This is a genomic window from Sutterella sp. AM11-39, assembly GCF_003472385.1.
In the GTDB taxonomy this organism is placed as follows: Bacteria; Pseudomonadota; Gammaproteobacteria; order Burkholderiales; family Burkholderiaceae_F; genus Duodenibacillus; species Duodenibacillus intestinigallinarum.
Genome location: NZ_QRLV01000009.1, coordinates 1 through 57,671, shown reverse-complemented (window position 1 = coordinate 57,671; position 57,671 = coordinate 1). Strand labels below are relative to the sequence as shown.

Annotated in this window: 48 protein-coding genes, 1 tRNA gene and 1 pseudogene (1 of these 50 running past the window's edge); 17 read left to right on the top strand and 33 right to left on the bottom strand. The window is 56.2% G+C overall.

The annotated features are described in order from the left end of the window. The 7 genes from secF to DW133_RS07860 all read right to left on the bottom strand — a co-directional run. On the bottom strand, positions 1-701 hold the 5' portion of the coding sequence (gene secF / locus DW133_RS07895) for a protein translocase subunit SecF (RefSeq protein ID WP_118276108.1). 235 nt of this gene lie to the left of the window's left edge; the window shows 701 of its 936 coding nt (coding positions 1-701); it begins with the start codon at positions 699-701; the stop codon falls past the left edge of the window. Between the two features lie 20 nt (positions 702-721). Continuing rightward, the gene (secD, locus tag DW133_RS07890; protein ID WP_118276107.1) at positions 722-2,614 is read right to left on the bottom strand and encodes a protein translocase subunit SecD; all 1,893 of its coding nucleotides are present in this window, start codon (positions 2,612-2,614) and stop codon (positions 722-724) included. A gap of 301 nt (positions 2,615-2,915) precedes the next feature. Further along, on the bottom strand, positions 2,916-3,272 hold the full coding sequence (yajC, locus tag DW133_RS07885; RefSeq protein ID WP_199588857.1) for a preprotein translocase subunit YajC: 357 nt from the start codon (positions 3,270-3,272) through the stop codon (positions 2,916-2,918). Positions 3,273-3,490: 218 nt separating this feature from the next. Continuing rightward, on the bottom strand, positions 3,491-4,561 hold the full coding sequence (gene argC, locus DW133_RS07880; protein ID WP_118276106.1) for an N-acetyl-gamma-glutamyl-phosphate reductase: 1,071 nt from the start codon (positions 4,559-4,561) through the stop codon (positions 3,491-3,493). Positions 4,562-4,745: 184 nt separating this feature from the next. Next, on the bottom strand, positions 4,746-5,138 hold the full coding sequence (gene rpsI / locus DW133_RS07875) for a 30S ribosomal protein S9 (RefSeq protein WP_118276105.1): 393 nt from the start codon (positions 5,136-5,138) through the stop codon (positions 4,746-4,748). 11 nt (positions 5,139-5,149) lie between these two features. Further along, a complete protein-coding gene (gene rplM / locus DW133_RS07870; RefSeq protein ID WP_118276104.1) occupies positions 5,150-5,578 on the bottom strand; it encodes a 50S ribosomal protein L13 in 429 nt (142 codons plus the stop codon). Between the two features lie 408 nt (positions 5,579-5,986). Next, a complete protein-coding gene (locus DW133_RS07860; RefSeq protein WP_118276150.1) occupies positions 5,987-6,196 on the bottom strand; it encodes a cold-shock protein in 210 nt (69 codons plus the stop codon). A 253-nt stretch (positions 6,197-6,449) separates the two neighbouring features. Between DW133_RS07860 and DW133_RS10050 the strand changes: the two genes are divergently transcribed. Continuing rightward, the gene (locus DW133_RS10050; protein WP_158571159.1) at positions 6,450-6,911 is read left to right on the top strand and encodes a DUF192 domain-containing protein; all 462 of its coding nucleotides are present in this window, start codon (positions 6,450-6,452) and stop codon (positions 6,909-6,911) included. A 146-nt stretch (positions 6,912-7,057) separates the two neighbouring features. Here DW133_RS10050 and DW133_RS07850 read toward each other — a convergent pair whose 3' ends face one another. The 4 genes from DW133_RS07850 to infA form a co-directional block, all read right to left on the bottom strand. Further along, entirely contained in the window at positions 7,058-7,714 is a 657-nt protein-coding gene (locus DW133_RS07850; protein WP_118276101.1) for a superoxide dismutase, read from the bottom strand. A gap of 223 nt (positions 7,715-7,937) precedes the next feature. Next, complete coding sequence (gene xseA, locus DW133_RS07845; protein WP_118276100.1) at positions 7,938-9,356, bottom strand: exodeoxyribonuclease VII large subunit; 1,419 nt, start codon at positions 9,354-9,356, stop codon at positions 7,938-7,940. Beyond that, positions 9,353-9,649, bottom strand: a complete 297-nt coding sequence (locus DW133_RS07840) for a YciI family protein (RefSeq protein ID WP_118276099.1) — start codon at positions 9,647-9,649, stop codon at positions 9,353-9,355. Before DW133_RS07840 ends, xseA begins: the two co-directional genes overlap by 4 nt. Before the next feature lie 18 nt (positions 9,650-9,667). Further along, positions 9,668-9,937, bottom strand: a complete 270-nt coding sequence (gene infA / locus DW133_RS07835; RefSeq protein WP_118276098.1) for a translation initiation factor IF-1 — start codon at positions 9,935-9,937, stop codon at positions 9,668-9,670. Between the two features lie 78 nt (positions 9,938-10,015). Here infA and DW133_RS10000 point away from each other — a divergent pair, with 78 nt between their 5' ends. From DW133_RS10000 to DW133_RS07815, 5 genes are all read left to right on the top strand, one after another. Further along, the gene (locus tag DW133_RS10000; RefSeq protein ID WP_147408902.1) at positions 10,016-10,351 is read left to right on the top strand and encodes a hypothetical protein; all 336 of its coding nucleotides are present in this window, start codon (positions 10,016-10,018) and stop codon (positions 10,349-10,351) included. Between the two features lie 51 nt (positions 10,352-10,402). Then, positions 10,403-10,972 (top strand): menaquinone-dependent protoporphyrinogen IX dehydrogenase, encoded by a 570-nt coding sequence (gene hemG, locus DW133_RS07830; RefSeq protein WP_118276097.1) that lies wholly within the window; start codon positions 10,403-10,405, stop codon positions 10,970-10,972. Positions 10,973-11,098: 126 nt separating this feature from the next. After that, the gene (locus DW133_RS07825) at positions 11,099-12,796 is read left to right on the top strand and encodes an AMP-binding protein (RefSeq protein ID WP_118276149.1); all 1,698 of its coding nucleotides are present in this window, start codon (positions 11,099-11,101) and stop codon (positions 12,794-12,796) included. Positions 12,797-12,833: 37 nt separating this feature from the next. Next, on the top strand, positions 12,834-13,205 hold the full coding sequence (locus tag DW133_RS07820) for a CidA/LrgA family protein (RefSeq protein WP_118276096.1): 372 nt from the start codon (positions 12,834-12,836) through the stop codon (positions 13,203-13,205). Beyond that, positions 13,198-13,941, top strand: a complete 744-nt coding sequence (locus DW133_RS07815) for an LrgB family protein (RefSeq protein ID WP_233542148.1) — start codon at positions 13,198-13,200, stop codon at positions 13,939-13,941. The genes DW133_RS07820 and DW133_RS07815 overlap by 8 nt, the downstream gene beginning before the upstream one ends. Positions 13,942-13,959: 18 nt before the next feature. Here DW133_RS07815 and DW133_RS07810 read toward each other — a convergent pair whose 3' ends face one another. The 11 genes and pseudogenes from DW133_RS07810 to DW133_RS07765 form a co-directional block, all read right to left on the bottom strand. Then, complete coding sequence (locus DW133_RS07810; RefSeq protein ID WP_118276095.1) at positions 13,960-14,250, bottom strand: PD-(D/E)XK nuclease domain-containing protein; 291 nt, start codon at positions 14,248-14,250, stop codon at positions 13,960-13,962. 153 nt (positions 14,251-14,403) lie between these two features. Beyond that, positions 14,404-14,943 carry a rubrerythrin gene (gene rbr, locus DW133_RS07805; RefSeq protein WP_118276094.1) on the bottom strand — a complete coding sequence of 180 codons (540 nt, stop codon included), beginning with the start codon at positions 14,941-14,943 and terminating at the stop codon, positions 14,404-14,406. Between the two features lie 75 nt (positions 14,944-15,018). After that, entirely contained in the window at positions 15,019-16,167 is a 1,149-nt protein-coding gene (dnaJ, locus tag DW133_RS07800; RefSeq protein WP_118276093.1) for a molecular chaperone DnaJ, read from the bottom strand. A 139-nt stretch (positions 16,168-16,306) separates the two neighbouring features. After that, positions 16,307-18,250: a molecular chaperone DnaK gene (dnaK, locus tag DW133_RS07795; protein ID WP_118276092.1), complete on the bottom strand. Its 1,944-nt coding sequence runs from the start codon at positions 18,248-18,250 to the stop codon at positions 16,307-16,309. A 204-nt stretch (positions 18,251-18,454) separates the two neighbouring features. After that, positions 18,455-19,045, bottom strand: coding sequence for a nucleotide exchange factor GrpE (gene grpE, locus DW133_RS07790; protein ID WP_118276091.1), 591 nt, complete (start codon positions 19,043-19,045; stop codon positions 18,455-18,457). A gap of 105 nt (positions 19,046-19,150) precedes the next feature. Beyond that, entirely contained in the window at positions 19,151-20,191 is a 1,041-nt protein-coding gene (gene hemH, locus DW133_RS07785; protein ID WP_233542147.1) for a ferrochelatase, read from the bottom strand. A 41-nt stretch (positions 20,192-20,232) separates the two neighbouring features. Continuing rightward, on the bottom strand, positions 20,233-20,820 hold the full coding sequence (locus DW133_RS07780) for a VUT family protein (RefSeq protein WP_118276089.1): 588 nt from the start codon (positions 20,818-20,820) through the stop codon (positions 20,233-20,235). Between the two features lie 123 nt (positions 20,821-20,943). Next, entirely contained in the window at positions 20,944-21,522 is a 579-nt protein-coding gene (locus tag DW133_RS07775; RefSeq protein ID WP_118276088.1) for a VUT family protein, read from the bottom strand. A gap of 28 nt (positions 21,523-21,550) precedes the next feature. Further along, positions 21,551-22,018, bottom strand: coding sequence for a DUF4143 domain-containing protein (locus DW133_RS10290; protein WP_369907951.1), 468 nt, complete (start codon positions 22,016-22,018; stop codon positions 21,551-21,553). 279 nt (positions 22,019-22,297) lie between these two features. Beyond that, positions 22,298-22,735, bottom strand: a pseudogene (locus tag DW133_RS10285) (AAA family ATPase); the annotation flags it as partial. Between the two features lie 269 nt (positions 22,736-23,004). Continuing rightward, entirely contained in the window at positions 23,005-23,997 is a 993-nt protein-coding gene (locus DW133_RS07765) for a hydrolase (protein WP_118276087.1), read from the bottom strand. Positions 23,998-24,506: 509 nt separating this feature from the next. On the opposite strand from DW133_RS07765, the gene DW133_RS07760 reads away from it, so the two are divergent. After that, positions 24,507-25,568 (top strand): 3-deoxy-7-phosphoheptulonate synthase, encoded by a 1,062-nt coding sequence (locus DW133_RS07760; protein WP_118276086.1) that lies wholly within the window; start codon positions 24,507-24,509, stop codon positions 25,566-25,568. A 67-nt stretch (positions 25,569-25,635) separates the two neighbouring features. Here DW133_RS07760 and tgt read toward each other — a convergent pair whose 3' ends face one another. Further along, positions 25,636-26,769 (bottom strand): tRNA guanosine(34) transglycosylase Tgt, encoded by a 1,134-nt coding sequence (gene tgt, locus DW133_RS07755; protein WP_118276085.1) that lies wholly within the window; start codon positions 26,767-26,769, stop codon positions 25,636-25,638. Continuing rightward, positions 26,753-27,859 (bottom strand): tRNA preQ1(34) S-adenosylmethionine ribosyltransferase-isomerase QueA, encoded by a 1,107-nt coding sequence (queA, locus tag DW133_RS07750; protein WP_118276084.1) that lies wholly within the window; start codon positions 27,857-27,859, stop codon positions 26,753-26,755. Before queA ends, tgt begins: the two co-directional genes overlap by 17 nt. Positions 27,860-28,372: 513 nt before the next feature. Here queA and DW133_RS07745 point away from each other — a divergent pair. Genes DW133_RS07745 through DW133_RS07735 form a run of 3 tightly spaced genes read left to right on the top strand, consistent with a single transcriptional unit; the run spans position 28,373 to position 35,204 of the window. Continuing rightward, positions 28,373-29,596, top strand: a complete 1,224-nt coding sequence (locus DW133_RS07745; protein ID WP_118276083.1) for an ATP-binding protein — start codon at positions 28,373-28,375, stop codon at positions 29,594-29,596. A gap of 50 nt (positions 29,597-29,646) precedes the next feature. Further along, positions 29,647-31,401: an autotransporter assembly complex family protein gene (locus DW133_RS07740; protein WP_147408901.1), complete on the top strand. Its 1,755-nt coding sequence runs from the start codon at positions 29,647-29,649 to the stop codon at positions 31,399-31,401. After that, positions 31,401-35,204 (top strand): translocation/assembly module TamB domain-containing protein, encoded by a 3,804-nt coding sequence (locus DW133_RS07735; protein ID WP_118276081.1) that lies wholly within the window; start codon positions 31,401-31,403, stop codon positions 35,202-35,204. The genes DW133_RS07740 and DW133_RS07735 overlap by 1 nt, the downstream gene beginning before the upstream one ends. 75 nt (positions 35,205-35,279) lie before the next feature. On the opposite strand, the gene DW133_RS07730 is transcribed toward DW133_RS07735, so the two are convergent. After that, a complete protein-coding gene (locus DW133_RS07730) occupies positions 35,280-35,507 on the bottom strand; it encodes a sulfurtransferase TusA family protein (protein ID WP_118276080.1) in 228 nt (75 codons plus the stop codon). Between the two features lie 5 nt (positions 35,508-35,512). Beyond that, a complete protein-coding gene (gene alaS / locus DW133_RS07725) occupies positions 35,513-38,137 on the bottom strand; it encodes an alanine--tRNA ligase (RefSeq protein ID WP_118276147.1) in 2,625 nt (874 codons plus the stop codon). Positions 38,138-38,756: 619 nt separating this feature from the next. Between alaS and DW133_RS07720 the strand changes: the two genes are divergently transcribed. Further along, positions 38,757-39,938 carry a porin gene (locus DW133_RS07720; protein WP_118276079.1) on the top strand — a complete coding sequence of 394 codons (1,182 nt, stop codon included), beginning with the start codon at positions 38,757-38,759 and terminating at the stop codon, positions 39,936-39,938. Positions 39,939-40,067: 129 nt separating this feature from the next. Here the strand turns inward: DW133_RS07720 and glmM are convergent, their stop codons facing one another. The 4 genes from glmM to DW133_RS07700 all read right to left on the bottom strand — a co-directional run bounded on the left by glmM (position 40,068) and on the right by DW133_RS07700 (position 45,195). After that, positions 40,068-41,402, bottom strand: a complete 1,335-nt coding sequence (gene glmM / locus DW133_RS07715) for a phosphoglucosamine mutase (RefSeq protein ID WP_118276078.1) — start codon at positions 41,400-41,402, stop codon at positions 40,068-40,070. Between the two features lie 61 nt (positions 41,403-41,463). Next, positions 41,464-42,267, bottom strand: a complete 804-nt coding sequence (folP, locus tag DW133_RS07710; protein ID WP_118276146.1) for a dihydropteroate synthase — start codon at positions 42,265-42,267, stop codon at positions 41,464-41,466. A 116-nt stretch (positions 42,268-42,383) separates the two neighbouring features. After that, positions 42,384-44,321, bottom strand: coding sequence for an ATP-dependent zinc metalloprotease FtsH (gene ftsH, locus DW133_RS07705; protein ID WP_118276077.1), 1,938 nt, complete (start codon positions 44,319-44,321; stop codon positions 42,384-42,386). A gap of 223 nt (positions 44,322-44,544) precedes the next feature. Beyond that, complete coding sequence (locus tag DW133_RS07700) at positions 44,545-45,195, bottom strand: RlmE family RNA methyltransferase (RefSeq protein ID WP_118276076.1); 651 nt, start codon at positions 45,193-45,195, stop codon at positions 44,545-44,547. Positions 45,196-45,464: 269 nt separating this feature from the next. On the opposite strand from DW133_RS07700, the gene yhbY reads away from it, so the two are divergent. The 3 genes from yhbY to DW133_RS07685 all read left to right on the top strand — a co-directional run bounded on the left by yhbY (position 45,465) and on the right by DW133_RS07685 (position 49,215). Next, positions 45,465-45,935: a ribosome assembly RNA-binding protein YhbY gene (gene yhbY / locus DW133_RS07695; RefSeq protein WP_118276075.1), complete on the top strand. Its 471-nt coding sequence runs from the start codon at positions 45,465-45,467 to the stop codon at positions 45,933-45,935. A 179-nt stretch (positions 45,936-46,114) separates the two neighbouring features. After that, positions 46,115-48,454 carry an inorganic phosphate transporter gene (locus tag DW133_RS07690; RefSeq protein WP_118276074.1) on the top strand — a complete coding sequence of 780 codons (2,340 nt, stop codon included), beginning with the start codon at positions 46,115-46,117 and terminating at the stop codon, positions 48,452-48,454. A 95-nt stretch (positions 48,455-48,549) separates the two neighbouring features. Then, on the top strand, positions 48,550-49,215 hold the full coding sequence (locus tag DW133_RS07685; RefSeq protein ID WP_118276073.1) for an HAD family hydrolase: 666 nt from the start codon (positions 48,550-48,552) through the stop codon (positions 49,213-49,215). Here DW133_RS07685 and uvrB read toward each other — a convergent pair. Beyond that, entirely contained in the window at positions 49,212-51,254 is a 2,043-nt protein-coding gene (gene uvrB / locus DW133_RS07680; protein WP_118276072.1) for an excinuclease ABC subunit UvrB, read from the bottom strand. The two genes, DW133_RS07685 and uvrB, sit on opposite strands and share 4 nt — an antisense overlap. A gap of 178 nt (positions 51,255-51,432) precedes the next feature. On the opposite strand from uvrB, the gene DW133_RS07675 reads away from it, so the two are divergent. Together DW133_RS07675 and DW133_RS07670 are read left to right on the top strand one after the other, a co-directional pair. Then, entirely contained in the window at positions 51,433-52,635 is a 1,203-nt protein-coding gene (locus tag DW133_RS07675; RefSeq protein WP_118276071.1) for an amino acid aminotransferase, read from the top strand. A 227-nt stretch (positions 52,636-52,862) separates the two neighbouring features. Next, a tRNA-Asn gene (locus DW133_RS07670) sits at positions 52,863-52,938 on the top strand. A gap of 161 nt (positions 52,939-53,099) precedes the next feature. Here the strand turns inward: DW133_RS07670 and DW133_RS07665 are convergent. Next, the gene (locus DW133_RS07665) at positions 53,100-55,319 is read right to left on the bottom strand and encodes an inorganic phosphate transporter (RefSeq protein WP_118276070.1); all 2,220 of its coding nucleotides are present in this window, start codon (positions 55,317-55,319) and stop codon (positions 53,100-53,102) included. A gap of 154 nt (positions 55,320-55,473) precedes the next feature. On the opposite strand from DW133_RS07665, the gene DW133_RS07660 reads away from it, so the two are divergent. Continuing rightward, positions 55,474-56,673, top strand: a complete 1,200-nt coding sequence (locus DW133_RS07660) for an MFS transporter (RefSeq protein WP_118276069.1) — start codon at positions 55,474-55,476, stop codon at positions 56,671-56,673. 54 nt (positions 56,674-56,727) lie between these two features. Here the strand turns inward: DW133_RS07660 and DW133_RS07655 are convergent, their stop codons facing one another. Continuing rightward, a complete protein-coding gene (locus DW133_RS07655; RefSeq protein ID WP_118276068.1) occupies positions 56,728-57,537 on the bottom strand; it encodes a sulfite exporter TauE/SafE family protein in 810 nt (269 codons plus the stop codon). Positions 57,538-57,671 lie beyond the last annotated feature (134 nt).

Sequence of the window (57,671 nt, the reverse complement as noted above, 5' to 3'; positions counted from 1 at the left end):
GCGGTAATGGCCGAGTTGATCACCTCAACCGTGTCCGTACGGCGCATCTTGCGGAAGTGCTCACGTACGCGGTCGAAAATAATCACCGATTCGTTCACGGAATAACCAAGCACTGCCAGCACGGCCGCCAAGACCGGCAGCGAGAACTCCCAGTTCATCACGGCAAAGATGCCCACCACGATCACGATGTCGTGGAGGTTGGCGATGATGGCGGCAATAGCAAACTTCCACTCGAATCGCATCGAGAGATAGATGATGATACCGGCCACAACGAGCAACAGAGCGGTCAGACCGTCGGTTGCCAATTCTTCACCCACCTGTGGTCCCACGAACTCGTTGTTGAGCATCTTGACGCCGGGAGCCGTCTCCTGAAGCGCCTTCAGAAGTTCGCCGGCCATCTGACCGGATGTTTCGCCTTCCTTCATTGGAAGACGAATCATGATGTCGCGTGCAGTGCCGTAGTTCTGCACGGCAGCTTCAACGCCGAGTTTGCTTTGGATCTGCTCACGGATCTGTTCCGTCTGAACAGCCTCCGGATACTGCACCACAACCTGCGTGCCGCCCGTAAATTCAATGGACAGCGCCAAGCCGTGATAGAAAATCCAGAACACGGCAATGATGAATGAAACCAAAGAGATCGCGTTCAGAATGTGCGAGTAGTGCATGAACGGGATCGTCTTGTGAATTCGGAAAAACTCCATGATTTTCCCCTCTTAATTCTTTACTTCGACTGCGTCTGCGCCGTATCCGGGCGCCAGATCTGACCGATATGCACGCGCGTCAACTTCTTCTGACGACCGTAGATGAAGTTCACCATGCTGCGCGAGACAATCACGGAGGTAAAGAGCGACGTCATGATGCCCAAGCAGTGCACCACGGCAAAGCCTCGCACCGGGCCGGAACCGAAAATCAGCAAGGCAATACCGGCGATCAAACTGGTGACGTTGGAGTCGACAATCGTCGCAAACGCCATACCGTAACCTTCACTGATGGCCAACTGCGGCGTCCGCCCGATTCGAAGTTCTTCACGAATACGTTCGTTAATGAGTACGTTCGAGTCAACGGCCATACCTAGTGTCAGCGCGATAGCGGCAATACCGGGAAGAGTCAGCGTTGCCTGCAGCATGGAGAGCAACGCCACCAAGCACATCACGTTGCACATCAGACTGATGGCCGTCACGATGCCGAAGACCTGGTAGTAGAGGATCATGAAGACCGCCACGAAACCGAAGCCGTAGAGTGTCGAACGGAAGCCGGCTTCAATGTTGTCGGCACCCAGAGACGGACCGATCAGGCGTTCTTCCACAATTTCCATGGGAGCCGCCAGAGAACCGGCACGCAGCAAGAGAGCGGTGTCGGTCGCTTCAATCGTGGTCATGCGACCTGAAATCTGCACGCGACCGCCGGCAATTTCCTGACGGATGACAGGAGCCGTCACCACTTCACCCTTGCCCTTTTCAAACAGGATGATGGCCATGCGCTTGCCAACGTTGTCACGCGTCACATCGCGGAAGATGCGTGCGCCCTTGTTATCAAGCGTCAGGTTCACCGTGGGTTCCTGCGTCTGGGAGTCAAAGCCCGGCTGCGCGTCGTTCAAGTTTTCACCGGTGAGCACCACACGGCGCTTCACGAGAATCGGACGACCTTCACGGTCAAAATACTTTTCGTCACCGAAGGGAACATTGCCCTGCGCCATCTGAGTGAGCGCTTCAGGCGAATCGTCAACCATACGCACTTCAAGCGTTGCCGTACGACCCAGAATGTCCTTGGCCTTGGCCGTATCCTGAACACCCGGCAGCTGCACCACGATACGATCGGCACCCTGCTGAGCAATCACGGGTTCTGCAACGCCCAGTTCGTTAATACGGTTGTGCAGCGTCGAGATATTTTGCTTTAAGGCATATTCCTGAACGTTCTGAATCGCCTTTTGCGACAGTTCGGCCGAAAGGGTGAACTTGCCTGCGCGCGTACCCTCCGTCACCACCAAATCAGGCTGAGTAGAACGAAGAAGGTCATTGGCGCGGGCGCGTTCCTGCTCGTCGTTAAAGGCGATCACAACCGTATTGCCCTGGCGCGAAATGCCTGCGTGACGGATACGCTTGTCGCGGAACTGCGTACGCAGATCGGCTGCCGTCGATTCGGCGCGCTTCTCAATGGCCGAGTGCATGTCGACCTGCAACAGGAAGTGAACGCCGCCGCGAAGGTCAAGGCCGAGGTACATCGGCAGCGCATTGATCTTCAGGAGCCACTCGGGCGTATTGGGTACCAGGTTGGGAGCGACGATGTAGGAAGGATCCGTACGGTCGGGGTTAAGAGCGCGTTCGAGCACTTCACGAGCCTGCAGCTGCTTTTCGGCTTCCGTCGGATCGAAGCGCACGCGCACGGTGTTTTGCTGAGCACCCTGCTCATAGAAAACACCGTTGGGCTTCAGCTGTGCATCCGCAAGCGCTTTTTCCACGCGAGCAAGCACCGTCTCGTCGATCTTCACCGTCGACTTGCCGGAACTCACCTGCACTGCGGGCGATTCGCCGTAAAAATTCGGCAAGGTGTACAGCGCCGCAATGAGCAGAACCACTCCGATGACGATGTACTTCCAAAGAGCGTATCGATTCATAACAAAAACTCCGGGTCAGTCCGATGCCCGATTCCGCGCAAGACCGCACACACGGACTCGGACGCCTTTCGTTGCGAAAATGGAATTGGCAAAAAGAGAAATTCCCCTTCAGCCTACAAAACTCTTCCGCTGAGAGTTTCGTGTCCGCAAAAAACGGCTGTTTTGATCAAACAGTTCCATTTTTTGCGCAAGAACCGCAAAAGGCCATAAACCGATTGCGGTGCATCAACTAAACGGCAAAGCGGGCGTCAGCCATATCCTTCAAGTCGGATACAGCCCGCCCGCTGCATGAAAGCCGTCTTTACTTGTCGATCGACTTCAGCGTGCCGCGCGGCAGAACCGTCTGCACAGCGCCGCGCTGCATCGTGATCGTCACGGGATTGTCTTCCACGCGGCTGATTTCGATCACGACGTACTGTTCGCTCACTTCGGCGATACGGCCGGCCAGGCCGCCGATCGTCACGATTTCATCGCCCTTGGTGAGCGCTTCGCACATCTTCTGATGTTCCTTCTGGCGCTTTTGCTGCGGACGGATCAGGAAGAACCAGAACACAACAAAAATCAGAATGATCGGAATGATCTGCATCAGCAGACCGCCGGTACCACCGGCAGCGGCCGCACCTGCGGTCTGAGCCATTGCGTCAGAAATGAAAAACACTTCTTACCTCTTTAGATGTTTTCTCGTTAAAAAATCTTGTCGTGCAACGCCTTGCGACGTGCATTGCAAAGCCTTCGGATTATACGGAAATTCCTTGCTGAGCCTCGAAAAATTGCATTAGAGATTTACCAGTGTCAGCCGTCGTTTGCAATTTTTCATTTGCCGCCGTGACTGACCCTCCATTCACACGACCGCTCCGTCGGGATTGCCCTTAAACGTCACGGCACCAACGCAGGCGCGTCCAGCCCCGTCTTTTCATCCAATCCGAAGAGAATGTTCATCGCCTGCACCGACTGCCCCGCAGCTCCCTTGACCAGGTTGTCTTCCACCGCCAGCACGATGATCAGGTCGCCGTTGCCCGGTCGATGAACTGCCAGACGCAGGAAGTTGGAGCCGCGCACGCTTCTCGTTTCAGGCGTTGATCCGGCAGGCATCACATCGACGAAGTATTCATCCGCAAAGCGATCTTCATAGAGCTTCTGAAGATCAATCTGAGTCGTAGCATCCTTCAGACGAATGTAAATCGTCGAATGAATCCCTCGAATGGTCGGCAACAGATGCGGCACAAACGTCAATTTCAGATCGTCCGTACCGGCCAGGAGTTTGAGCTGTTGCTCAATTTCGGGGGTATGGCGATGTCCTTTAAGACCGTATGCATGGAAATTGTCCGACATTTCGGCCGTAATGATCGAAACGTCCGCCTTCTTGCCGGAGCCGGAAATACCCGACTTGCTGTCGGCAATGATGGTTTTTAGGTCAAATGTACCGGGATGCGCCTTTTCGTATTCCATCAAAGGCAGGAGTCCCAATTCGATGGAGGTCGGATAGCAGCCTGCCATGCCGAGAATCCGAGCGTTTTTCATCTTCTCACGCATGGTCTCGGGTTGCCCGTAGACAGACTCTTCCAGGAGATCAGGGCAGGCATGATCGAGCTTGTACCAAGTCTTGAACGTGTCCGTATCACGCAAACGGAAATCCGCTGCCAAGTCAATGATCTTGACGCCGGCAGCCGTCAATTCGCGCGCCATGCTCATGGCCACCCCATGCGGCGTCGCAAAGAACACCACGTCACAAGCGGTGAGTTCGGCCTCTTCGGGCGTCGTAAACACCAGATCGTCCATGAAGCCTCTGAGCGAGGGATACATGGCCGTCACCTTGGTACCCGCATCCTTGCGCGATGTGATGGCACAGACCTCAACATTGGGGTGCCGGCTTAACAAACGCAGCAGCTCCACGCCGGTGTACCCCGTTCCACCCACAATACCCGCCTTGATTTTCTTTTCCTGCATGTCGAAAAACTCCCCGAAGAATCTTTTTTGTCTGATATCTTTGGCAGGAAAAATGCTCCGGCAGCAGGCATAAAAAAACCGCCGCCCGGGAAAGGGAGACGGTTTTTTCGCTTCTTGCCCCGGCTTTCTTCGCAAACCAAAGTTTGCAAAAGTATACCGAGGCAGAACGCTTGCGAATGAACGATTAGCGCTTGCTGAACTGCTTGGCGCGGCGGGCCTTGCGCAGACCAACCTTCTTACGTTCGACTTCGCGGGCATCGCGGGTCACGAGGCCGGCAGCCGACAGGACGGGCTTGAGACCGGCATCGTAGTCGATCAGAGCGCGGGTGATGCCGTGGCGCACAGCACCAGCCTGGCCGGATTCGCCGCCGCCGGTCACGTTCACCATGATGTCGAACGTTTCGACATTTTCGGTGAGCTGCAGGGGCTGCATGACGATCATGCGGCCGGTTTCACGCTTGAAGAATTCGTTGAGATCGCGGCCGTTGATCACGATCTTGCCCGTGCCGCGCTTGATGAACACGCGAGCCACGGAGCTCTTGCGACGGCCGGTGCCGTAGTTGTAGTTACCGATCATCTTTATCCACCTTAAATGTCAAGAACCTTGGGCTGCTGTGCGGTGTGCGGGTGTTCGGCGCCGGCGTAGATCTTGAGCTTCTTGATCATGGCGTAGCCGAGACGGCCCTTCGGGAGCATGCCCTTGACCGCGATTTCGAGAGCACGGCCGGGGTGCTTGGCCTGCATTTCCTTGAAGGTGGTTTCGTAGATACCGCCCGGATAGCCGGTGTGACGGTAGTACGTCTTCTTGCCGGCCTTTTCAGCAGACAGCTTGAGCTTGTCAGCGTTGATCACGACGATGTAGTCGCCCGTATCGACATGCGGCGTGTATTCGGGCTTGTGCTTGCCGCGCAAGCGGAGTGCGATTTCGGCAGCAAGGCGGCCAAGCACCTTGTCGCTGCCATCGACCACGTACCAGTCGCGCTGTACTTCGAGCGGCTTGGCAGAGAAGGTCTTCATTGTTGTCACCTGATTCACAAAAGGACGCAGCAGATGAATTTCAAACCGCCTCGCACAGGGTGGCGCCTGTACTTTGCACAGGTTGGAGCTGTTAAACGGCCTGCTCGCGTCAATAAACAAAAACGAGGCAAAAACCACCGAAGCGCACCGCGTTCTAACTTCGCTGTGCACCGTATTCAGTGCCTTTTACCGGGAATTTCTTGTTGATTTTCTTTTTGCCGCTTGTCGCCATCAGTCCAGTGGAAAACGGGGAAACTGAAAGCACGGTGAAAATCAGACGCGCAATAATACACGATCACAACGAGAAATGCCAACGCCAAAGCATCGGCAACCGCCTTGTTTTTACTGCGCTTTTTGAGGTGCAGGCAGGAGCGTCTTCATGAGATCGGCTTCCTCGCCTGCCGAGACTCACTCTTCGATCGGTTTGATGTGCGTCGCCTGCTTGCCCTTGGGACCTTCGACGACCTCAAACGTCACCCGCTGACCTTCCTTGAGGCTCTTGAACCCCTTCATTTCAATGGCGGAAAAATGCGCGAAAAGCTCTTCACCGCCTTCGTCGGGCGTAATGAACCCAAAGCCCTTGACGTCGTTAAACCACTTGACAACTCCCTGTGCCATATTTTTCCTCTTTGTTTATTTCACTTTGTCCGAGTCTTCGCGTCGGCTCTCGGCCTTGAGCAGGTTGCTGCAACACAAAGTCCTCTTTTCAACAATCAACATTACGCCAACTTGCCGCTTTCAAGCTCATGACGCACTGCACTTTTTGCGTCGTGTGCTGTCTCGGACACACAATCGTCGAAACGACTCTTCGCAAGAGCGAAAATATACGATATATTACCTAGGATGTTTCTCCTTCTTTTCGTTTTGCATCATGTCGCGTTTTCTTCTCGGTCTGACGTTCTCGCTCATCAGTTGTGCGCTTGCGGCACAGTCGCTCGACGAAACACTGGCCGTCAAAATCGGCGACAAAATCGTCGAACTTGAAGTTGCACGCACCTCGGTCGAGCACCGAACGGGGCTCATGAACCGCACCTATATGCCGGCCGATCACGGCATGCTCTTTGTTTTTGCCGCTCCGCGCCCCATCGCCATGTGGATGAAAAACACGCTCATCGACCTCGATGCAGCCTTTATCGATGCGTGCGGTCGCATCACTCAAATCGTCTCGATGCAAAAGGGTTCGCTTGAACTGCACCACTCACGCGTGGCCGCCTCCCGCGTCATCGAGATGCACGCCGGCTGGTTTGCCCGCAACAACGTCAGAGCGGGAACCGTCATTCCGGCGCTTGCCGACGCTCGCTATTGCAAGCGCACGGAGTCGACGGCGGAATAATTACCGGTCCGCGTTCACCGGCAAATCTTCTTCGGCAACAAAAGAAGCAGTACGAACCGAATCGAACTGCTTCTTTCTTTTCCTATCAACCAAAAGCGACGCGCGCATCAAATCGTTTGAAATGCACGCGCCGGTTTCGAGTTTTTTTAAGCGCCGCAGCCGCAGGCTCCGCAGCAGCAACCGCCTTCTTCACCGCGGCAGTCGCAGTCGCACGGTTCACCGTTAAAGCGACGCTGCACGAAGTCCCAATTGACGAGCTTGTCAAAGAAGGCCTGGATGTAGGCCGCACGGGCGTTGCGGTAATCGATGTAGTAGGCGTGTTCCCAAACGTCGATGACCATCAGGGGCTTGAGATGTTCCGTCAGAGGCGTACCGGCGTTGGAGGTCGAATAGATTTCAAGCTGGCCGTCCAAGCGCTTGACGAGCCACGTCCAGCCGGAGCCGAAGTTGTTGGCCGCCTTGGCCGAGAAGTCTGCAACGAAGCCTTCGTAAGAACCCCACTGCTTGACGATGGCGTCCATCAATGCGCCGGTCGGTTCGCCGCCGCCGTTGGGGCTCAGGCACTTCCAATAGAAGGCGTGGTTGTAGCTCTGCGCAGCGTTATTGAAGATCGGGCCCTGGCTTGTCTTGATGATTTCACGCAGGGATTCGGCTTCGTACATCGTGCCTTTGATGAGGTTGTTGAGATTGGTGATGTAGGTCTGATGATGCTTGCCGTAGTGGTATTCCAGCGTTTCCTTGCTGATGGCCGGTGCAAGGGCGTCCATTTCATAATCAAGCTTGGGCAAAACGAACTGGCTCATTGGACTTCTCCTCGAGAATCGGTTATCGATCGGATTTCTCTGCTTGCAGGACGCGTGAGCTCCAAGATTGCCTTCTTGTGGGAAGCAGGCCGAATCGGACACGATCCATTGCTGTCTCACGAAACGTCCTTTGTCACCCTTAGATAATAGACCGAAATCATCGGGAATCCGTGAGACAAAACCCGGCAAACGCAAATTCCTTTCTTTTTAAAGGAAATTTTCTTTAGCTTCTCGGTTTGCGCTCAATGACCCGGGCTCGCGCAGAGCCCTTCTCAAACAGGATGGATACCGTTTCGCCTTCGGCGAGCTGTTCCGCATCGCGCACCGGACGACCCTGACTGTCGGTTGTAAGAGAAAAGCCGCGGGCCAACGTCTTGGTGATATCCAAAGCCGACAGAGACGCGGAAAGCCGCTCAAGTTCCGCTCGTTTGGCCTCAATGCGAAGAGACACCGCCTGCCGAAGGCTTTTTTCGAGATGCGCCGTTTCGGCTCGCGCTTTGTCAAAGGCCGGGCGAACACGCAAAAGATTCATTTGCGCAAGCGCCGTCTTGGATGCAGCAGCCTGCAGACACACACGCCGTTCGGCAGCAAGCGTCATCGCGTTTCGATCAAGTCGCTCGGTCAGCGCGTCAAGATACCGTTCGAAGATCTGTCGCAATTCCCGCTGAGCAGGCACCCTGGCCCGCAGCCTCAGCACAACGTTTTGCATGGCCGACTGCAAACGAACGGCTTGAGTCAACTGCGATCGACTCAGGCGCAGGTTCGCCTGCATCACTGTCGCCAGACGCGTTTCGAGTGTCGAAAGCCACTGAGGCGCCGCCGACCAGTGCTGCAACACAAGAGAACAGGCGGCAGTCGGCGTCGGCGCTCTCACGTCGGCAGCCATATCGGCAATCGTAAAATCGGTTTCGTGCCCGATGCCCGTCACAACCGGCATCGGCATTGCCCGCAGTTCTCGGGCCAGCGCTTCGGAGTTAAAGCTCCAGAGGTCCGCCAAAGAGCCGCCCCCGCGTACAAGAAGCAAAACGTCAACTTCGTTTCTTTCGCGAGCTTTTTTGAGCGCAGCAAGGATTTCGCCTTCCGAAGCTTCGCCTTGAACGCCTGCGTGATAAATCACGAAGGGCACCCACGGAGCCAAGCTCGCACGCGTCTTCATAACGTCCTGAAGCGCGGCCGTTTCGGTGCTTGTGATCACCCCCACGGACTGCGGATAGCGCGGCAGTTCCTTTTTAAGCGTTGCGTCAAAAAGGCCTTCGGCCAGAAGCTTTCGCTTGAGAGCCTCGAATTTGGCAAACAGAGCGCCGTCGCCGGCGGCCTGTACGGCAACGACGTTGAATTGCAACTGTCCTCGCACCTCAAAGACGTCGAGCGTACCGGTGAGCACCACAGCTTCGCCCTGCTCGGGCAATCGTTTCAGTCGATAGGCGTTGCGACGCCAGACCACGCAGTGCAAAATCGCGTCGTCCTCGTTGTCCTTGAGATCGAGATAGACGTGTCCGGACGGATAGGGCTTGATCGAATGGATTTCGCCTTCGATACGAATCAGCCCCAGACGATTGAGCCCGCCCTTGATGCGGCGCAGAATGCAAGAGACGCCGACGGCCGGCGGCAATGCGAAAGCACCGTCCTCGTCTTGGGTCATTGCGCTTTGAGGATCTGCGGCACCCCCACGGCCACCGTCCAGGGCTCAACTTCAAAAGAAGCGATCAACCCGGCGTGATAGTAGGGATCGTCTTTGGCAAACGCGCGCAACTCATCGGCCGAGTTCGCACGGCACACGATCAGGGCCGAGAGACTCTCGGGCAAAACGCCTGCTGCCAGAACAAGGCCGTCGTCTACTGCCTTTTGCAGGCGCGCGAGATGCTCGGCACGAAAAGCATCGCGCCGAGCCATATAGTCATCAACGTAACGGTACGTCAGAACAAAGTGCTGCATGACCGTCGGCAGAAAGAATTAACGGCGACGCGTCTGGCTGCCGGCAGCCGGAGCCGCAGAGGGACGACCTTCGATGTGGCGGAAGGTGATGCGGCCCTTGGTGAGGTCATAAGGTGAGAGCTCGAGCGAAACCTTGTCGCCGGCGAGAATTCGGATGTGGTGCTTGCGCATCTTGCCGTTGGTGTAGGCGATGAGTTCGTGACCGTTTTCAAGCTTGACGCGATAACGGGCGTCGGGGAGAACTTCGAGCACCTGGCCCGACATTTCAATTAGATCTTCTTTTGCCATAAATCCTGTAGCGCGCGGCGAAACGCTAAAAAATGAGGTGCCGCACTGCGGTTTGGTTGTTGTTTGAGGGCGGTTGCAATGTTGACGCCGAAAATTCTCTCCGGCCTTTTTGGGCAACCACGCAGCGAAGGCGCCATTTTAGTCGGCGAACCGCTGTTTTTCCAAGATTTTTTGCGGGAATTTTATACGCCGTCGCCTGTAAACAATCCTGCTGAGAATTTTTTCATCACCCAACACACACTTTCTTGGTTTTCAGCTTCAGACAACCTCAATCGGCGAAAATTGCCGTATAAGGCCGTCTGCCGCGGATTTTGTCCAATTTTGTGCATGCGGTCGTTAAAATTCGGGCGTATCAATCGGGTTTGTACCGATTTTTCACCCTATCCCTTTTGCCGGGGATTCAAATTAAATTGAAAGGTTGAGTCGGTTTGACTCGCCTTTCCCGCAGACTCAGTTGGAATCGCAATGTCTCATCACGTTCTCGTCGCTTACTACAGTCACGCCGGTCATACGGCCCGCATCGCACGCACCATCATGGAAACGATCGTTGCCGAGGGGCATGGGTGCGACATGGTGGACATGATGGAGGGCGTCCGCGAGGGTGTGGATTGGGCGAAATACGACATCGTGATCGTGGGTTCTCCCATCGTGTACGGCGTCTACAACAAGATCGTCTGGGAATTCTGCTCGATGTACAAAAACGAAATCGAGTCGCGTCCCAACAGCTTCTTCAACGTGACGGTCGTCGCCCGTTCGCCTGAAAAGGCAACGCCCGAAGGCAACCGTTACCTGCAGAAGTTCGTCAAGCGCAGCGCCTGGAAGCCCCGCGACCTGAAGTGCTTTGCCGGCAAGGTGGACTACCCAAACTGGAACTTCTTCGAGCGCATGATGATCCGCATCATCATGAAGATCACCGACGGTCCCACGGATTCGAGCGTCGCAATCGACTACACCGACTACAACGATGTCAGAGCCTACGCGCGCCACTGCCTGCAGCTTGACAAACTGCAGGCTCGCCGTTCGCCCCGACGCTGACCGTTTGACGCTGCGCTTTGATTGCAACAGTCGGAGTGCCGCCAACCGATTGACACAGAAAAATTTAGGCGTTGCCGTTGCAGCGTCATGCCGCGACGCAACGTGAAAACGAAGGATCACTCATCCATGTCCGAGACTTCTCTTCCCTGGCTCAAGCACTATCCCGAAGGCTTTCCGGCCGAAATCAATCCCGATCGTTTCGCCTCCATTCCGGCACTTTTCGACACGGTTGCCGAAACCTACGGCGATCACCCCGCCTTCATCTGCATGGACAAAGTGCTCACATACCGGGAAATCTGCGATCTCTCGAAGGACTTTGCGGGCTACCTGCAGTCGCTTCCCGGCATGAAACCTGGCGATCGCGTCGCCATCATGATGCCCAACCTGCAGCAGTACATCATCACGCTGTTGGGCATCCTGCGCGCGGGCATGATTGCCGTCAACGTCAATCCGCTCTACACCTCGCACGAACTCGGGCACCAGCTTGCCGACAGCGGCGCCAAGGCCATCGTCATCATTGAAAACTTCGCCAAGACGCTGCAAAACACGCTCTCGGAAACGCCCGTCAAACACATCGTGACCACCAAGGTTGGCGACATGTTGCCCTGGCTCAAGCGCACCGCCGCCGATTTTGTCGTGCGTTACGTCAAGAAGATGGTGCCGGAATTCAACCTTCCCGGTCACGTCAATTTCCGCAAGGCGCTTTCGATCGGTCATTCCAAGGGCTTTAAGCCGTTCGAACTCAAAAACACCGATGTTGCGCTGTTGCAATACACCGGCGGCACCACAGGCGTGGCCAAAGGTGCCATGCTCACGCACCGCAACGTGCTTGCCAACGTCGAGCAGACCGGCACCTGGATCAGTCAGACCTTTGAAATGGGCAAAGAAGTGGCCATGACCGCTTTGCCGCTCTATCACATCTTCAGTTTCACCGCGACGCTGTGCTTCTCGAAGTTTGCCGCCACCCAGGTGATGGTGCCCAATCCGCGCGACATTCCGGGCCTGGTGGAACTCATCAAGAAGTGGGACTTCTCGATCATCCCCGGCGTCAACACGCTCTTTAATGCGCTTGTCAACAACAAGGAATTCAAGAACCACAAGTTCACGCGCCTCAAAATGACCGTGGGCGGCGGCGCTCAGGTGCAACGTACTGTTGCCGAGAAGTGGTACAACGCCACCGGCTGCCACATCCTTGAAGCCTACGGCCTCACGGAAACCAGTCCCGGCGTGTGCGGCAACCTGCCCGACGCTCCCTGGGACGGCTCGGTGGGCTACCCCCTGCCCTCCACGCTCGTTTCCATTCGCGGCGAACAGTTCGTCGATCTCGGCGTGTGTTCTGACCCGGAAAAGGTCGCCGAACACACGGGCGAAATCTGCGTCAAGGGCCCGCAGGTGATGGCAGGCTACTGGGAAAAGCCCGAAGAGACCGCCAACGTCCTCATCGACGGCTGGCTCAGAACCGGCGACGTGGGCTTTATGGATGAACGCGGCACGATCACGATCACGGACCGCAAGAAGGACCTGATCATTGTGAACGGCCTTAACGTCTATCCCAATGAAATCGAAAGCGTGATCGCCTCCATGCCCGGCGTGCTCGAATGCGGCGTCGTGGGCGTCAACAATCCGCGCGTGGGCGAAATGGTCAAGGCCGTGATCGTCAAGAAGGATCCGGCGCTCACCCGCGACGACGTCGTCAAATACTGCCGCGCGCGCCTCACCGGCTACAAGTGCCCGCGCACGATTGTCTTCGTGAAGGCTCTTCCGAAGACTGCCGTCGGAAAAATTCTTCGCCGCAACCTGCGCGACATGAAAGAAACGGATTAGTATTGCGAACTTTCTCGGTTTGCAGGACTGATACCAAATGATTCTGACAATTGCCCTGCTGCTGTCTTTTCAGCTGGCAGGGCTTTTACTTGTGACGCTCTTCGGACTGCCCGTTCCCGGGCCCGTGATGGGCATGGTGCTTTTTCTTTTCGCCTTGATGACCGTCAACGGCCTTCTGGAAAAAACGCTGCCCGTCGTCAACGTTTTGCTTGCTCACTTTGCCCTCCTCTTCGTGCCCGCCGGCGTCGGCATCATCGAGCACTTTGACCGCCTTCAGGCCGAATGGCTGCCGATTACGGCCTCCATCATCGGTTCGTCCATCCTCGCTATGGCCACGACCGTCCTGGTAACGCGCTGGGTGGCTCGACTTCTGCAAGGCTCGAGCAAAAAGGAGAAGCGTCGTGCTTGATTCGATTCTTTCTCAATTGACTCTCACAGCCGAGAAGCTTCTTGCCGATCCCGCACTGTGGCTTTGCGCGACGCTTCTGGCTTACGCCTTGGGCATGTGGGTATACAAGAAAAGCGGCTACAAGACCATCTGCACGCCGCTTCTCGTTGCCATCGTTCTTCTCGTGGTGACATTGGAACTCACCGGTACCGACTACAAGACCTATCTCAACGGCGGCCAGCACATCAACTTTCTGCTGGGGCCGGCCACCGTTGCCTTGGCTGTTCCGCTCTATGAGCAACGTCTGCGTTTGGCCAAAATGTGGGTGGCGCTCACCTGCGGTCTTATTGCAGGCGGTACGGTCGCCATTGTCTCTGCCGTTCTGATTGCCGGTGTCCTCGGCGCTTCTCCCGAGACGATGATTTCCCTTGCTCCCAAGAGCGTCACCGTCCCGATTGCCATGGCAGTGAGCGAACACTTGGGCGGTATTCCGGCTCTGACAGCAGCCCTGGTGGTGATCACGGGTGTTGTGGGTTCGTTGATGGCGCGAGGCTTGTTGGGAATTTTGAGGGAAAAGGACGATGCCGTGCGCGGCTTTTCTATCGGCTTAGCCGCTCATGGCGTCGGCACCGCCACAGCCTTTCAGATGAATCGCGACACGGGCGCATTCTCCGGTCTGGCAATGGGGCTGACAGGTCTTTTCACTGCGTTTGCCGCTCCGTTCCTGCTGCCCTATCTGCTGAGCTTGTTCGAATAAGTCTCAGCGTTGTAAGACTCATTGCCAGGCAACAAACCGACGCTGCGCGGCATCGAACACCAACGCCATGCGATTCAGTTCTTTAGCACTTGCGCTCTCGCTGTAACGTCGAGAGCGCACTTGCTCAACCGCTTGCTCGAGCAACGCACCGACTTCTTCCTCATCTTTCGCAAACTTAAATTCGAAAATCCAACGTCTGTTACCATTTTCGACATCCAGATTGCTGCGCCCGAGAGCCGTGTGCTTATCTACCACAACCTCAATCCCGGCACCGATCAAGAGAACCTGTAGCAGAGCTCTGCATTGCATCTCTCTCGGTCACCGGATACGCCTGGTAGTCAATCTCGTTGAAAATCCTGAACAACAAAAGACCTCCCGTCCCCGCAACAGATGGAAGCTCTGCCGCAGTGACCGGAGGTCCTAGGATTGAGCTGATACGCTTTATCGCGACTCAGACATCAATCAATAATTTTCAGCGCGGATCTGCTGGAAGCTCTGCGGGTGTGCGCAAACTGGGCAAATTTCAGGCGCCTTCTTGCCGATCACAAGGTGACCGCATTCGCGGCACTGCCACATCACTTCTTCGCTCTTTTCGAAGACCTGCTTCATTTCAACGTTGTTGAGCAGCTTCAGAAAGCGTTCTTCGTGAGCCTTTTCGATGGCGCCCACAGCACGGAACTGCGCAGCGAGTTCTGCAAAGCCTTCGGCCTCGGCCGTCTTTGCAAAACCTTCGTACATGTCCGTCCATTCGTAGTTTTCACCGCTGGCGGCAGCCTTCAGGTTTTCGGCCGTGTTGCCGATGCCCTGCAGGTGCTTGAACCAGATCTTGGCGTGCTGGCGTTCGTTGGCAGCCGTTTCGTCAAAAAGTTCGGCGATCTGCTGATAGCCTTCCTTGCGGGCAACGCCGGCAAAATAGTCGTACTTGTTGCGAGCCTGAGACTCGCCGGCAAACGCAGCCCAGAGGTTCTTTTCGGTCTGGGTGCCTGCAAACTTATTGGTCATCGGAATATCTCCTTGTTGTGTATTCGGGGTTTTATCTGACTCCACTGTAGCGAAAAATCGCTGCAGCCGCGTCCGTTAAGAGAAGAATTTCTTCATCTTGTCCAAAAAGCTCGTGCTCTGGGGCGAATGCTTCGTGCCTCCTTCCTTGATCGATTCGTCAAACTCCTTGAGCATCTTCTTTTGCTTGCTCGTGAGATTGACCGGCGTCTCAACAAAAGCGTGCACGTACAGGTCCCCATTGCCGCCGCCGTGCAAATGCGGCACGCCCTTGCCGCGCAGGCGGAAGATCTTACCCGTTTGCGTGCCTTCCGGAATCGTGATGCGCGCTTCGGTACCCATCGTCGGCACACTCACTTCGCCGCCCAATGCAGCGGTGGCAAAACTCAGCGGCAAATCGGCGTGCAGATCGTCGCCGTCGCGCTGGAAGATTTCGTGCTGCTTGATGAACACCTGCACAAAGAGGTCTCCGCAAGGACCGCCGTTGGGGCCGGGCTCGCCCTTACCCTGGATGCGAATGCGCTGACCGTCGTTGATGCCCGCCGGAATATTGATTTCCAGCGTCTTGGTCTTACGGTTGCGGCCGCGTCCCTGGCAGTCCGGACACGGATCGGAAATGATTTCACCCGTTCCGTGGCAGTACGGGCAGGTCTGCTGCACCTGCAGGAATCCGCGGTTGATGTTGATCATGCCGCTGCCGCCGCAATGCGGACAGGTCTTCTTCGACGTACCCGACTTGCAGCCGGAGCCGTGACAGGTTTCGCACTCTTCCCAAACCGGCACGCGGATGTCGGTCTTGGCACCCGCCACCGCCTGCTCAAGCGTGATTTCGAGCGAATAGCTCACGTCGGCACCGCGAAACACCTTAGGTCCGCCGCGACGACCGCCGCCGGCACCGCCCCCGAAGATTTCCGAGAAGATGTCACTGAAGTCGCCGAAACCACCCTGGCCCTGGCCGAAGCCGCCGAAACCGCCGAATCCGCCCGCACCGGCTGCGCTCGGATCGACGCCGGCCTTGCCGTAGCGGTCGTAGGCCGCGCGTTTCTGGGGATCGCTCAGAATCGAGTAGGCCTCGCCCACCTGCTTGAACTTTTCCTCAGCCGCTTTGTCGCCGTTGTTGCGATCGGGATGGTACTTCATCGCCAGGCGTCGATACGCCTTTTTGATCTCGTCGTCGCTTGCGTCGCGCGAGACTCCCAGTACCTCGTAATAATCCTGGTCAGCCATAGTGTGTCAATCGTTACGAAAAAACATGGCAAGGGCCGAATCGCCAAATCGGCGGCCCGGCCCCGTGTCTTATACGGCCGACTCGGCGTCCTTTTCGCTCGGACGCCGCGCCGGGCTCGGGTTTTGCTTTGAAGCCAAATTAGTGCTTGACTTCGGTGTAGTCGGCATCGACCACGTCGTCGTTGCCCTTGTTGGCCTGCTGCTGACCGGCACCGCCCGCCTGCTGCTGGGCGCCTGCCTGAGCCTGCTGAGCCTGAGCAGCCTGCTGGTTGAGCTTTTCACCGATCTTCTGGGCGGCAGCCATCAGCGCTTCAACGCTCTTTTCGATTGCAGCCTTGTCTTCGCCCTTGATGCGTTCTTCCACATCCTTGATGGCGTTTTCGCAAGCGGCGCGATCGGCGCTTTCAACCTTGTCGCCGAGATCCTTCAGGGTCTTCTGAACCTGAGCGATCGAAGCGTCGGCCATGTTGCGGGCCTGAGCCAGTTCGAAGCGGCGGTGATCCTCTTCCTTGTTGGCTTCGGCAGCGGCAACCATGCTCTTGATCTCTTCTTCGGACAAACCGGAGCTTGCCTTGATCGTGATCTTGTTTTCCTTGCCGGTGGCCTTGTCCTTTGCGGTCACGTGCAGAATGCCGTTGGCGTCGATGTCAAACGTCACTTCAATCTGCGGCAGGCCGCGCGGAGACGGCGGAATGCCTTCGAGATTGAACTCGCCGAGCAGCTTGTTGGAAGCCGCCATCTCGTGTTCACCCTGATAGACCTTGATGGTCACGGCAGGCTGGTTGTCTTCAGCCGTCGAGAACACCTGCGAGTGCTTGGTCGGAATCGTGGTGTTGCGCTTGATCATCGCAGTCATCACGCCGCCCAGGGTTTCAATGCCCAGTGTCAGCGGGGTGACGTCGAGAAGCAACACGTCCTTGCGTCCGCCCGAGAGCACCTGACCCTGAATAGCGGCACCGATAGCCACGGCTTCGTCCGGGTTGACGTCCTTGCGGGGCTCCTTGCCGAAGAATTCGCGCACCACTTCCTGAACGCGCGGCATACGGCTCTGGCCGCCCACCAGGATCACGTCAGTAATTTCGGAAGTCGACAGGCCGGCGTCCTTCAAAGCCTTGCGGCAGGGTTCGATCGTGCGCTGCACGAGGTCTTCGACCATGCTTTCGAACTTAGCGCGCGTGATCGTGATGTTCATGTGCTTCGGACCGGTCTGGTCAGCCGAAATGTAGGGCAGGTTCACTTCGGTTTCCTGACGGCTCGACAGCTCAATCTTGGCCTTTTCAGCGGCGTCCTTCAGGCGCTGCAGGGCAAGCACGTCGCCGCCGAGGTCAATGCCGTTGTCCTTCTTGAATTCGGCAATCAGGTATTCGACCAAGCGACGGTCGAAGTCTTCGCCGCCGAGGAACGTGTCGCCGTTGGTGGAGAGCACTTCAAACTGCTTGTCGCCGTCAATGTTGGCGATGTCGATCACGGAGATATCGAACGTGCCGCCGCCCAAGTCGTAGACGCAGATCTTGCGGTCTTCGTTGCCCATCTTGTCAAGACCGAAGGCCAGAGCTGCGGCCGTCGGTTCGTTGATGATGCGCTTGACTTCGAGACCGGCGATGCGGCCGGCATCCTTCGTAGCCTGACGCTGGCTGTCGTTGAAGTAAGCCGGAACCGTGATCACGGCTTCGGTCACGGGTTCGCCGAGGTAGTCTTCGGCGGTCTTCTTCATCTTGCGGAGCACTTCGGCGGAAACCTGCTGCGGAGCAAGCTTCTTGTCGCCCATCACCTGCACCCAGGCGTCGCCGTTGTCGGCGCGAACGATCTTAAACGGAGCGCGCTGCACGTCCTTCTGCACTTCGGCGTCTTCGTAGCGACGGCCGATCAAGCGCTTGACGGCAAACAGCGTGTTCTTCGGGTTGGTCACGGCCTGACGCTTGGCGGTTGCGCCGACAAGAATCTCGCCGTTTTCCATGTAGGCAACGATGGAAGGCGTCGTACGAGCGCCTTCGGAATTTTCGATCACACGAACCTTGTCGCCTTCCATGATGGCCACAGCCGAGTTGGTGGTGCCAAGGTCAATACCGATGATCTTAGACATTGTTCTTTTTCCTCTTGATTCTCTGTTGGGCCGTACCTTTTCCGCATCCACCGACGGGAGAAGGTTTTCGACCGTGATCTGAAACTCTTACGCGTACCGCAGGAAGCTCTTTTTCAGCGCCGCCTGCCGCGCCATACCCCCTATATGGGGACGCCCCGAGAAAATTCAACGGGGCGTCTGAAAAATTTTGTGTCGATGAAGTTTCTAGCCTTGAACCACGCTCACCATAGCCGGACGAAGCACACGTTCGTGAATCTTCCAGCCGTGCTGAAAGACCTGAGCAACGTCGCCCGCGCTCTTGCCTTCGACGGCAGGCACCATGGCAATGGCCTGCTGCGTGTTGGGATCAAACTTGGCGTCCTTCGGATCGATGACGGTCATGCCGCTCATTTCAAGCGCATGCATGAGCTGACGGTGCGTCGCGAGAATGCCTTCCCGCATCGGACCTTCGATTTCGGCGGTCATTTCGATCGCCTTTTCAAGCGAATCCATCACCGGAAGCAGGTTCTTGGCAAACTTCTCGATGCTGAACTTCTGCGCCTTGGAAACGTCTTCGGCGGCACGGCGACGCACGTTTTCCATTTCGGCAACCGCACGCACGTAAAGATCAAAATTCTCAGCCGCTTTGGCCGTCGCCGCGGCAAGCTGGTCTTCGAGCGAGGCTTCTGCGCCTTCGGGTTCGATGCCGAGTTCCGGAGGCAGTTCAGAACCCTGCGCCTGCTCCGCAGCTTCGGCTGCTTTCTTCAATTCGTCGGCAGGATTAACCTGTTCCTGCTTGGTGTCTTCTTGAGCCATAAAGATGTTCTTGCAAAAGGGATGCTTGAAAGATGGCTCTTATATGGGGATTGGGTTTGCTCTTTTCAAGCCGTCGCAGGCAAAAAGTTCAGCTGAAGCGGATTTTTAGACCTTCGACAGAGCCTTGCGAACGATCTCGGCGTAAAGGGCCACCGCATCGTTCTGCGCGTTCAGGCAAGGGATATAGTGAAACCCGCTGCCGCCCGCCTGCTCATAAAAAGAGCGCAGTTCCGTGGCGATTTCTTCAAGCGTCTCCAGGCAATCCGCGGCAAATCCCGGGCAAATCACATCAAGGCGCTTCAAGCCCTGTCGGCCTAGTTCGGGGGCCGTATCAACGGCAAAAGGCTCCAACCACTTCGCTTTCCCAAATTTGCTCTGGAATACCTGGACAACCTGATCTTTCTTCAAACCCAACGCAAGGCGCAGCTTTTCCGCCGTCTGCTTGCACTGTGCTTCGTACGGATCGCCGCGTTCGCTCGAAACCGCCGGAATACTGTGAAAGCTCATCATGAGCTTGCCCTCGTCTCCAAGATCACCCACTTTTTCCCAATGCGCGCGCACGCGAGCGGCAAGCGCCTCAATGTAGGCGTCTTCTTCGAAGTAATGAGAAATCGTAACAATGCAAGGCAAATCGCGAACCTTCTTTTGCACGCGTCGCACCGCATCGAACACTGCCTCCGTCGTCTGTGTGGCGTACTGCGCATATAGCGGCAGAACAACGATGCGCTCGGGTTTTTGTTCAGCAATCCGACGGAGTTCTTCATCAATTCGCTGTACGCCGTAACACATCGCCCAGGACACGATGAATTCGTCGCCCAGCTCCTTCTGCAGACCTTGCGCCGTGTCGGAGGTCACCGCCACCAAAGGAGACCCTTTTTGCGTCCACACCGTCTTGTAGCGATCGGCAGAAGCCTGCGCGCGACGGGGAATAATGATGCCGCGCAGAATCGGCTGCCAAAGGAGCGGATTCATTTCCACCACACGCCGATCACCGAGAAATTCCGCAAGATACTTCGCCACTGCTTCTTTGGTCGGAGCAGCAGGCGAACCGGTATTGCAGATGAGAACGGCGGTCTTGGGTGTGTTGTTTTGCGCGATCATCGGATACAAAAAAGGCGGATAGATCAAGTTCGAGCAATTGTGCACGAACTGTCTTAACCGCCGCTTTTCTTGAGAATGCGTCCGAATCACTGCATCTGCAGGTGTTCGTGGACCGTATGCATCTTGAGTCGTCTCCAAGCTACGATCAAGGCGCCTGCAATCAGACTCATCCAGAACTTCCCGAGCACCTGTCCGCCCAAAAACTCAATGGAGCCGAAAGCCAGAGACAGGAAAATCGCGGAGTCAACCACGGAACCGGCCAGCCCCGACGCAATCACAGCCATGGCCGGATAGCGCTTCTTCATGGGAGCATAAACGGCAAAGTCAGCGAGCTCCGCAAACAAGAAGGCACAGACCGAAGCAATGACCAGAGCGGGTTCCGAAATCAAGCCCGAGAGCGCGGCGCCGGCAAAAATCGAAATCAGCGCCCAGCGCCAGCCCAGGCAATGATGCACAACGTCACGCAGCACCAGACTGAACCCGGCCAGCAGCACGCCGGAAGGCGCCCATAAACCGGGCCAAACGGGAATCAAACAAGGACCGTCAGCCGGGCAAACGAGGCCGACGTTCATGATCACCCAGTTCGTCAAGGGGATCATCAGAACAAACAAAACGAGCGAGAGCCAACCGCTCAACGGGCGCTTCATGTCGCCCAGCTCACCGATATGGGACATATGGTTTCCTTGTGACCGCCACCGGCAGAACAATCCGGCGCAGATGTTTTTGAAAGTGGTGCGAGATTGTAGCAAAGACGACCGCTTAGGAAAACGTCAATTTTTCCTTCCAAATCAAACAGATCAGGCGCAAATCGCCATCTCAGCCTGTTTGCGGCGCCGCCACCAAGCAATGGCGATACCGGCCAGCAGATTGACCCAAAACTTGCCGAGCACCTGCCCAAACAAATATTGGACTGAACCAAAGGCAAGTGACAGGAAAATAGCAGAGTCCACGGCGGAACCGACCAGACCGGAAACGATGACTGCCATGGCCGGATAACGCTTTTTCATCGGTGCGTACACCGCAAAGTCAGCCAATTCCGCAAAAAGGAAAGCGCTCACCGATGCAACCACGAGCGAAGGCTCGGAAATAAAACCCGAGAGCACCGCTCCGAAAAAGATGGAAGCCAACGCCCAACGCCAGCCCAGGCAATGATGCACAACGTCGCGAAGCACCAGACTGAAACCGGCCAACAACACGGTCGAAGGTGCCCACAGACCAGGCAGAACCGGCACAAGACAAGGCTCGCCGGGCGGGCAGACGACACCAAGGTTCACAATTACCCAATTGCTCAGTGGAATCAGCAGAACAAACAGCACGAGCGAAATCCATCCGCTCCACATACGTTTGAGGTCTGCATGTTGCGCATTGTCGGTCATTGGGCTTCCTCGTCTTGCACCAATTTTCTCAGAACAAATCGGCAATCGGTGTTTCCAGGAATGTTTCGAGCGGCAGTCCCCCACTGCCCACAATCAAGGCGGCATTCGGTCGGAACTTCTGACAAAACACATCCAGTCCTTTGGTGTGTCGCTCGTGGTCGCTCTTGACTTCCAACGCCACGACTTTTCCGTCTTTGCGCAAGACAAAGTCGACTTCGTTGTTGCCATCCCGCCAATAGAACACCTCAAATTGCAGGCGATAGGCCTGAGAAATCAAATACGCTCCGACAGCCGATTCCACATAATGACCCCACTTCTCCGGATCGTTTCGCACCTGCTCAAACGTGCCGACAGACAGTGCCGTCAAAAGCGCATTGTTGTGCACCTGAAACTTCGGAATGCTCGCGCGACGTCTGGCATCGTCCACCGAAAACTTCTGCAGCGTCCCCAGTAAACCGCATTGGTTGAGCCGCTCCAGGTATCCGGCAATTGTCATGACGTTACCCGCGTCCTGAATCTCTCCCAACAGCTTTGTCAACGACAGAATCTTGCCCGAATATGCCGCACCGAGCTCCAGTGTCTTACGCAGCAACGCAGCTTTTCCGATTCGGACGTCTTCGAAAATGTATCGGTTAACGGTTGCATCAATCATGCTATTTCTGACATATACCTTCCACCGAGCCTCGTCCAGCATCATCTCCACGGCTCCCGGATAGCCGCCGAAGTAGATGAATTCATCGACCGTCAACCCAAAGCAATCCCGCATTTCAGCATACGTCCAATGCGTCATGCGGATTTCTTCAAAACGCCCCATCAAGGATTCGCTTAACCCCTGAAGAATCAAAGCTCGGGACGATCCCAATAAAACGACCTTGATGTTTCTTTCATTCCAAGTGTCATCATCCCATTGCCGTTTGACGGTTTCCGACCAATTTGGCACTTTCTGAATTTCATCGATCACCAATACACATCCGGCATCGGGATGTGTTTGGGCTTCCAGCCGAGCAGCCGTCCAACAGCTTGCAAGTCAAGCAGAACCTGCTACCGCTGTGTCATCCGCCGAGAAATATAAATGCGGTTTATTGATGTCACAAAGCACCTGTCGAACCACTGTGGTTTTGCCAATCTGACGAGGGCCAAGTACTACTTGGATGAACTTTCTCGGTTCATCCAACCTTCTGCGTAAAACATCATATTCTTGTCGAGTGAGCATTTTTTATCCGTATCAGAATTCATGCTTCCGGATTTTGCTAGATGCGTCTAACAATGCGTTCACATGTTCTTGTTCGGCCAGTTCTCAAACCAGTGTGGTCTTTTCGGCTATCGAGGCAAATCGTCTTGCTTCAGCAGTGGCAACGGATCTCGTCGCAAGAACAACATGCCCGGCCCTGCTTGCAAGAATTCGTAAATTACACCTACGAAAAAGCGCAAGAATTCGCTGATTCAGTCGACAAAAAATTGCATCGCGGCGTTTTTGCCCGCTCAAACGCTTTCAATTTTGGGTTCAAACACCGAGAAAAACCGCATGACGCGCTCGGGCAGGTAACCCAGGTCTCCGGGCGGATTGCCGCGGGGAAAGCCGATGTGACCCCCCTCTTCCGGTTGCTCAAGATAGACACAGTCGCTCACGTCCTTTTCCGTCGGCAACGCCCAGCGCGGCAGGAAGGGATCGTTTTTGGCGTTTAAAAGCAACAGCGGTCTAGTGACGTTTTTGAGATAGCGCTTGGCCGAGCACAAGGTCCAATACTCCATCGCGCTCTTGAAGTGATGGATCGGCGCCGTGTAGACACTGTCAAAGTCGTAGAGCGTTTTACAGCTCTTTACCTTGTTGATGTCAATGAGATCCGGGAAACGCTTGGCCTTGTCAATGAGCTTTTCCTTGAGCGTCGACAAAAACATTTCTTCGTAGAGCTTGTTGGCGCCGCGGCTCATGATTTCGCTTCCGGCCACCAAATCCACCGGCGCACCGATCGAGACGGCCGCCGTCAGGAAAGATGCGTCCTGCGGGCGTTCGCCCATGTATTTGGCAATGTAGTTACCGCCGAGGCTCACGCCGACCGCATAAATCGGCGCCGTAATGAAACGTTCGTGAACCGTCCTCAGTATCCAATCGCAATCGTCGCTGTCGCCGGCAAAGTACGCCCGCGGCAAACGATTGGGCAGACCGCCGCATCCTCTGAAATGCGCAACGACGCCTCGCCAACCGCATTTGACACACTCGTGCATCAGCGCTTCTGCGTAATGACTGTGAGAATCACCCTCCAATCCATGGAAATGCACCAACACCGGCGCGTTGAGCTCCATCGGCTCCGGTTCCGACCAATCCAACACGATGAAGTCTCCGTCGGGCATATCCACAATTTCTCTTCGATACTGCACGTCGGGTCGCGGGAAAAAACGGGCGGGAACGATGGTCTGAAGATGCGCTCCGGGCAACCAGCGGGGAGCCTTGTAGTCGGATTGAAGCAGCGGCATCGCGCAAACAAACGCAAAAAAATGGACTCAACAACGCGACCGGCGAAATTGTTTTTCGTCATCAGTCGCACCGAGGAGAAAACTTAACACGCGCTGACACAAAGGTTGAATCCAGCATTTTGAATTTTCGTTTCGACTCAGAGAAAAAATGTGACAATCTAAGCAAAACACCTGATCTTATTGGTGTTTTTGCGTTTGCACTTCGTCACAAGATCGAGTAGAGTAAGTCCCTGAGTCGGCCTGAAATACGAATCAGGCTCTGCTTAGAAAATCTGGAACTGCCTTTTTCAAATGCTTTACACGGCACGATTTTATTTCTTCTCCTTTTATTTCGCCCCCTCGGCGGAAGGAGTACGTGCGCACGCGTAACGCAAGCATTTGAAAGGTACTGCCAGCCGCCGGGAACGCAAAATCCGGCGGCTTTTTCGTACCGGGTTCTGCGTAATCAAGCCTCAGGCTCGCCGGCACAGACCGAACGACAAAATCCGATACCAAGGGAGATAGACATCATGCGCTACACAACCGACGACCTTCGCATCAAAGAGATTCGCGAACTGACGCCTCCGGCTCATCTCATTCGTGAATTCCCCTGCGAAGAGCCGTTCGCAAGAACCGTTCACGGCGCCCGAATGGCCGCTCACGAAATTCTGCACGGTCACGACGATCGACTTCTTGTAATCGTCGGCCCCTGCTCGATTCATGATCCCAAGGCTGCAATGGAATATGCGCAAAAGCTCAACGAAGAGCGTCGACGCTTGGCAGGCGACCTTGAAATCATCATGCGCGTTTATTTCGAGAAGCCCCGTACAACCGTCGGTTGGAAAGGTCTGATGAACGACCCGGATATGGACGGCAGCTGCCGCATCAATCACGGATTGCGCGTCGCCCGTGAACTGCTGTGCGACATTGTGGCTCTCGGCCTTCCCACCGGCGTCGAATACCTGGATATGATCACGCCGCAGTACATTGCCGATCTGGTGAGTTGGGGAGCCATCGGCGCACGCACAACCGAATCTCAGTCGCATCGCCAGCTTGCCAGCGGTCTGTCCTGCCCTGTCGGTTTCAAAAACGGCACCGACGGCAACATCAAGGTCGCCGTCGACGCCATCGGCGCCGCCGAACACTCCCACTCATTCCTGTCGGTTACCAAGGGCGGCATCTCGGCCATTGTCACCACGACCGGAAACGAAGACTGTCACATCATTCTCAGAGGCGGAAAAGAGCCCAATTACGACGCCCAAAGCGTTGCCAAAGCCTGTGAGATGCTCAAGGCCAACGGCCACCGCGAAATCGTAATGATTGACGCTTCCCACAGCAATTCCCACAAAATCTGCCGCGAACAGATCAATGTGGTCAACAACATCTGCGAGCAAGTTTCCGGCGGCAACAGTTCGATCATCGGCGTCATGATCGAGTCGAACCTCGTCGAAGGCAACCAGAAGATCGAACCCGACAAGCCCCTCGTCTACGGCCAGAGCGTCACGGACGCCTGTCTCGGCTGGGACGACACGGTCGTTTTGCTCAATAACCTGGCTCACGCCGTCCGCGATCGCCGCAGCCGTCTCCAGTAATCGGAACGTTCGAAAAAAAATTCCCCCGGCCAGCTTTCGATTCTGATCGGGGGATTTTTTTCTTTCGTCAGTCGGTTCCCTTGGCGCGGTCTTCGTAGAACTTCTTCTTCCAGGCGGCAAACGTGCCTTCTTCCAGAGCCTTTCGCATTTCCGCCATGATCGTGGCGTAGAAATGCAGATTGTGGATGGAATTGAGGCGTGCGCCAAGAATTTCGTTCACCTTCTGCAGATGGTGCAGGTAAGCGCGGGTGTAGCCGCGGCACGTTGCGCAAGTGCAGGAGGGATCGAGCGGACGGGTGTCGTTCTTGTGCTTGGCGTTGCGGATCTTGATGTCGCCGTAACGGGTAAAGAGCCAACCGTTGCGGGCATTACGCGTGGGCATCACGCAGTCAAACATGTCGATGCCGCGCGAAACGCCTTCAACCAAATCTTCGGGCGTTCCCACCCCCATCAAATAACGAGGCTTGTCTTCGGGCATCTGGTGCACGATGGCATCCATGATGGCAAGCATCTTTTCTTTCGGTTCACCAACAGACAAGCCGCCCAAGGCGTAACCGTGGAAACCGATTTCCTTCAGGCCCGCAAGCGACTCTTCGCGCAGTTTCGGGAACATGCCGCCCTGCACAATGCCGAAAAGCGCGTTGGGATTTTCGAGGCGATCGAATTCCTCACGGCTGCGCTTGGCCCAACGAAGAGACAGACGCATCGAATCGGCCGCTTCCTTTTCGGTCGCGGGACGGTCGCCGATCATGTAGGGCGTGCATTCGTCAAACTGCATCACGATGTCGGAATTCAGAACCTTCTGAATCTGCATCGAGACTTCAGGCGTCAAAAAGAGCTTGTCGCCGTTGATGGGCGAAGCAAAGCGCACGCCTTCCTCAGAAATCTTGCGCAATTGACCAAGGCTAAACACCTGAAAACCGCCCGAGTCGGTGAGAATCGGGCGATTCCAGTTCATGAAGCGATGCAGCCCGCCGTGCGTGGCAATGACATCAAGCCCCGGGCGAAGCCAAAGATGGAACGTATTGCCGAGGATGATCTGACTGCCCATGCCTTCGAGCTCGTCAGGCGTCATCGCCTTGACGGTACCGTAGGTACCCACGGGCATGAACACCGGCGTTTGCACCACACCGTGATTGAGCGTCATCACGCCGCGGCGCGCCGCCCCTTCCGTTTTCAAGACTTCAAACTGCAGCGCCATTGTTGTTCTCCGTTTCGTTGTGGTGGCGGGTTCTTTCCAGGAAACAGGCGTCGCCGTAACTGAAGAACCGATATTTTTCATCGATGGCGTGTCGATAAGCCTGCATGATGCGCTCCTTGCCGACCAATGCCGACACAAGCATCACCAGCGTCGACTTGGGCAGGTGAAAGTTCGTCACCATGGCGTCAATGACCTTGAAGCGATAGCCCGGCGCAATGAAAAGTCGCGTGTCCATCGTACCGGCTTCAACCGTTCCGTCATCTCGAGCCGCCGATTCGATCGCGCGCAGACTGGTGGTGCCCACGGCTACCACACGGCGACCTTCGCGCTTGGCCTGATTGATCGCATCTGCACACTCTTGGCTCATTTCAAACCACTCGGCGTGCATCTGATGCTTGGAGAGATCCTCCTCACGCACCGGCTGGAATGTGCCCGCGCCCACGTGCAGCGTCACGAAAGTTTCCTGCACGCCCATGTCGCGCAGATCTTTGAGAAGCTCCTCGGAAAAATGCAGGCCCGCGGTCGGCGCTGCAACGGCCCCCGGATACTTGGCGTACACCGTCTGATAGCGGCCTTCGTCGGCAGCCTGTGCGTCGCGCTCAATATAAGGAGGCAACGGAACCTTGCCCACGGCATCGAGAACGGTCAGCGCCGGCGCATTGAATGTGAGCTCAAAAAATTCGCCTTGACGTCCGCCCACGACGGCTTCATAGGAAACTGCGTTTTCACCCGTGAAGATCAGGCGGGAACCGGGCTTGGGCTTTTTGCTTGCGCGCAGCATGCTGATGACGGTGTTTTCGCCGGTCACACGTTCGATCATGGCTTCAATGGCGCCGCCAGTTTCCTTGACGCCGCGCAGACGAGCCTTGATTACGCGCGTGTTGTTCATCACGAGCAGATCGCCAGGGCGAAGCAAATGCTTGAGATCCGTAAAAACAAGATCTTCGATCACATCGTCGCTCACGTGCAGCAAGCGGGAAGCCGTGCGTTCTGCAAGCGGAAACTGAGCGATCAGTTCAAGCGGGAGATCAAAGTCGTAGTCGGACAAATGTTGTCCGTTGAGATAGGAAGGATGTAAATCGACAGTCATTTTGGCTTTACCGGCCAGAAATTAGAAATTGATAAGGAGCCCGCATTGTACAGAGCCGATCGACTTTGTGCTTGTTTTTCCTAGAAATTTTCCACACATGAACTCACACTGCCGTACACAGTCAACCAAAACAAGTGACAGTAAGCCACCTGTAGTCTCTCTTCTTGCTGTTGCAAATAGAAACATTTTCCTGTGTCAGACTTGTTGAGAATGATTCTTATTTGCGATATAGTTCCACCAACTGAGAAACACCTAGAGGCTTAAAGCCGAAGAGACAAGGGTTCGTTGGGGTCGAACCTGCTGCAAGCCTCTCACCAACGTTGTTCTCCTGGCGTTCGTGATGGTTTCTTAGGGTTATCTTCCTTGTGCGGTGACAGGTTTCAGGCTCCTGTCACCGCTTTTTTTCGTTTATTTTCAAGGCTTCTGCAATTTTTGAACGAAATCAAGAACGTACTCTTGATAAAATCAAGACCATACTCTTTATTTCATTCAATTCCACAAACATCCACGCCTATGTCTCTCAACTTTACGTACTTGCCTCGAACGATTGAAACCGTTATCAATCGGGCCAGTCAGCGCTACAAAGGTGTCATGGTGACCGGGATGCGACAGGTCGGCAAAAGCACCATGCTGCGCCGCATGCAGGGAGATCGCCGCTACGTCAATCTCGACCGCTATCAGGCTTTGGATCTGGCTCGACAAGCTCCGGATGCCTTTTTCAAGCAATATCCGATGCCTTTGCTGGTTGACGAATTTCAGAGAGCTCCCGACCTCGGTTTGGAAATCAAAGCCATTCTCGATGAAACGGACGAAAGAGGCCTGGTGTGGTTGACCGGATCTCAAAAACTCGGTCTCAGGAAAGCGGTCGCCGAAGCACTTTCCGGCCGCGTTGCATCCTTCGAGCTTTTTCCGTTCAGTCTCTACGAGCTGCAAGGCAAAGGCCCGGAGCAAAAACCTTTTATGCCGACCGGTGAGCTTACGCGCGGCTCGCTTGATCCGCTCACGGCGGAAGAACTCTGGAAAATCATCTGGCAAGGCTCCTGGCCGGAAGTGGTTCACGACGAGCCGGATCAACGAGATGCCTTTTTCGACAGTCTTTTGAGAACTTACATCGAAAAAGACATCCTTTCGACAGGAGTACGCCGTGTGGAGGATTTCGAGCGCTTCTTAAGCGTACTGGCAAGCCGCATTGGTCAGGAATTTGCCATCGGCGAAATCCAAAAAGCCGTCGGCGTTGCGGCGGAAACTGCCCGCGATTGGCTTAACGTTGCCGTCGCTACAGGCGTTGTCTATCTCTTGCCTCCTTTCTACGAAAACGTCGGCAAAACACTCATCAAGAAAAGCAAGCTTTACTTCACCGACACCGGCTTGGCTGCCTGGCTGTGCCAGTCTCCAAGTCCATCGGCTCTGAAAAACGCCTATAACGCCGGAGCGTTTTTCGAGAATTTCGTCGTCATGGAAATTGTCAAAAGCTGGAAGCACAACGGCAAAAAGCCTCTTTTCTACTTCTACCGCGATACTCGGCAAAATGAGATTGATCTTCTGATTCGCGAAGGCGACATTTACTATCCGATCGAAATCAAATCGACGGCTTCGCCTCAGCGCAAGATGCTCGACAATTTCGGCGTACTCAAAGGCGACACCATCAAGCGAGGTCCCGGCGCTCTGATCTGCACTTGCGATGAGCCTCGCTACCTCACAAGCGACGTCGTCGCCCTGCCGGTCTGGGCGCTTTAGCTAACAGTTGTTGCTGGAAAACCCGCAAATCCAAGCTAGACTTGGAGCGCTTGACAACCGTTTCCTTTACTTTCGGTACGCATTTGAAGAAACACCTCGTCCTTTGTCTGACGCTTTGCCCCCTTGCGCTCTACGCCGCCGACATTTCCATCCATTTCATCGGGCTCAATGATGAACTCACCGAAAATGTCCGCGCGCACCTGATGCAGCGCAAAGATGACGACGCCTACTCCGTGAGGCGCCGTCTGGTTTCGGCCGTCAAAGACGGCATCAAACCGTTTGGATACTACCGTCCCCGCGTCAAGATTGACCTGGTTCGCGCCGACTCGGGCGACGTCACGTCCGTCAATGTCATTGTGGATCCGGGCGAGCGCATTCACCTCACCGAGCCTCACCTCAATCTGCAGGGGCCCCTAACCAAGGAAACCGAATTTGATCTCGCCGTGCAACAGATTCCGAAAGCCGGAAGTCCTCTACTGCACAGCGACTACGAGCAATTCAAAGGATCCGTGCAGGCCCTGGCGTTGGAACTCGGCTATTTCGACGGCAAGTTTTCCAGACACAGCCTCAAGGTTTCGCCCCGTGAAGGCACGGCATACTGGGACCTCGCTTACGACAGCGGCAAACGTTACAAATTCGGGAAGGTGAGTTTTCAAAATTCGCAGATTGACGAAGCCTATCTTCGTTCGCTCATCCCGTTTAAAGAGGGGCAACCCTACGACTACAACACCTACGGCGATCTTTCCCGCAAGCTCACTGAAACCAACTGGTTCGGATCAGTGGTCATGTCCATGCAGTTTGACAAAGCCAGGCAAGATCCCGAACGCGTGCTCGACGTTGATGTCGCACTCACGCCCCGCAGTGAAAACCTGGTGGAAACCGGCATCGGCTACGCCACCGACATCGGCCCTCACGGAAAACTGTCCTGGACTCGCCCATGGCTCAACAGCAAAGGCCACAGTTTGACGGCCGCCACTGATCTTTCACCCGAAGAGCAGGAATTCGAGTTCAATTACAAGATTCCGAGTCAGTCCAATCCTCTCTCGGACTACTGGGCCCTGCAAAGCGGTTACAAGTATTCGACCCTAAACGACACGACTTCGTCGTCGACGGCCGTGTCCGCCGCCCGTTTTCAGCTGCTTGACTCAGGCTGGACGCGCAAGATTTCCGTCGACTGGCTCTACGACAACTTCACGCAGGGCAGTGATTCGTCAAATACGCAAATCATTTATCCCACCCTTTCGTTTTCGCGTACGCGGCAAAAAGGGGGCGTTCTGCCGACCTGGGGCGACACACAGCGCTATGCGATTTCGGTTTCCAACACCGCCTGGGGCTCCGACATCGACTTCGTACTGCTCACCGCGCAACAAAGCTGGGTTCGCTCGCTCGGGCCCTCGCACATCTTCATCGGCCGATGGTCCGCGGGTTGGATCGAGTCGGGAAGCTTTGATCAGGTGCCGCCCGATCTGCGTTTCTTCGTGGGCGGCGACTTGAGCATCCGCGGCTACGACTACGAATCCATTTCCCCGAAAAACGACAAGGGCGAACTCGAAGGCGGCTCAAAGATGTACACCGTTTCCGTCGAATACCAATACAACGTTACCGGCAACTGGTGGGGTGCAGTCTTTTTCGATGCCGGTCAATCGAGTCACGAATTCGATTTCGGAGACATCAAGAAGGGTGCGGGCTTCGGCATTCGCTGGCTTTCTCCCATCGGACTCGTCAAGCTCGACCTGGCCAAGGCCGTGGGCGACCCCACGGAGGACAGCTGGAAGATCTACTTCGGTTTGGGAGGCGCGTTGTGATGAGAGTTTCTCGTCTTTTGAAATGCATCGGCTTCGCGCTGGCCGTCCCGCTGGTGCTTTGTGTCGGTCTCGTTGTCTTTGCGCTCACCCCCTGGGGGCTGCAAACAGGCGTTTCGCTCGCGCAAAAGTTCCTGCCTGAGCTTAGTGTCGGCCACGTCAGCGGCACACTCTTTGATGCGGACATATCAGAAATTCGCTATCAGACGACGCCAGTAACTCTTGAACTTAAGCGAGTGCAGTTCTCGATCGCCAATCTGCGCCCGCTCGAACGACATGCCGACATCAGGAAACTCCACGTTGAAGGGCTCCGGGTCGCTCTCGCTGAAAACCAGGAATCCGCCACCGAAACCGCCGCCTCAGACAACGCACCGATCTTTCTGCCGTTTTCCGTTGCGCTCACGGATGTGCGTTTCACCGACACGCACGTTCAGTCCGATGCGTTTGATGTTGCGGTTCGTGACCTGTCTCTAGCCGCCTCTGCCGCCGGCGGCACGGTCACAACAGAGAACCTGAATATGGCGGGCATCTCCGTTCATCTGCCCGAAACACCGAAGGCTACCGATGAAAAACCTGAGCCGCTGGTCGAAACGTTAAACGCGCTTTTTGCCAAACCGTTGCTTGAGCCCTTTGCGGTGCCCGAACTGCCGCTTACTGTGGACGTAAAGGCGCTTTCGGTTTCCGATGTCAAACTCAACGACGAAACCGTGCTCGAAACGCTTTCGGCAACATTTACCGCCGCCCCTCAAAGCGTTCACATCGCCAAACTCGTCGCTGCGCATCCGGCAGTTGACGCCTCCGTTAAGGGAGAAATGACGCTCGGCGGCATCCCCAAAGGCAAACTGGACGCTGCCGTGACGGCGCGTCAGGCTCCTTTGTCCGCCTATCCGATCACGGCCGCCGCCACTTTTGATCTCACCTCCGAAACCAATCTGAGGCTTCAGACAACGTCGGCTCAAAAGATCCTGAACGTTCAGGCCAACATCGAAACCGCCAAAGCCAATCCTGCTTTCCGACTGGCTGTAACGGGCGACTTGGATCTGACTGCTCTCAAAGACTTGATCGGTACCGAAGGAGAACTTCAGAACATCGACGTTAAACTGGCGGGTACGTACGACGCCTACGATCTTTCGATTTCAACTCGCGCCGCCTCTGCCCTTCTTGCCCGACCTGCCGACCTTTCCGTCTCCGGTCAAGGAAAGAAAACCACATTGTCCGACCTTCGGCTGGATGCAAGCATCGGCAAAAACATGCTGCATTCCGCATTTCATGCCGCTTTGACCGACAAGAAGGCATCGGCTTCGGGCTCGGCCACGCTCTCCTGGTCCGACCTCAAGGATCTGGGCAAACTGCTCCCGGCAGATTCTCCCAAGACAAACGGATCGGCAGAACTTGCCTTGACGGCCTCAACGGCAGCAGACTTTGATCCCCGGTCTTTGGCCGTTGACATCACGTCACTTACGGTCAAAGCCTCGCTAAACGATGTGCCCTTCACGGCACAAACCACAGGTCACATTCAGGGCACGGACTCGTTTGCTGTCAAGAACTTGCTTCTGAAAGCCGACAACGCCTCTCTTGAGCTCGATACCGCATTGAAAAAGGAAACACTCTCCGGGGCATTTCGCGTCAGCGCACCCGACCTCTCGCGCATCGACAAAACGCTGCGCGGCAGTGTCACCGGTTCAGGAAAACTCACCGGTACGCTTTCCATTCCTCAATTGTCGGCCCAAATGCATGCCTCTTCGCTGCAGTTCGGAGACATGTCGCTTGCGCGCGCCGATGTTTCCGCTCAAGTCACGACAACACAGAGTAAAGGCGAGCGCCTTCCCAAGGCCGACGTAAAACTCAGTGCTGCCAATCTGTCCGCCTCTTCGGTTTCGTTCAAAACGATTTCCGCATCTTTCTCCGGCACGCAGTCCGTGCACACGCTGCAGGTGACAAGCAAGGGTTCTCCCGTTGCCATTGATGCGCGCCTCGACGGTCACCTCGACGAATCAGGAACTCATTGGAACGGAGAACTCGTCTCGGCAGCGCTCAAAACCGATCGCGGCACCTGGACGACTGCCGACAAACCGAAGCTTGCCTTCAACATAAACGCCTCGCAGGCCTCGCTCTCGCCGCACTGCTGGTCGAGCAATTCGCAAAATCTTGAAGTCTGTCTCAGGGAAGAACTTCACGCCGGCAAACAAGGCAGTCTCGCGCTTGACGTCAAAAACGCAGACTTTTCTCTCATCAAAGACCTCCTGCCGCCGGATCTTGATGTCAAGGGTCGCACGGATGCAACGGCAACCGTGAGCTGGACCGAACCCTCGCCCGAACACGCCGTCGCGCATGTAGAAGTGGCCGGGCGCGGCATTTCGGTGACGGCCGAAACGAACGGTTCGCGTCAAACGCTGCACTTCAAAGAAACGAAATTGTCCGCCGACTTCAAACCTCAATCCGCGCAGATCCAAAGCACGGTGTCACTTAAAGACGGAGGCGAATTGAAAGCCGACATCGCCGTAGCCGATCCTCTCACAAAGCGTCAGCTCTCAGGCTCCGTGACGGTCGACGATGTGCAACTCGCTCAGTTCAATCCCGTGCTTGCCTCGCTTTCGCCTCAACTCTCGGCAAGCGGAACCCTTTCGGCCGAACTGCAGCCCCGAGGCACATTGCAAAAGCCCGCGCTTTACGGCGATATCAAGCTTGACGCTTTTGCCGCACAAGGTCAGGCCGTGCCGCTTGACATGAAGCCGTCCAACGTCACGCTGCATTTCGAAGGCGATCAGTCGGAACTCATCGCCGATCTTCAGACCGCCCAAGGCAAGATCAACGTCACCGGCAACGCAAAATGGAGTGACCCGGAAAACCCGACGGCTCGCGTTGCCGTCAAGGGCGACAAAGTGCGCGTGAGCCTGCCGCCTTACGTCACGGCGCATGTCACGCCCGACGTGCAGGCGAGCATCTCGCTGCAAAACCTCAACCTTTCAGGAAGCATTCAGATCAACCAGGCGCGCATCACCGTCAACGACCTGCCTACCGGCGCCATTTCCGCTTCGGCCGACGAAGAAATCGTCGAAGCCAATCAGGTAGCCGTTCGCGTCCGCACCCCGCTTCAGATCGAAAGCTCTCTTGTGATCCATTTGGGCGATGAGGTCAACCTAAGTGCCTTCGGCTTAAAAAGCGAACTGCAAGGCGATGTGACCGTTGCGCAGAACGATCAGAATCTGGGCTTGAGCGGCACCATCAAACTGGTAAACGGCACCTTCAAAGCCTACGGTCAGGACCTCGTGATCAACAAAGGCAACCTGACCTTTGCCGGCCCCGTCAACAAGCCGATCCTTGACTTTGAGGCCATCCGCAATCCGGACGCCATCGAAGACGACGTCACGGCGGGCATCCGCATCAAGGGGCCGAGCGACGCACCTCAAACGGAACTCTTCACGGATCCCGCCATGTCGCAGGCCGACGCCATCTCCTACATCATGCGCGGCCAAGGTCTGAAGACATCCAACGACGGTGACAACTCCATGCTCACCTCGGCGCTTCTGGGCATGGGCCTTTCCCAGACCGGTCAGCTCGTTTCGGGCATCGGAGAAATGCTTCGCATCAGCGACCTGAACGTATCGACTTCGGGTACGGGCAACGACTCTCAGGTGGTCGTCAGCGGCTACGTTCTGCCCGGACTGCAAGTAAAGTACGCGATGGGCATTTTTGACTCCATCGCCACGCTGACGCTGCGCTACCGACTTCTGGCCCGACTCTTTGTGGAAGCCAGTTCCGGCGCCGCGCAAAGTCTCGACGTGCTCTATACGTTCGAGTTTTAGACGCCACAAAAAGAACTTCGGCCTTCGCCGGTCGTCCCGACAAAGGCCGAAGAATGTGCCGAAATTTCAGGCGTCTCAGTGTTCCTTACGAATCACGTGACGCGTCTTACCTTGCTCGTCCGTTTCCTGACTCACCACGGTGTGCCCGCCCTGCGTGCAGAAGACTTTCAAGTCCTCGATCGCATGCGGATCGTCGGTGAGCACTTCAAGCGCCTCACCGACCTCCACATCCTTGAGAGCCTTTTTGGCTTTGAGCACCGGCTGCGGGCACTTCATCCCGCAGCAGTCCAGCGTTGCAGTCATGATGATCAGGCAAGCTTTTCGGCAATCCAGGCGCGTGCGCTTTCAAGCGCCGCCGGCAGCGCCTTGACGTCAGAAGCACCGGCCATGGCCATGTCGGGCTTGCCGCCGCCCTTGCCGCCGCACTGAGCCGCGACGAAGTTGACGAGTTCACCCGCCTTCACCTTGCCGATCAAATCCTTCGTGACGCCGGCGCAAAGCTGAGCCTTGTCACCGCCGGTCACCGCGAGAACGATCACGGCCGAACCAAACTTGTTCTTGAACTTGTCCATGGTTTCGCGCAAGGTCTTGGCATCAATGCCTTCGAGCGTCGTGAGCAGCACCTTCACGCCGTTGACGTCCTGAGCGGCACTCAAGGCTTCATCGCCCTGCTTGGCAGCGAGCTTGGCCTTGGCTTCTGCCAATTCTTTTTCCAGACGCTTGACGGTTTCGCCCAAATGGTCAATCTTTTCGGGCAGTTCCTGAGCCGGCGCCTTGAACTTGGCGGCAGCCGTCGCAAGCAGCTCGGCATTGTCTTGCATCAGACGAACGGCGTTAAGACCGGTCACGGCTTCCACACGGCGAACGCCGGCGGAAATGCCCGCTTCGCTGATGATCTTGAAGGCGCCGATGTCACCCGTGCGGGACACGTGGGTACCGCCGCAGAGTTCCACCGAGGTGCCGATGTTCAAAACGCGCACCGTTTCGCCGTACTTTTCGCCAAAGAGCATCGTCGCGCCGCTGTTGCGGGCGTCTTCAAGCGACATCACACGACACTGCACCGGCGTGTTGGCAAGAATTTCAGCGTTGACAATATCTTCGACCTGACGGATTTCATCGGCGGTCATCGGCTTGTCGTGATGGAAGTCAAAGCGCGTGACGGCGTCGTTCACAAGGCTTCCCTTCTGGGCCACATGTTCTCCGAGCACTTCGCGCAGCGCCTTGTGCATGATGTGCGTCACCGAGTGGTTGCGCATGATGGCCTCACGGCGCTTGGCGTCGACCACGGCCTTGAACGTGTCGCCCGTCTTGATTTCGCCTTCGCAGACGTGAGCAACGTGACTGAAGACGCTTGCCTTGAGCTTGAGGCAGTCGCGCACCTGCAAAAGCGTCGTGCCGTTTTCGAGCACGCCGGTGTCGCCCACCTGGCCGCCCATTTCGGCATAGAACGGGGTCTTGTCGAGAATAACGAGCACATCGTCGCCGGCCTGAGCCGATTCGACCTGAATGCCGTCCTTGTAGAGCGCAAGCACCTTCGCTTCAGGCGTCTCAAGCGTGTCGTAGCCCACGAATTCGTTGTTGTCGCCCGTAAAGAGCACGTCGGCGGCAATTTTGAACTTGCCTGCGGCGCGAGCCTTGTTCTTCTGCTCAAGCATGCAAGCTTCAAAGCCTTCGGTGTCGACCGTCAGACCGCGCTCACGGCACACGTCGCCCGTGAGGTCCACCGGGAAGCCGTAGGTGTCGTGCAGCTTAAAGGCGATGTCGCCGGGCAGCACGCCGTCCTTGCATTCGGCCATGGCCTCGTCAAGGATCTGCATGCCGTTGGAGAGCGTCTGCAGGAAGCGTTCTTCTTCCGCGCGGATCACTTCGGCAATCTTCGGATTCTTGATTTCCGGATAGATGTCGCCCATTTCGCGGGCAAGCGGTTCGATCAACTTGTAGAAGAACAGACCGCGGGCGCCCAGCTTGTAGCCGTGGCGGATCGCGCGGCGGCAGATGCGGCGGATCACATAAGCGCGACCTTCGTTGCCGGGCTTGACGCCGTCAGCAACGGCAAAGCCGCAGGAACGGATGTGGTCTGCGATGACCTTCAGAGACGGGCTCTGGGGATCCACGTTTTCGGCGCCGGCCGCTTCAACGGCTTCTTTGGCGGCGCGCATCAGATTCTGGAAAAGGTCGATATCGTAGTTGGTGTCGACTTCCTGCAGAACGGAAGCAAGACGTTCCAGGCCCATGCCCGTGTCGATGTTGGGCTTGGGCAGACGATTCATGTTGCCGGCGGTATCACGGTTGAACTGCGTGAACACCAGGTTCCAGATTTCCATGTAACGGTCGCCGTCTTCATCGGGGCTTCCCGGAGGGCCGCCCTGGATCTTGGGGCCGCGGTCAAAGAAGATTTCCGAGCACGGACCGCAAGGGCCGGTGTCGCCCATCATCCAGAAGTTGTCCGACATGTAGCGGGCACCCTTGTTGTCGCCGATGCGCACGATGCGCTCGGCCGGCACGCCGATTTCCTTGTTCCAAATGTCGTAGGCTTCGTCGTCTTCGATGTAGACCGTCACCCAGAGACGTTCGGCCGGAAGCTTGTAGACCTGCGTGAGGAGTTCCCAGGCCCAGGCAATGGCTTCGCGTTTGAAGTAGTCGCCGAAGCTGAAGTTACCGAGCATTTCGAAGAACGTGTGGTGGCGCGCGGTATACCCGACATTGTCCAAGTCGTTGTGCTTGCCGCCGGCGCGAATGCACTTCTGAGCCGTGGTGGCACGCTTCAGGCTCTTGTCAAGACCGAGGAAGTTGTCCTTGAACTGATTCATACCCGCGTTGGTAAAAAGCAGCGTCGGGTCGTCCTGAGGGATCACCGGACTCGAAGCCACAATGGGGTGGCCTTTGCTCTCGAAAAACTTCAAAAAAGCCGTGCGAATCTCGGCGGCCGTCATGTAGGTGTCGGGTTTCATAAAAAATGTGTCTTATCCGATAAGCAGTACGCCCAATTTTCGGGCGCAACAAAACCGCGGGCTTTGCACCCGCAACGATTCGGGGAATTTTACAGGAAAGGCTTTGTTCGGAAACAATTCCCGGAACATCGCTCTGAGACCGTCCTTCCGAATCTTTCGCTGTGCCGCAAAAGAGAGTCGTTTTGCCCGTAAAGGAAAAAGACTCCTTTGTTTTGGAACAAAAAAGCAAAAAAAGCGGACGCCGAAAGTGTTGTTTTTCTACCTCAGCACTAAGTTAAACGTCCTACTGCCCCTAACAATTTCCGCCAACCGAAAATAAGTTATTTCTTCAATAAAATCAATCAGTTACAAAAATTTAACATGAAAAATTCGTCATGGACTTTTCATGAATCTGTACTTGAACTGAAACAAATAATCCGTATCCTCACGTCCGAGTCCTCGCTTGAGGCACCAAAAATAGAAAGAGCCGCATCAAGGATTCTCTGCGATTGTGCACTTTCTCTTGTTGTGTGTGCTCGGGGCAGCGTCACTGTTCCGAAGAAGAAGTAATTTCACACACCGTCATTTATTTTTTCGGCTTTCTTTCCCAGGAACGTCAATCATGAAAAAGACTTTGGTTGGTTTGGCTGCTGCCGCGGCAATGTGCAGCGCCTCCGCAGCGTCCGTGACGCTGTACGGTATCATCGATACCGGCTTTGCCTACAACTCCTACAACGACGACAACTACTCCACTTTGACCGACAATGCCGACAACAGCTTCGGCATGATGTCCGGTCAGAGCTCCGGCTCCCGCTTCGGCCTCAAGGGCGTCGAGGAACTCGGCAACGGCCTGACGGTCGGCTTCATCCTCGAAAACGGCTTTAACTCCGACACCGGCGCCATGGGCGACGACCGACTCTTTAACCGTGAATCGAGCATCTACATCGAAGGCGGCTTCGGTAAGTTCGGTATGGGCCGTCTGAGCACGCTCGCCAACGATTCCGGCACGACCGGTCTGGGCGGCTACTTCTCCTCCTTCGGTACGGGCTGGGGTGACGTCGGCGTTCAGAGCTACATGCAGGCCTATCGTCCGACCCGTATGGACAACATGGTTTACTACAAGACCCCGAACTTCGCCGGCGCTGAAGTCTGGGTGCTGTACGGCATGGGTAACGAAGAAGACAAGACCTACGAAAACGAATCCTCGCGCGACCGCTACTACGCCGCTGCCGTGACCTACAACAACGGCGGTCTGAGCCTGTACGGCGCTGTCGACGTGCTGAACAAGGCCAGCTTCGGCGACAACAATTCCTTTGACACCGAAGACGACCAGATCACGATCACGGCTGCCGTCAACTACGACTGCGGCTTTGCCAAGTCCTACCTCGGCGTGCACTGGTTCGACAACGCCAAGGCTGTCGGCTCGAGCAGCTTCGGTGGCGACTGGGGCCGCATGGGCAACTTCAAGGATAGCAATGACAAGTACGTTAATCGTGGTTTCGGTGACGCCAACGGCTGGTCCGTGATGCTCGGCGTGGACATTCCGGTCGGCAACGGCAAGGTCAAGACCACCCTCGGCTACTTGGATGCCTCCTCCGACAATAAAGGCACAACTGTCACCTCTGATGTCGATCAGGACCTCAAGCGCTTCATGGTCGGTGCCGGCTACGAGTACTACCTCTCCAAGCGCACCACCGTCTACATGGGTGCCGGCTACCTGCAGGACAGCATCGACACCTCCAAGGGCAACAGCTACGATCCTTCCTGGGTTCAGGTCAACTGCGGTCTGAAGCACAAGTTCTAATCGCTTGACTTCAACCGATGCATCGGGAAAGAACCTTCGGCTTCTTTCCCTTGCCCGGAAGCAGATAAAAGACAACGGGACGCAAATCATCGCATTTGCGTCCCGTTTTCGTTGGTGCGGAGGATTTTCTCAGTCCAGCGCCTGCGCCATGCGTTCGGCCAGCGTTTGCGCCAGAGCCTTATCCCTGGCTTCAACCATGATGCGAAGCAGAGGTTCTGTTCCCGACGGACGAATCAGCACGCGACCGCGATCGGCAAGTTCCGCCTCGCACGCCTTGATCTCGGCGGCAAACTTCTCGTTGGCTTTCCAATCGTAGCCCTTGGCGATGCGTCGGTTGATGAGAACCTGCGGCATCAGCTGCAGATCGGCCGTGAGTTCGGCAAGCGTCTTGCCGCTTGAGACGACGGCCGCGAGAACTTGCAGAGCGCTGACGATGCCGTCGCCCGTGGTCTGGCAGTCAAGAGCAATCAGATGGCCGGAACTTTCGCCGCCGTAGAGCCACCCCTTTTCCAGCAGCCTTTCCATCACATAGCGATCGCCCACCTTGGCACGCTCAAAGGGAATGCCAAGTTCCGCAAAGCGCTTTTCCAACGCGAAATTGGTCATCAGCGTGCCCACGACACCCGATTTCTTACCCATCGCCTCAATGCGTTCTCGCGCCATGACATACAAAAGCGCGTCGCCGTTGTAAACGTTGCCCTTGCTGTCGGCCATGATCAGGCGATCGGCGTCACCGTCAAACGACAGCCCCAGATCGGCACCGGCCTTGGAAGTGCGTTCGGCAAGATCGTCGGTGTGCGTCGCGCCGACGCCTCGGTTGATGTTAAAGCCGTCGGGCTCGACGCCGTCGGAGACGATGTCGGCACCGAGTTCGTGGAAAACGGAAGGCGCCGCATGATAGGCCGCACCGTGAGCACAGTCGAGGTAAAGCTTCATTCCCTTGAGGTCCAGCCCCGTCGGGAAGGTGCTCTTGCAGAACTCAACGTAACGCCCGCAGGCGTCGTCCAGACGATAGGCCTTGCCGAGCGCGTCGCTTGCTACGCACTGATAGCCCTTGGTGATTTCGGCTTCGATTTCTTCCTCTACGGCATCGGGCAATTTCGTCCCGTCGGCTGAGAAGAACTTGATGCCATTGTCGTGGTACGGGTTGTGACTGGCACTGATCACGACGCCCGCGTCCAGCCGCAAGGCGCGCGTCAGATAGGCAACAGCAGGCGTCGGAACCGGACCGCACAAAACAATGTCGACGCCCGCAGCGGAAAAGCCCGCCTGAAGAGCAGCTTCGAGCATATAGCCCGACACGCGCGTGTCTTTGCCGATTAAAACCGTGGCGTGAGCCGTCTTGCTGCGGCGCGCAAACACGCGTCCCGCCGCTTGCCCGAGCAGAAGCACGAAGTCGGGCGTAATCGGCGCTTCACCCACCGTGCCGCGCACGCCGTCGGTTCCAAAGAACTGTCTTGCCATTTTTCTCAATCCTTTCGTCAAACGCCCGCGGCGCTTGCTGCAAAACTCGAATCTTTTAATTTTAGCGAGCTGCCTGCATGGCCTGCCAGACGTCAAAGGCCTCACGCGTTTCCTTCACGTCGTGCACGCGCACGATTTGCGCGCCCCGTTCGGCGGCAAGCAAAGCGCCCGCCACGCTCGAGACGATGCGCTTGGAAGGATCGGGTTGGTTGGCCGCTGCGCCGATCGAAGTCTTGCGAGAAAGTCCCATCAGATAGGGGCGGCCGCCGGCGACAAAGCGCTCCGTGTGCTTGAGAATGCTGAAATTGTGCTCAAACGTCTTCCCAAAACCGAAACCCGCGTCCCAGCAAATTTGCTCGAGCCGCACGCCCTTAGCCAGAAGAGCCGCTTCGCGGGCCTTGAGGTACGCTTCGATTTCGCCCAGCAGATCCTCGTAATCGGGGCGGTTTTGCATCGTCTGCGGCGTTCCCTGCATGTGCATGATCACGAGCCCTGCGCCGCTTTGTGCGGCCACCTCTTCGGCGCCGGGCAGTTCAAAGGCGCGAATATCATTGAGAATGCAGGCGCCGGCTTCGAGACTGGCCTGCATCACCTCGGGCTTACTTGTGTCAACCGACACGGCGAAACCCTCTCGGGCGAGCTCGCGCACCACGGGCACGACGCGGCGAATTTCCTCTTCCACACTGACTTCAGCCGCTCCGGGTCGCGTCGACTCGCCGCCCACGTCCAAAATGTCGGCTCCCTGCTCAGCCAGACGCTTGCCCCAGGCCACGGCCGCTTCAAATTCGTTGTGCGTACCGCCGTCGGAAAACGAGTCGGGCGTCACGTTCACGATACCCATGATCAGAGGCCGCGACAGATCCATCACGCGGTCACGGCACTGCCACGTCGTCGCACGCTCGAAATTGTCTTTCTGCACCGTCTATCCTTTCAAAAAGAACGGCGGGACCGGCCCGCCGTCATTCAGTCATTTCACCCTAATTATCTCGGTTCGTCCTTATCCGAAGCAGGAGCTTCAGCACTCGCCTCGTCAGCGGGAGCCTGGGCTTCCTGCACGGGCTCCTCGACCTTCTCTTCCTTGCGGGGTTCGGGCTTGGCCGATCCCGTCACCGGAGACTTGGGAGGACGCGGTTCGTTGCCCGCGAGAATGTCGTCGATCTGGTCGCCGTCAATCGTTTCCCAATCGAGAAGGGCCTTGGCCATGCGGTGCATTTCCTTCTGATGTCCTTCGATGAGCTCGCGCGCACGCTTGTACTGCTCGTCGAGAATGCGGCGGATTTCAGCATCAACCGCCTGCATAGTCTTTTCCGAGATGTGCGTGGTCTTCGTCACCGAACGGCCGAGGAACACTTCGCCCTCGTTTTCGGCATAGACCATGACGCCCATCTTGTCGCTCATGCCGTAGCGCATCACCATGTCGCGGGCCAGCTGCGAAGCGCGTTCAAAGTCGTTGCTCGCGCCCGTGGTCATCTGATTCATGAACACTTCTTCTGCAATGCGTCCGCCGAAGAGAATGGCGATGCGGGTGAGCAGATAGTCGCGATCGTACGAGTAGCGGTCCTCTTCGGGCAGTTGCATCGTTACGCCAAGCGCTCTGCCGCGCGGAATGATCGTCACCTTGTGCACCGGATCGGACTTGGGCAGAAGCTTTGCCACCAACGCGTGACCGGATTCGTGATAGGCCGTGTTTTTGCGTTCGTCCTCGGTCATCACCATAGAGCGGCGCTCCGCACCCATCATGATCTTGTCCTTGGCAAGTTCAAAGTCGTTCATTTCCACCACGCGGCCGTTGCGGCGGGCGGCAAAGAGAGCGGCTTCGTTCACCAGATTGGCAAGATCGGCGCCGGAGAATCCCGGAGTGCCGCGCGCGATCACGTCGGGCTGCACGTCGGGGCCGATGGGCACCTTCTTCATGTGCACATTGAGAATCTGTTCGCGACCGCGGATGTCGGGCAGCGGCACCACGACCTGGCGGTCGAAGCGGCCCGGACGCATCAGCGCCGGGTCGAGCACGTCGGGACGGTTGGTTGCGGCAATCACGATGACGTTGGTGCCGGTTTCAAAGCCGTCCATTTCAACGAGCATTTGGTTGAGAGTCTGTTCGCGTTCGTCGTTGCCGCCGCCGAGACCTGCACCGCGCTGACGGCCCACCGCATCGATTTCGTCGATGAAGATGATGCACGGAGCGTTCTTCTTGGCGTTTTCAAACATGTCGCGCACGCGAGCCGCGCCCACGCCCACGAACATTTCTACGAAGTCGGAACCCGAAATCGAGAAAAACGGCACACCGGCTTCGCCGGCAATAGCCTTGGCAAGCAAGGTCTTACCGGTACCGGGCGAGCCCACGAGCAAAATGCCGCGCGGAATATGGCCGCCCAAGCGCTGGAAACGCGACGGATCGCGCAGAAACTCCACGACTTCCTGCACGTCTTCCTTGGCTTCGTCGCAACCGGCCACATCGGAAAAGCGCACTTTATTGGCCGAATCGTCAAGCATGCGCGCCTTGCTCTTTCCGAACGAGAAAGCGCCCGACTTGCCGCCCTGCATCTGACGCATGAAGAAAATCCACACGCCGATCAAAAGCAGCATCGGGAACCAGCTCACAAGAATCGTCTGCAGGAACGACGGTTCTTCTTCGGGCTTGCCGAAGACCTGCACGCCGTTTTTACGCAGATCGTCAACCATCCACAGGTCGCCCGGGCTGGTGATCACGTAGGAAGCGCCTTCGACGGGCGTCACCGTGATCTTGCGGCCCTGCACGTCCACGCGGCGAATCTTGCCGTCCTTGGCGTCCTGCATGAACTGCGTGTAGCTCGTCTGCTCGGCGTTCATGGGCGCTGTGGCCGTGTTGTCAAACTGCCGGAAGACGGTAAAGAGCACAAATGCGATGAGCAACCAGACCGCCACGCGGCCGATCATTCTGTTGTCCAAGATATTCCTCTGTCATGCGCGGACGGTCTTGCCGTGCAAGGCCGTCCTGTCTCGAATACGTAAATCAAATATGAAGCTGTCGGCGCTCTTTGTCTGCAATCAACAGCGAGCGTAAAAACCGCCGACACCAAAGCACGTTAAGCCTATCGCAAAAGACGCTCAAATGCCGAGCGCACGTGCGTGAGATTCGTTAACAAAGTTTGCTTCACGCTCACTTGTTCTTCAGGCGACGTGCCACCACGTACATTTCCGCGCTTGAATTGCGGCTTGCTTCAGGTTTGCGCTGAGCCACACTCACGAAATGCTTCTTACAGTTTTCAATGAACTGGGAGTAGCCCGACCCCTGAAAGGCCTTCGTGACGAACACGCCTTCGGGCTTGAGGTGCTCGACGGCAAAGTCAAGCGCGAGTTCATTGAGAAGCAGACTGGCATTGGCGTCAACCATCGCAATGCCCGAGAGATTCGGCGCCATGTCGCTGATCACGACGTCGAGCTTGTCGCCTCCGAGAATCTCGTTTAACTTGTCGGCCACTTCCTGTTCGCGAAAGTCCCCCTGCAGGAATGTCACGCCGTCGATGGGCTCCATCGGCAGGATGTCCATGGCGATGATGCGGCCCTTCAATTCGCCGTTTTTGTCCGTGAGTCGCTCGCGAACGATCTGCGTCCAGCTGCCCGGGGCACTGCCGAGATCGGCCACGTTCATGCCGGGACGAAAAAGATGTTCGGTATCGTCCAGCTCCGTGAGTTTATAGACGGAACGGGCGCGATAACCCTCGCGACGGCTCTTCTTGACGAAAGGGTCGTTGATATGGCGCTCAATCCAAGCGCGGTTGGAACGTAGTTTTTTTAGGGATTTGGGCATGAAAACAATTGACGTCCTCCCGCCGGCTCACGTCGGGGGATTTCTGCTGGGGGATTCCTGCTAACAGGCAGGGCCTGCTGCAGCTGGGTTTCTGTTGCTGATTCCCAATGGGAACTCACTTCACAGACGATCCGAGCCTGCCGGCTCATTCTTAATGACACCGCATTTTAGCGACATTCATCCTCCAACTCATACAGACGGTCTTCTGGCGTTAGTCAGATAAAATGCGTCCTACACGACTTTTTTAGGTACAAAGACGCAATTCAACAATGACAGAACTAGTTTTAGAGCGTAACGAAAGACTGCGCCTGCGCGCCGACGCCCATCACTTGAATCCGCTCGTGCTGATCGGAGAAAAGGGAATGACGCAGGCCGTCTTAAAGGAAATCGAGCGCGCGCTCGACGATCACGGTCTCGTCAAGGTGCACGTAGCCGGAGACGATCGCGAAGAACGCGACGAAATTTATCACACGGTCGCCGCAGAGCTTGGCGCCGCCCGCATCCAGGCCATCGGCAAGATGCTCGTCTTCTATCGCCCGCCCGTCGAAAAGACTGAAGAGGACATCGGGCTCGCTCAGCTGCGCGCCAAGTCCGACCCCGGCGCCCGCGGCATCAAGAAACCCTCCGACAAGAAAAAGAAGCTCGCTTTGGGCAAACCTTCGAGCGCCAAGGACGCCAAGCGCAAGAGTAAAGCGCGTGCGGCAGCCAAGCGCAAAACTAAAAAGGCCTCGCTTGCCTGACGAACTTCGGTTTTTCGTCTTCAAAGCCTGCGGAAAGTCCCTACCGCAGGCTTTTTTTTGCAAGCGCGGCAGGCTTGTATGACAACTCAATGACGATTTGATGACAGCTTTGTCATAAATCTGTCATAAACATCTGCAAAACTTTTCTATTAAGTTGTCAACAACCCATCCGTGCTCAAATGTCTGATTTTTATCTGGTCGTCCTCGGCTTTCTGGCCGTGCTGGCGTGCTTTGACTTGTTCGTAGGCGTCAGTAACGACGCCGTCAACTTCCTTAATTCCGCTTTAGGCTGCCGCATCGCGCGTTTCCGTACCACGATGTGGGTGGCAAGCTTCGGCGTTCTTCTCGGCGCCACCTTCTCCTCAGGGATGATGGAAATCGCTCGCTCGGGCGTCTTTCATCCGCAGATGTTCACATTCAACGAGATCATGATTGTCTTCTTTGCCGTCATGATCGCCGATGTGCTTCTGCTGGACACTTTCAATTCCCTGGGTCTGCCCACCTCCACCACCGTTTCCATCATCTTCGAGCTGCTCGGCAGCGCCCTTGCCGCCGCTCTCTACAAGATTTACGTTGCCGACGGCAGCTTCGCGGCCGTTGTTGACTACATCAACACCGCCAAGGCACTGACGATCATCTCAGGTATCTTGGTTTCCGTAGGCGTTGCCTTCGTCTCGGGCATGGTCGTGCAATACCTGATGCGTTTGCTCTTTACCTTCCACTTTGAAGCCATGTATCGCCGCATCGGCGGCATCTTCGGCGGCTTCTGCATCACGGCCATCTTCTACTTCCTCGTCATGAAAGGCGCCAAAGGCGCCAGCTTCATGCAACCCGAATGGATCGCCTGGATCGACGCCAACACCTCCGCCATCCTTTTGACGCTCTTCATCGGATTGTCCATTTTGTTCTCCATTTTGCTTTGGACAATCAACTTCAACATCTTCCGAATCGTCATTCTGAGCGGTACCTTCTCGCTTGCTTTCGCGTTTGCCGGCAACGACTTGGTGAACTTCGTCGGTGTGCCGCTTGCCGCTCTTGATGCCGTACGCGACTTCATGGCCAACGGCACCGACGGCGACACCTTCATGATGACTAGCCTTGCCGAAAAAGGCAGCAAGGCCGCCACAATTTTCTTGCTCCTGTCCGGTTTGGTCATGGTGCTCACGCTGTGGTTCTCCAAGAAAGCCCACCGCGTGGTTCAGACTTCCATCAACCTCTCTTCGAGCCAGCAGGGTGAACACGAACAGTTCGGCAGCTCCTTGCCCGGCCGCATGATCGTGCGCAGCTCCATGACGCTCGGATCGGTCATCCGTCAAATTCTGCCGATGCGCCTTCAGGGAGCATTGCATTCCCGCTTCAAGCCCCGTAAGCTCGAGCGCAACGAACAGCCGCTGCCCTTCGACTATGTCCGCGCATCCGTCAACCTGGTCCTCAGTTCCATTCTGATTGCCTCTGCAACCAGTCTGCAGCTGCCCTTGTCCACCACCTACGTGACCTTCATGGTCGCCATGGGCTCGAGCTTTGCCGATGGCGCCTGGGACCGTGAAACGGCCGTCTACCGCATTTCCGGCGTACTCACCGTGATCAGCGGCTGGTTCCTCACCGCCTTTACCGCCTGCTCGGCCGCAGCCCTGGTCTGCTGGATGGCGATGATGGGCGGCACCTACATGATGATCGCGCTGATGCTCTTTGCGATCACGCTGCTGATTCGCTCCAACTTCCTTAAGTCGCATTCCGCCGAGCAAAAGGAACGCCACCTCAAAAACGACGACTGCTACTCGGTACGCGACGCCATCAACGACACGGTCGGCCTGCATCTGCAGCACACCGTGGATCTGTACGAAGCCACCGTCAAGGCGTTTCTCAACGACAACGAATCGGCGCTTCGCAAGATCAAGAGCGAGTCGGCTGATTTCTTCGACCTGTTGAGCCGCGAACGCAGTGTCTATTACGACATGGCCCAGCAGCGCAAGTCCGACACCAAGCTCGACCGCGATGCCCGTTACTGCTACTACCGCGCATACACCGGCATGCGTGAAGTGGGAAGCAACCTGCAAAAGCTTACGACGACGGTAAAGGACCACATTGCCAACCGTCACCGCGTCTACAAGGGTGAACTCAAGGCCAATCTGATCCAGTTGGCAAGCGACCTGCAAAAGCTCGGCCGCGCCGTCAAGGGCCGCCATGCGCTCGAGTCGGTGAAGCTCAACGGCAACGACATCATCCTTGAAATCGACCGCATGCAGGAAAACCTGCTCTCGTCGATTGCCACGGAAAACATCTCGATGCGCGGCTGTGAGCTCTACCTCAACTTCCTGCAGTTTGCCCGCGAGCTCGTCAACCGCTACAGCATCGTGGCCGTGCTCCAGCACGAGCTCAACGAGCTGTGCGACCGAGCCAAGACGGACGACAAGAGCGAAGGCAAATCCGGCGCCAAGCTCGAAAAGCCCGCCTCGCACACCGGTCCGCAAAACATCCTGCGTGCCCTGCACGTCACGGGCTTCGGAAAGAAATCCTAATCGGATCGATTTCTTAAGCTGATGGCAGCCCCGTACAATCCTCTCTGTTGTGCGGGGCTTTTCTTTGGACCTGCCGAACACAAGGAACAACGCTCATGCGCGGACTGATTTTGTTTGATCTGGACGGAACTTTGATGGACAGCGCCCCGGGATTGGCCAACTCTGCCAATTTCCTGAGGTCTCGCGCGGGACTGGCGCCTCTTCCCTACGAAGCACTTCGCGAGCACTGCGGCAGCGGAGCAGCGGGAATGATTTGGGCGGGACTCCGCATGCCCCCCACGGCAAGCGCCTTTGAAGCAAGCAGGCGTGATTTTCTGGAGCACTACGCACAGATCATGGTGCAGGACAGCACGCCCTTTGAGGGAGTGCCCGACATGCTCGCACGGTTGACCGAAATGGGACTGGCATGGGGCATCGTGACCAACAAAGCCATTGAATTGGCCCGCCCCTTGTGCGAAGCCAAAGGCATTGCCCGACACGCAGCCTGCATTTTGTCGGGACAAAGCTTTCCCGCGCCCAAGCCCGCGCCCGATGCGCTGTTGCACGCCATGGCGACGCTGGGTTATTCGGCTGCTGAAACCGTTTACGTGGGAGACGACGCGCGCGACGCACAGGCCGCCGCCAATGCGAAAGTGCCATTCATTGCCGCCACCTGGGGCTACACCGGCAGCGGCGCCGCCGTCTCCGACTGGGGAGCGGCAGCGCTGGCCCGGCATGTGAGCGAGTTGCCCGAACTGGCTGTACGTCTTCTTTCTCGCTAGACGTGCTCTTCCAGGCTCGTCTTGCCGTCGGTACCGAAAGCTAGGCGCTTTAAGGCTTCGAGGCGGTCGCGCAAGACGGCCGCCTGCTCGAAGTCGAGGTCTCGCGCACAGGCAAGCATCTTCTTTTCGGTTTCCTTGATTTCCTTGGCAAGACTCTTGTCGTCCTTGATGTCGAGCCCCTTGAGTTTGCCCTCGTCCTGTGCGCTTGCGTCCGGTCTGTAGACGCCGTCTATGATGTCGCGCACTTGCTTGACGACGCTCTTGGGCGTTATGCCGTGCTCGCGGTTGTATTCCTGCTGCTTGGCGCGTCGTCGCTCGGTTTCGTCGATGGCCTGACGCATGGAGTCGGTCATCGTGTCGGCATAGAGAATAGCCTTGCCGCGCACATTTCGAGCCGCTCGGCCGATGGTCTGGATGAGCGAGCGGGTCGAACGCAAAAAGCCTTCCTTGTCCGCGTCGAGAATGGCCACCAGCGACACTTCGGGAATGTCCAGACCTTCTCGCAGCAGATTGATGCCCACGAGCACGTCAAAGACACCGGCGCGCAAATCGCGGATGATTTCTACACGCTCGACCGTATCAATGTCCGAATGCAGGTAACGAACGCGCACGTTGTGTTCGCGCAGATACTCGGTGAGTTCTTCTGCCATGCGCTTGGTAAGCGTCGTCACCAAAACGCGCTCGCCCGCCGCAGCCCGTTCGTTGACTTCGGAAAGCACATCGTCGACCTGCGTGAGTGCCGGACGCACTTCCACTTCCGGATCCACAAGCCCCGTGGGACGCACCACCTGTTCGACGACCTGCGCGCTCTTTTCCAGTTCGTACGCGGCCGGCGTAGCCGACACGAAAATCGAACGGCGCATCTTGCGCTCGAACTCATCGAACCTCAGCGGTCGGTTGTCCAGAGCCGAGGGCAAGCGAAAACCGTACTGCACAAGCGTTTCCTTGCGGGAACGGTCGCCGCGGTACATGCCCCCGAGCTGCCCCATCATCACGTGACTTTCGTCAAAAAACATGATGCTGTCGGCAGGCAGATAGTCAATGAGACAAGGCGGCGCTTCCCCGGGAGCCAGTCCCGTGAGGTGGCGTGAATAGTTTTCGATGCCCTTGCAAAAGCCCACCTGATCGAGCATCTCCAAGTCAAACAGCGTGCGCTGCTGCAGGCGTTGGGCTTCCACGAGCTTGTTGTCTCGGTAGAGCACCTCGAGCCGCTCCTTGAGTTCGGCCTTGATGCCCTCCATCGCCCGAACGATTTCGTCGCGCGGCGTCACGTAGTGGCTCGCCGGATACACGACAAAGCGCGGCACACGCTGACGCACCTGCCCCGAGAGCGGATCAAAGAGCACCACCGCATCAACCTCGTCGTCGAAAAGCTCCACGCGTACGGCCACCTCGGCGTGTTCCGCAGGGAAGATGTCGATCGTGTCGCCGCGAACGCGGAAAGTACCGCGCAAAAATTCCATGTCGTTGCGTTTGTACTGCATCTTCACGAGCTGACTGATGAGATCCTTGCGCTCCTTGGTGTCGCCCGTACGCAGAATCAGACGCATCTGCGTGTAGCTCTCGGGTTTGCCGATGCCGTAAATGGCCGAGACCGTTGCCACGATCACGGTGTCACGGCGCTCGAGAATCGACTTGGTGGCGGCCAGTCGCATCTGCTCGATGTGCTCGTTGACGGCCGAGTCCTTTTCGATGAAGAGATCGCGGGCCGGTACGTAGGCTTCGGGCTGATAATAGTCGTAGTACGAAACGAAGTATTCGACGGCGTTGTTCGGGAAGAACTCGCGCATTTCGCTGTAAAGCTGCGCGGCGAGCGTCTTGTTGGGCGCCATCACGATGGCGGGCACCCCCAGGCGCGCAATGATGTTGGCCATGGTAAAGGTCTTGCCCGACCCCGTCACGCCCAAAAGCGTCTGTGCGCTGTACCCCTCGCGCAGTCCTTCGGTCAGTTGGGCGATGGCCGTGGGCTGATCCCCTGCGGGATCGAACTCCGCATGCAGCTCAAACGGAGAATGCTCAAAAGTCAGAATCTGAGTCACGAAAACACTTCTCTACGAATGCATTGAGTGCGCAATTTGATAATTTCCGCCTCTTGGAACAAACCGTACGCACACCAAAGGTCTAATATTAGTTGTTGCCGTCGGCTCCGACACGCGTTTGCAGCCGACCGGACAAATTGGACGATAAATTTTCAACAACAACTAAACAGGGATGCATATGTCCGATGCTTTGTTCAGCAGCCTCGTTGCTGCTCCTGCCGATCCGATCCTTGGCGTGACGCAGCGCTACCGCCAGGATCCCCGCCCGCAAAAAGTAAATCTCGGTGTGGGCGCATACATGACTGACGAAGGCGTCACTCCGGTGCTCGACGTCGTCAAGGAAGCCGAAACCGCTCTTGCCGAAGCTTGCATTCCGCACAGCTACCTGCCCATCAGCGGTCTTGACGGCTACGGCGCGCATGTCCAGCAGATGGTTTTCGGTGCCGACAGCGAAATCGTTCTCTCGGGACGCGCCGCTACCATCCAGACTCTGGGCGGCACGGGCGCTCTGAAGGTCGGCATGGACTTCATGTTCCATATCTGCGGCGAGCGCGTCGCCTCCACGTCGCTGCCCACCTGGGGCAACCACAACGCCATCCTCGGCATGGCTGGCTACGAGATCAAACCCTACCGCTACTATGACGCCGCCACCAACAGCCTCAACTTCGAAGCGATGGTCGAAGACCTCAAGGCCCTGCCCGCCAAGACTCTCGTGGTTCTGCACTCCTGCTGCCACAACCCGACGGGCTACGACCTCACCGAAGAGCAGTGGAAGGTCGTGATCGAAATCTGCCAGAAAGGCGGTCTTACCCCCTTCCTTGACATGGCCTATCAGGGCTTCCGCGACGGTCTTGACGAAGACGCCGCATCAATTCGAATGTTTGCCGCCTCCGGCATGAGCTTCTTGGTCGCCACATCGTTCTCCAAGTCGTTTAACCTCTACAACGAACGTATCGGCGCCCTTACGGTCGTCTGCCAGAGCAAGGCCGAAGCCGACGTCGTAATGACGCAGCTGAAGGCTGTGGTGCGCTGCAACTACTCCAACCCGCCTGCTCACGGCGCATACATCGTCGAGCGCGTGCTTTCCGATCCGCAAAAGTACGCTCACTGGAAGGAAGAGCTCGGCGGCATGCGTGAACGCATCCGCTCGATGCGCAAGGCGCTGGCCGATGAAATGGCCCGCCTCGGTGCCAAGCGCGACTTCAGCTTCGTGACGCGCCAGGCCGGCATGTTCTCCTTTACGGGGTTGACGCCCGAGCAGGTTGAAAAGCTGGCAGCCGACTACGGCATCTACGCCGTCAAAAACGGTCGCATCTGCATTTGCGGCCTCAACACCCGCAATGTGCAGTACGTGGCCAAATCCATCGCCGAAGTGCTCTGATAGCGCACCGATCGGCTGACTGGCCTCAAGCCGTCGTCTTTCTCACAAGGCGACGGCATTTTCTTTTTCTCTTTCGTTAGTTTAAATCTTTATTATAAGTCTTTAAATTTCATAGACTTAGAGAAGTATTGAGCACGATTTTTGCTGAAAATCGTCTTGAATGGCGAATTTTCTCCGAAAAAGACTTGCCAAAACTCAAAAACACCTATATAGTTCTGCTTCTGCATTCCCCGATAGCTCAGTCGGTAGAGCAACGGACTGTTAATCCGTGGGTCGTTGGTTCGAGCCCAACTCGGGGAGCCACCTCTTCTTTCAGAGGGTTGCAGGAAGGAAAGAGCGCGTCACTTCGGTGTCGCGTTTTTTTTTATTTCCGCAAGGAAAAGGCATATCAAACAAAAAGCGCCGATCCGAAGATCGACGCTTTTTGTTGTCAAAACCGACTGTTGCCGTCTTTGCTTTTGCAACTAACGCTGAGCAATCTCATCCAACTGTCCGGACAACACCGCAACGATGGAACAGCGGTTGATGAACTCACGCGCAAACACAAGGAAATTCAGGTAAAGCTCACAACCGCGTACCGACAGCTTGTCGTCCGGGATACGGCGCAGCAGTTCAGCCTGCAACGCATCGATGCGATTGCTCGCCTCATCGGCATGCAGCATGACATTGCGCAAATTCAGCTTACCGTCTTCCCCGGTCGAGATCTGCTTAAGGTACTGCGCCAGATTCTGCAGCTCGTTCTTGAGCTCGCCCTGGTAAATTCGGTGGCGGTTAGCGACGTGATCGGTCGCAAGTTTGGCCAAAGATTGCAACGAACGACCGACTTCTCGCATATTGGTCGAAATGCGGTAATAGCAGTAGCGAGCGTCGAAGTCCTTGTTGGTGGGCTTGAAGCTTGAATTGGCCATGCGGTAGTACAGGCCGCGATCCGCACTCATCTTGTCGAACAACTCATTGCTGTCCGTTTTGATTTGTCGCAGATCAGCCTCTTTGTCAGCCAGGAACTTATCGACAAGTTCTCCGAATACGGCAACCGTCTTTTCAAAATTGACTTCCGTGCGCTCTTCGACAAGTTGCTGCATCTTGTGAGCGTCGTAACGCGTATCAAGATCGGCACGCATATCCACCGTATCGAGCTTGGCCTTGAGGTTGGATCGTACGAGAAGGAACACGGAACCCACGGCAAAGATCAATGCGGCAATGCCCTCGCCCCAAAGCGTCAGCCAGCAAACGACTGCAGCCATGGTCGAAGCACATAGCGCCGTGATAAACCAGCCGCTGATCACGGTCAATACACCCGAGATACGATAAACAGCGGTTTCACGATCCCAGGCACCGTCGGCAAAACTTGAACCCATCGCAACCATAAAGGTCACGTATGTCGTCGACAACGGAAGCTTCAGGCTCGTTGCCGATGCAATCAGCACGGCGCTCACGACCAGATTGATCGAGGCGCGCACGTAGTCAAACGGCAGCGGCGTTTCGCCATGCAGTAACTTCTTGGGCTCGAAACGGCTGTCGATGCCCTTTTTGACTCCCATGGGAATAAATTGATTGACGAGACGACCAAAGCCCATGCTGGCGCGCACGATCATACGGCCCGGCAAAGAGCTGCCGAACTGTTCGTGTTCACCGGAGTTGCTCGAAGACAGGTTGATCGAGGTCTGAATCACAATCTGGGCTTTCTTGGAGAACCACAATGTGAGCACCATCACAAGACCTGCTAACAGCAACAGGAACGTGTTGGCAACCGTGGGCTTGAGCAGGCCTTCCATCGTGAAAGTGTCGGCAGCGGCTCCCGAAGCCACCCACTCGTTGTAGGAGTCCAGCGCGGCGAGCGGCACGCCGACGAAGTTGACCAGGTCGTTGCCTGCAAAAGCAAATGCCAGCGCGAAGGTACCGGCCAAGATGATGATTTTGAAGACGTTAACGTTGGCGATAAGGATCAGAAGCTGGAAGACAATCGAGAGCACCACAAAGAGCGTTGCCACAATCGGCAACGTGTTGTTGCTCATGAAGTCGATCCATTCGGGGCGCATGAAGCTAGCACCCTTGGCGCCCTTCATGACTAAGAAGTAGAAAATGGCCGTGATGGCCAGCCCCGCGTAGACACCGCCGATACGGCGATACATTTTTTCGAAATTGAAAGTGAAGATCAGTCGCGCAATGTATTGCACAACAGTGCCGGTGACAAACGCCACCGCCACCGAAATCAGAATGCCCGAAATGATCGTTAGCGACCGAGAGCTGTTGATGTATTCGGCCACATCGGCCAGCGATTTGCCGTCGGCCAAAAGCGTAAATGCGGCAGCGGCAAGTGCACTGCCGAGCAATTCGAACACAATTGACACGGTCGTCGATGTCGGCAGGCCCAGTGAATTGAATGTGTCAAGCAAGATGATGTCGGTGACCATGACCGCAAAGAAAATCACCATGATTTCGTGGAAGGTGAACATTTGCGGGTTGAAGACACCGGAACGGGCGATTTCCATCATCCCCGATGAGAATGTGGCGCCCAACATCACGCCGATGCTCGCGACGAACATCGTTGTCTTAAACGAGGCAATGCGGCAACCGAGAGCAGAATTGAGGAAGTTGACGGCGTCGTTGCTCACGCCGACGAATAGGTCAAAAACAGCCAGCAGGCCCAAAAAGACCAGCAAGGCAATGTAATAGTGTTCCATGGCTTGTTGTTGTCTTGAAGGAATATGATTTTGTCGAGAGGTTCTCGGCGCGCAGTGTGCGCTCGAAACATGACAAAGCCACTAAGACAAGATGACAAAACCATGACAACACGGCCTGGCTATGCCGTCTGACAACAGTGTTACGACATTCGAAATGCGCACGCAACGTCCAACAAAATCTGCCAAACAAACCGCCTACGGTCTGCTCTTTTTGGTCTGCCTCGGACATTTCCTAAACGACGGCATCCAATCGGTAATTCCTGCTGCGTTGCCGATTCTGCGCGATGCGCACGGCCTGACGTTCACACAAGTGGGCCTCATTACTTTGGTGATTCAGGTTACAAGCTCGCTTCTACAGCCTTTGGTCGGACTCACAACCGACAAACACCCGACCAAGTACATGCTCGCCATCGGCATGTGCTGTACGCTTGTCGGTCTGGTGGCCTTGTCTCAGGCATCCGTTTTTGCTTCCATGCTCCTTGCCGTAGCCTTTCTCGGATTCGGTTCGGCCGTGTTCCATCCGGAAGCTACACGAATCGCTCAATTTGCTTCCAGCGGCCGCAAAGGATTGGCTCAATCGGTATTTCAGGTCGGCGGAAACGCCGGTATGGCTTTGGGACCGCTGGCGGCCGCTTTCGTCGTGATTCCCTACGGGCAGGCGAGCATTGCCTGGTTCGGAATTGCCGCTGGCTTGGCTGCGGTTGTGATGCTGCGGGTCGGCACATTGGCGGCCGCTCGGCAAAGACGGCAACCCCAACAACTCCTGAGAAATACGAAGAAACAGACGATCAGTCGACCTCTTACCGTGCTCTTCGTGGTTCTCTTTTTGCTGATGTTCTCCAAACAGGTCTACATTGCCTGCCTGCAGAACTATTTGACGTTCTATTTGATCGACACGTTCGGCATGGCCATATCAGCCAGCCAATACGTGCTTTTCGGTTTTCTGGCGATGAGTGCGGTCGGCACTATCGCAGGCGGCCCGCTGACAGATCGTTTCGGCAGTCGGGCCGTCATTCTCTTTTCGATACTCGGCGCCGCACCGTTCACGCTCTTGATTCCTCACGTCGGACTTCAGACATTCGTCTTTTTGGCTTTGGCCGTGTCATTCATCATGTCGTCGGCTTTTTCAGCCATTCTTGTCTGCGCGCTCAATGCCGCACCGAATCATGTCGGCTTGGTCTCGGGAGTTTTCTTCGGGGTGAGTTTCGGCATGGGCGGCATTGCGACAGCTCTCTTTGGCTCGGCTGCCGACGCCATGGGACTACAGAGCGTGTTCACCGTCATTGCATTCCTGCCGCTGATCGGATTGGCCGCATTTCTTTTGCCCAAGAAATCTCTGAGTGCGTCAGACTGAGTTTTCCGAAAAGAAAAGAGCCGACCGTTGGGGCGACTCTTTGTTGAAACATTTTCAGAACCAGCCGAGTCCGACGGCTCCTTTCCAGATGAACTGCAGACCGATCAAAAAGACCAAAATCGAAAGCAAAACCACAAGCAGTCGCGGTTTGCTCTTTTTGGCGATTTTGGCACCAAGTTGAGCGCCGATGACGGCTCCGGCACCGATCATCAAGGCCGGTCCCCAAATGATGTGCCCGAGCAGAGCGTGACTTGAAACCCCCATAACTGCGCTTACGAAAAGCACGAAAGTGGATGTCGCAACCGCAATCTGCGGCGGAAACCCAAGAACGAATACCATCATGGGAACGTGAACAATGCCGCCGCCAATGCCGAAGATGGAAGACAGAAAGCCTACAAAGAAGGAACACAAAACGCCAAGCGGCATGTTGAATCGAGCGGTTGCCGGATCCCAGTCCTCCACGCTTTTGTTGGCGGCCTTGCCACGGGACTTCGAATACATGATGTAGCCGATAAAGACCATCAGGATGCCGAAGGCGAGCGAAAAGCCGGGGCCGGAGAACCATTCGGACAGATAACCGCCCAGAAATGCGCCGGGCAAGGTGGCCAATGCAAACGGTACAGCCGCCCGCATAAGAATGCGTCGTTGGCGAATGTAGGCAAACGTTCCGGAAATGGCGTTACAGAAAACTGCAAAGAGGCTTGTTCCAACCACCTGTTGCACCGTCGTAAAGGTGCTGCCGTGCGGGGCAATCATGAAAAGCATGAAAATCGGAACAAGAATAAAACCGCCGCCTAAACCGAGAAGAGCACCGACCGTACCGACGCCGATACCAAGCACCAAATATTCAAGCAGTTCCAACATGTTCCCGAAACTCCGCGGATGATCGGAATGAAAAGGATGAGAAAGGATACACCTGCGGCAAGTCAAATGCGCTGTGCGAATGCAGAAATGACGAAACCCCCGAAGGAGAGACTCCAACGGGGGTTCGCTTTAAT

Excerpts from the sequence above, each read along its gene's own strand:
- infA (WP_118276098.1), bottom strand. The coding sequence starts at position 9,937 with ATGGCAAAAGAAGATCTAATTGAAATGTCGGGCCAGGTGCTCGAAGTT.
- DW133_RS07660 (WP_118276069.1), top strand. The coding sequence starts at position 55,474 with ATGCGCACGCAACGTCCAACAAAATCTGCCAAACAAACCGCCTACGGT.
- DW133_RS07685 (WP_118276073.1), top strand. The coding sequence starts at position 48,550 with ATGCGCGGACTGATTTTGTTTGATCTGGACGGAACTTTGATGGACAGC.
- queA (WP_118276084.1), bottom strand. The coding sequence starts at position 27,859 with ATGACTGTCGATTTACATCCTTCCTATCTCAACGGACAACATTTGTCC.
- DW133_RS07820 (WP_118276096.1), top strand. The coding sequence starts at position 12,834 with ATGATTCTGACAATTGCCCTGCTGCTGTCTTTTCAGCTGGCAGGGCTT.
- secD (WP_118276107.1), bottom strand. The coding sequence starts at position 2,614 with ATGAATCGATACGCTCTTTGGAAGTACATCGTCATCGGAGTGGTTCTG.
- hemG (WP_118276097.1), top strand. The coding sequence starts at position 10,403 with ATGTCTCATCACGTTCTCGTCGCTTACTACAGTCACGCCGGTCATACG.
- glmM (WP_118276078.1), bottom strand. The coding sequence starts at position 41,402 with ATGGCAAGACAGTTCTTTGGAACCGACGGCGTGCGCGGCACGGTGGGT.
- DW133_RS10000 (WP_147408902.1), top strand. The coding sequence starts at position 10,016 with ATGTTGACGCCGAAAATTCTCTCCGGCCTTTTTGGGCAACCACGCAGC.
- DW133_RS07735 (WP_118276081.1), top strand. The coding sequence starts at position 31,401 with ATGAGAGTTTCTCGTCTTTTGAAATGCATCGGCTTCGCGCTGGCCGTC.
- DW133_RS10050 (WP_158571159.1), top strand. The coding sequence starts at position 6,450 with ATGTCGCGTTTTCTTCTCGGTCTGACGTTCTCGCTCATCAGTTGTGCG.
- DW133_RS07840 (WP_118276099.1), bottom strand. The coding sequence starts at position 9,649 with ATGCAGCACTTTGTTCTGACGTACCGTTACGTTGATGACTATATGGCT.
- DW133_RS07720 (WP_118276079.1), top strand. The coding sequence starts at position 38,757 with ATGAAAAAGACTTTGGTTGGTTTGGCTGCTGCCGCGGCAATGTGCAGC.
- DW133_RS07860 (WP_118276150.1), bottom strand. The coding sequence starts at position 6,196 with ATGGCACAGGGAGTTGTCAAGTGGTTTAACGACGTCAAGGGCTTTGGG.
- dnaK (WP_118276092.1), bottom strand. The coding sequence starts at position 18,250 with ATGTCTAAGATCATCGGTATTGACCTTGGCACCACCAACTCGGCTGTG.
- alaS (WP_118276147.1), bottom strand. The coding sequence starts at position 38,137 with ATGACGGCCGCCGAGATTCGCACGGCTTTTTTGAAGTTTTTCGAGAGC.
- DW133_RS07775 (WP_118276088.1), bottom strand. The coding sequence starts at position 21,522 with ATGACCGACAATGCGCAACATGCAGACCTCAAACGTATGTGGAGCGGA.
- rbr (WP_118276094.1), bottom strand. The coding sequence starts at position 14,943 with ATGACCAATAAGTTTGCAGGCACCCAGACCGAAAAGAACCTCTGGGCT.
- DW133_RS07690 (WP_118276074.1), top strand. The coding sequence starts at position 46,115 with ATGTCTGATTTTTATCTGGTCGTCCTCGGCTTTCTGGCCGTGCTGGCG.
- xseA (WP_118276100.1), bottom strand. The coding sequence starts at position 9,356 with ATGACCCAAGACGAGGACGGTGCTTTCGCATTGCCGCCGGCCGTCGGC.
- argC (WP_118276106.1), bottom strand. The coding sequence starts at position 4,561 with ATGCAGGAAAAGAAAATCAAGGCGGGTATTGTGGGTGGAACGGGGTAC.
- DW133_RS07760 (WP_118276086.1), top strand. The coding sequence starts at position 24,507 with ATGCGCTACACAACCGACGACCTTCGCATCAAAGAGATTCGCGAACTG.
- DW133_RS07675 (WP_118276071.1), top strand. The coding sequence starts at position 51,433 with ATGTCCGATGCTTTGTTCAGCAGCCTCGTTGCTGCTCCTGCCGATCCG.
- DW133_RS07780 (WP_118276089.1), bottom strand. The coding sequence starts at position 20,820 with ATGTCCCATATCGGTGAGCTGGGCGACATGAAGCGCCCGTTGAGCGGT.
- tgt (WP_118276085.1), bottom strand. The coding sequence starts at position 26,769 with ATGGCGCTGCAGTTTGAAGTCTTGAAAACGGAAGGGGCGGCGCGCCGC.
- rpsI (WP_118276105.1), bottom strand. The coding sequence starts at position 5,138 with ATGATCGGTAACTACAACTACGGCACCGGCCGTCGCAAGAGCTCCGTG.
- folP (WP_118276146.1), bottom strand. The coding sequence starts at position 42,267 with ATGGATCTGTCGCGGCCTCTGATCATGGGTATCGTGAACGTGACGCCC.
- DW133_RS07765 (WP_118276087.1), bottom strand. The coding sequence starts at position 23,997 with ATGCCGCTGCTTCAATCCGACTACAAGGCTCCCCGCTGGTTGCCCGGA.
- DW133_RS07700 (WP_118276076.1), bottom strand. The coding sequence starts at position 45,195 with ATGCCCAAATCCCTAAAAAAACTACGTTCCAACCGCGCTTGGATTGAG.
- DW133_RS07850 (WP_118276101.1), bottom strand. The coding sequence starts at position 7,714 with ATGAGCCAGTTCGTTTTGCCCAAGCTTGATTATGAAATGGACGCCCTT.
- rplM (WP_118276104.1), bottom strand. The coding sequence starts at position 5,578 with ATGAAGACCTTCTCTGCCAAGCCGCTCGAAGTACAGCGCGACTGGTAC.
- grpE (WP_118276091.1), bottom strand. The coding sequence starts at position 19,045 with ATGGCTCAAGAAGACACCAAGCAGGAACAGGTTAATCCTGCCGACGAA.
- dnaJ (WP_118276093.1), bottom strand. The coding sequence starts at position 16,167 with ATGGCTGACCAGGATTATTACGAGGTACTGGGAGTCTCGCGCGACGCA.
- DW133_RS07655 (WP_118276068.1), bottom strand. The coding sequence starts at position 57,537 with ATGTTGGAACTGCTTGAATATTTGGTGCTTGGTATCGGCGTCGGTACG.
- DW133_RS07730 (WP_118276080.1), bottom strand. The coding sequence starts at position 35,507 with ATGACTGCAACGCTGGACTGCTGCGGGATGAAGTGCCCGCAGCCGGTG.
- DW133_RS07825 (WP_118276149.1), top strand. The coding sequence starts at position 11,099 with ATGTCCGAGACTTCTCTTCCCTGGCTCAAGCACTATCCCGAAGGCTTT.
- DW133_RS07745 (WP_118276083.1), top strand. The coding sequence starts at position 28,373 with ATGTCTCTCAACTTTACGTACTTGCCTCGAACGATTGAAACCGTTATC.
- DW133_RS07810 (WP_118276095.1), bottom strand. The coding sequence starts at position 14,250 with ATGCAATGCAGAGCTCTGCTACAGGTTCTCTTGATCGGTGCCGGGATT.
- ftsH (WP_118276077.1), bottom strand. The coding sequence starts at position 44,321 with ATGATCGGCCGCGTGGCGGTCTGGTTGCTCATCGCATTTGTGCTCTTT.
- DW133_RS07665 (WP_118276070.1), bottom strand. The coding sequence starts at position 55,319 with ATGGAACACTATTACATTGCCTTGCTGGTCTTTTTGGGCCTGCTGGCT.
- DW133_RS10290 (WP_369907951.1), bottom strand. The coding sequence starts at position 22,018 with ATGACAATTGCCGGATACCTGGAGCGGCTCAACCAATGCGGTTTACTG.
- yhbY (WP_118276075.1), top strand. The coding sequence starts at position 45,465 with ATGACAGAACTAGTTTTAGAGCGTAACGAAAGACTGCGCCTGCGCGCC.